Here is a 40,502-nt window from a genome sequence, read left to right as displayed (position 1 = left end):
GTCCCGCCCGTCCAAAAAGGACGGGCGGGACGCCCATCCCACAATAACAATTAAAGTTGTAAGTTATTTAATTCGCGATCCTTAGCGGTATTTATCACAAATGTAGCCATCTTATGGTATTTGCTCCACCATTTGCCGAAGCATGGTAAAGGAGCTTAAAGTTTTGATTATTCAGAGGAAACTCACTGGATTTTATAAATGTCAGCATTTTCCCTTTAAATTTCATAAAACGGCTGATCCGTCAAATAAAAACCTCAATCTTTACAATAATTTTGTGATTGTAAAGATTCGATAAAGCTACGAGGGGTTAGACCCCCTATGAGTTATACTGACATATATATAGATGCACCCTGATGGCTTTCCCGTTCCACAAGAGCGGGATTTTTATTGGAAAAATATTGTATTAAGTTTTAAGACATCTGGTAGAGATAGAATTGGTGGAACATTTCCATAAAACGATCGCCAGATGCAAAAATAGCACAGCTAAAGCAAAAACGAGGGTTCGGAGCGATCGAACATCCGCCCTAACTCTGCGAAATAACCCAAAGACGTTAGCATAGTGTGGGAAACGGCATCAATGGAAGCTCAACTTAGCGTTCGCAACAGCGCTGCAACAGGGCGAAAACACCATAATTAATAGTTGATTTTGCTATAATTTTTGAAGTCTTATGGATTAAGAAGATTTCACTCATGATGTTAGGTCAATTTTCTGGAATCCCCAACTGGATGATGCTTAGTTTCACAAAGTTTTAAGTTTTTTTACTGAATCTTGTCTCCGATAATCAACCCTCTTTGTCACTTATATCATGTCCGATCGAGCGATTAAAAGGGCGGGTTTTTGAGATTGTCAATTATTGGAAGATATTTTTCGTGAGGGGAACCCCTACGGTATTAGGGGTAATCGACCGGACATAATATTAAGCAGTGTATTTGCCAGTTGGGGGTAACGAATGTGAGTTATAAAACAATTAAAAACCCGGTTTCTTATTGAAGAAATCGGGTTGGTGAAATCGATGGTGAAGCGCGATTTGCTGTCTAAACTATTCGGAAAATAAAAGGGTAGCGGTAAGGTTGGTTAGGATTTTGCAAAACCTGGAGGATAGCCATTATTGTCAGTCCCCAGTGTAGCAGATAACCTAGGGGCACTAGGATAAAGCCAGCAAGACCAAAAGTGACGACAGTTAACACCACAATCACGGTGCTGTACACCCATACATTAAGGTGAAAATTGATGGCTTCTGTGGCGTTTTCTTTGACAACGGGGTCATCTGATACTAACAATACAGCGATCGGCGCTCCGATCGAGAACAGTAACGTGCTGAAAAAAATCGCCCCGTGGCACACCAGTGATAGCAGTTTCCGCTTGTCGGAGTCGTACATATTATTTTTGTTCCTTGACTTTATTGATAATTTTACCTTTAATAGCAACTGTAGCACAGGCTATAATGGCGATCGGGTGATGATTCCCCTACCTAATTGTGATGACAACAGAACTCGAAACTGAACTGCTAACTGCTGTTGAGCGCCGGCGCAACTTTGCTATTATCTCGCACCCTGACGCGGGTAAAACTACTTTGACAGAAAAGCTGCTGCTGTACGGAGGTGCAATTCACGAAGCAGGTTCTGTGAAAGCGCGGCGGGCTCAGCGACACGCTACCTCTGACTGGATGGCGATGGAACAGCAGCGGGGAATTTCTATTACTTCTACTGTTTTGCAGTTTGAGTATAAAAAATATCACATTAATCTGCTCGATACTCCGGGACACCAAGATTTTAGCGAAGATACTTATCGAACTCTGGCGGCGGCTGACAATGCAGTGATGCTTGAGGATGCTGCTAAGGGTTTGGAACCGCAAACTCGGAAGTTATTTGAAGTTTGTAAGCTGCGAAGTCTGCCTATTTTTACTTTCTTTAATAAGCTCGATCGCCCTAGCAGAGAACCTTTGGATTTGTTGGACGAAATTGAGAAGGAATTGGGGTTGCAGACTTATCCGGTAAATTGGCCGATAGGTACGGGCGATCGCTTTAAAGGTGTTTTCGATCGCAGGGCGCGCAAAATTCACTTATTCGAGCGGACTAAACACGGTTCTCGTGCTGCTGTTGATACCGTCATTGAATTGGGCGATCCGCGCATTGAAGATTTGTTGGAACAAGACCTTTACTATCAGCTCAAAGAAGAGTTAGAACTGCTGGATGAGTTGGGAACTGAACTCGATTTAGAGTCCGTTCGGGCTGGAAAAATGACGCCAGTTTTCTTTGGCAGCGCCATGAGCAATTTTGGGGTCGAACTGTTTTTAGATGCGTTTTTAGATTACGCTATGAAGCCGATCGCCCGCAAGAGCAGCGCCGGAGATTTGCCGCCAACTTATGAAGACTTTACCGGGTTTGTGTTTAAATTGCAAGCGAATATGGACCCAAGACACCGCGATCGGGTGGCGTTTATTCGGGTTTGTACGGGCAAGTTTGAAAAGGACATGAACGTGACTCACGCTCGCAGTGGTAAAACGGTGCGTTTGTCAAGACCTCAAAAGTTATTTGCTCAGGATCGCGAGTCGATCGAGGTTGCGTATCCGGGCGATGTGATCGGTTTGAACAATCCGGGAGTATTTGCGATCGGCGATACTATTTACACTGGCCAAAAACTGGAATATGAAGGGATTCCCTGTTTTTCTCCTGAACTTTTTGCTTTTTTGAGAAATCCTAATCCTTCTAAGTTTAAGCAGTTCCGCAAAGGCGTTTCTGAGTTGCAGGAAGAAGGCGCAGTGCAAATTATGTACTCGGTTGATGAGTCGAAACGCGAGCCAATTTTGGCGGCTGTCGGACAGTTGCAATTTGAAGTTGTGCAGTTCAGAATGCAGTCGGAATATAATGTGGAAACGACGATCGATATGTTGCCTTACAGTGTAGCTCGTTGGGTTGACGGCGGTTGGGAGGCGCTGGAAAAAGTTGGGCGGCTATTTAATACGGTGACGGTGAAAGATACTTGGGGAAGGCCGGTTTTGCTGTTTAGAAATGAGTGGAATTGCCGACAGGTGGAAGGGGAACACCCTGTTTTGAAGTTAAATGCGATCGCCCCTGTGGTTTCTGGTTTGGCTGTTAGCGAGGAGTAGGGCTTACGCATGGAACCCAGAAACCGGGTTTTTTTACGAGAAGACGCATTACACACCGTAAATTCGGTAAAAAACCCGGTTTCTTTGTCGGAGTGCGTAAGTTATGTGAATGATTAAAGAGATGAAGGAGGCGATCGAAATTATCTCGAAGAAAAGGAGGAAGAGTGATGCACAAGTACATTATTTTTCAGGCTGAGTCAGATGAGGATGAAGGCTGGAGACAGAGAAAACTCCAACACAGCCAAGCTCTAACTTTTATCATTGCAGAAAACTGGGACTCTTCTAACGAACCGATTCCTGAACCGGGATATCGCCCTGTAGAATTTGTGCGGGTGGAGTCAGAACACGATCCAAAGGAACACGCACACAATACTCACTATCGCGTCAGCAATTGGGAAGTTGTGCGGGTGCAAACATACACGCCTGACATTCCAACTCCGATGAGCGACTATGACGTAATTGTGATGTGTTACTGTCGGTACAACCCGATCGATACTCCTCTCAAACCGATGCCGAAACGACAGGTATCGATCGATTCTTTTGGGGGCGATGAAATAGCTTACCAGCAATACCTAGAATCGGAAGAGGGCAAGAAGTATGCACAGTCAATTTAAGCGTCAAGTCCTTTATAACGCTAAATCCTCAGCCTGACCCAAAACCTCCCAATCCCCCTCTTCAATCCAAAATCCAAAATCTAAAATCCAAAATCGGTTGACGGCGGCCCCCCTCTGCGGCTACGCTTTGAAGTGAGAGGTTGCTTGCTTGTAGAGGAGGCAGCCCGCGTCGCCCAAAAATCTAGTTGCACTGCCCAAAGCTGTTGGTAGCAGCAATGGACAGCATAACCGCCAAACTGGAATCAGCAGTCTGGAGGCTCCGAGAATCTTAACATTCTCTGTAGCCGCCCTGCTAAGTAGGTGTGCAGAATTAATTACACAATATTTCTACTGAAACCCTTGCCTAGCAAGGAGTCTTTATGTAATTAATTTTGTGTGGTTACTTATGTCTTAAAATGCGGGGCGGCTGGGTTTTTGGGTTTTTCTAGAAAACCCAAAACCAGGAGAACATATTATGTCACAGGAATTCGTGCCTGACGACAACAAATCCCAATGCCCAAATGACGACTCAGCAGCAGTATGCGAACAGGAAGTGGTGCTGTTAACGGTTGTCGGTTCGCCCAAGGGTGTCCGGGAAACCATACTCACTTTGTACCGGCTGGGATTTGCAGAAGTGGGCGATTGGAGTCCCGTACAGCGCGCGGCTAATCCGAAGCAGGTGATGAGCGTGCTGATCCGTCGGAAGCGGGCTGAGGGTACATCGCCGAGAAAATCTGGGCGGTAAGCTGCAAGGTTAAGTCCTTTTTAGGGCTTACGCATGGGGCCCAGAAACCGGGTTTTTACGAGAATACTTGGTTGTGACCCACACATTCGGTAAAAAACCCGGTTTCTTTGTCGGAGTGCGTAAGTCCTATTAATCTGATATCTTGCACCATTATCAACTACCTGTTTAGGAACGGGCAAGATGCCCGTTCCACAAAACTCAATTTTATTGTGGAACGGGCATCTTGCCCGTTCTTAACAATGGTGCAAGATGTGAGATTAATCTTATTCCAAACGTTTTAATAACTCTTTAGGTGATAGAATTGGTAAGGTGGCACCAGCGAAATCTCCTGCATCGCGGGTTACGATCGCCTCCAAGTTATCTGACAGCGCACAAGCTAACTGCACGGCATCTTCAAAATCGGTTAAATTAGATGCAAATGCTATTTCCAAAACGTGGCGATCGACGGCAGATACTTTCATTAATGCTAGTGTTTCAGCAATAGCTTGCCTAGCGCGATCGAGGCTGCGAGTTTGCCTTCTGACAATATAGAAGATATTTGTTAAGGTTGTTGCCGTTACATATCCCTCAATTTGCTCATTTTCGATCGCCTCAAATAAAGCATCAGCATCTTCTACAAACGGTTCTCGTTCTAGCAAACTATCAAGGATAATGTTGGTGTCTATTAATACCTTCATTCTAGGTATTTCTCCACCAAACGCTCTTCTAACATGAGTGCAACTTCGGCATCTGTTGGAGGTGGCATATCAGTTTTTGCTAGCCCTCTGAGTCGCTTTGCCGCACCTTTGCGATCGCGCCGCAATCTAATTTCAAATTCGTCATCTGTTGCGGGTGGCGTATCAGTTTTTGCTAGCCCAGTCACGGGTTCCACAAAATCATCCAGCAGAGGTTGGCGGGATCTGAGTTCTTGTCTGATGGACTCAACAATCGCGTTGACTAAAGCTAATCTGTCGGTAACTGATAGTTTGTGCGCTTCTCGGCTTAATGGCAGCCAAGGAATTTGGGGTATTTGGGATTCGTTCATATTTATATTTTGATATTTTCTGGGTCTATTTTAGCAAATTTAGGGCTGACGCGCGGGTGGCCAGAAACCGGGTTTTTTCGACAATTTTTGATTGTGATGCGTAGATTTGGTCAAAAACCCGGTTTCTTTAAACGTTTTTATTAAAACTGAGATGTTGCACCATTCTCAATTACTTGTTTAGGAACAGGCAAGATATGAGTTAAAACAAACTGATAATACCGCTATTAGGAGTGTCTCTTAAAACTGCGATCGCATCATAGTTATCTCTTAGTAGCCTCTCGATATCCCGCGTCGAGCAATTTCCGCGTCGTATCCAAATTACCTTGGGAGGAAACCCCAACAATAGACTCAATTCGCTAAAATCCGCATCCTTGGTAACGACAATATAGTCATGCTGACGAGCATACTCCCAAACTTCGCGATCGGGTGCGGTAGGTAATCCAATTGCATCAACATGAGCGGAATCTGGATAAATATCAGCAAGGAGATTGACAAGACGAGGAGAGAGATTTTGGTCAAATAACAGTTGTTTCATCACCCAACAACTAACATAAACTGCTCTCGTTTAGCAGCGAAACTCAAGCAAGCTAAAATATCCTGTTGCGTGAGATAGGGAAAATCCTCTAGGATTTCTTGATAAGTCATCCCAGAAGCGAGATATTCCAACACGTCATAAACCGTAATTCTCATACCTCGAATACAAGGTTTACCACCTCGCTTACCCGGTTCGATAGTAATTATCTTAGCGATGTCTTGGTCTGACATGGCATTTTTCCTTTAGCTACTGTTTTCAATTTTAGCATCAAAAAATAGAGATTAAAGCCTGGCGATTGAAATCGCTTCTTGTCAAACAAAGTCCGCGCAACGCGAGACTAAAAGAGCAAGGAAGTATTTAACCACAAATTGACATAATTCTTCAGTCCTCTTTTAGAGGACTTTAGCTTTGAGGCAGGGGTTTAAACCCCTGTCGGATCCTGGTGATCGTGCAATATCTCAGAAACAAATAATTTTAGTGAAATTATTTAAGTACCTGGCGGCAAAAGTTGCAACTAATGACAGCAAAATAGAGCTGTGTTAGAACAGTTATCGATCGACCAGCCAAGCTATCTTAGAAAGGACGCGATCGCCAGCACTGTAATGGTATCTCCACCTAATTCAAATCAATCGGGTTCATCTGCAAAACAGTCTCTAGAGGCTGGGTTAGCTGCTTTGAAAGCGCGGGATTACGATCGGGCGATCGCCCTTTTAGAATCCGTTACCCAAACCGCCGCCAATCAGTCGTCGGGAATCCGCGCGCAGATGGGGTTAGTGGCTGCGTACAAAGCAACCGGTAATGTGAAAGAGGCGATCGCCCTGTGCTCTTCCCTCGCCAAAAGTCCCAACCCTCAAGTCAAAACTTGGGCCGATCGCGCTTTAAAAGAATTAACCCCCCCTCGCCCCCCAAAACCACCGGAAAATAAACCAAAATCCGCAGAAACTCCCCCCCAAACAGGCTTTGTCGCCTTTGATGCTGCAACAAAATCGGCGAAAAAATCGATTGGGGGCGATAGACCGACCGCCGATAAAAAAACAGGATTTTTACCTTTAGAGCCGACTGCCGCGCCTGTAAACGCCAAATCGCAACCGATTTCCCCGCCACCTCCACCCCCCACACCGCCGATTCGCCCGACATCAGAGGGCGGGCACGGGGGCACCGCCCCTACAGAAACCGCACCCGATACCGCAGAAATTAGCGGCGAAAATAGTTCCGCTTCCCCAACAGATATCCCCGGAGTCGCCAGCCCAGATACTTACCAACTCACTTGGCGCGACACCGGGCGCGCGAAAAGCCCGCGCCCCCTCAAACCGCTGAAGTTGCTGGAGTTTCGGGTGCAAGCCGTTGCAAGTGCGATCGCCCTATTTTTCCTAGCCCGGTTTATCCTGCAATTCCTGCTGACAAACACTAATTCTCTGTTGGTTCAGCTTTACATATTCACTAGACTGCCTATTTTCGCGCCGATTCAGCTTTTTTACCGCGATCCAACTCCGTTTGTTCAGATGGTTTTTGGATTGCTTTTGGCCTCGTCTCCCTGGCTGATAGACGCGCTGCTGAAACTGTTTTGCGGCATCGAAACTCTGCGCGGGTCAGTTTTATCCAAGCACAGCAAGGAAGCTAGTCGGGTACTGCGAAGCTTTTGTACGAAGCAAAATATGCCGGTGCCGGTGCTGAAACTCTTGCCGCTGAATGTTCCTGTAGCTTTCAGTTACGGCGGTTTGCCCCGTTTTGCTCGGATTGCTGTGAGTCGCGGGCTGTTGGAACAATTGACGGATGATGAAATTGCTACTATTTTCGCGCGCGAGTTGGGCCATATCTCTCACTGGGATTTTGCGCCGATGTCCCTGGCGCTGCTGGTGATTCAGATTCCTTACTTGATTTATTGGCAGGTGGCGCACTGGCAAGAGCGGTTGTGTGATTTAATGACGATCGAGTTTTTGCGTTCTGCTGTTAAATTTGTGGCCGCTGCAATTTCTGCTATTAGTTACGGGATTTATAAGTTGTTGCGCTGGCCGATGTTGTGGCTGTCGCGCCGCAGAGTGTATTTTAGCGATCGCACTGCTGCGGAAATTACGGGTAATCCTAACGGTTTGACGCGGGCACTGGGTAAAATTGCGATCGGCATTGCTGCTAATATCGAGCAGCAAAAACAAACTAGCTTTTTCCTCGAAAGTTTCGATCTATTGTTACCCGTAGGTGTTGGACAAGCTGTAACCCTTGGTTCTGCTGCATTACACGCGCCGCTAGAACAGATTTTGCTGTGGGATGTCAGCAATCAGGAGCGCAATTGGTTGACGGTTAATCGCGCGCATCCTTTGCTGGGAGAGCGTTTGAAGCTGTTGGCTCTTTATGCTCAATTCTGGCAAGTGGAGACAGAGTTAGATTTGGCAAACGCGGGAGTGCAAGAACAACCCAGGAAAGGAAAATTGTCTCTGTTTAAGTCAATACTCGAATTTAAAGACTCAAAACTATTTTTACAGGGTGCGCCGTTTTTTGGGATTCCGATGAGTTTGGGGATAGTCGGCGTGCTGTGGCTGATTGGCTGGATTTTTTCGAGGACGAGTATCTGGCAGTTGGATTGGCTTTGGGGCGATCGATCGATTCTTTGGGGGTGTTTGCCGATCGGATTTAGCATCGGTACTTTGATGCGGATCAATTATTTCTTCCCGGATATTATACCGCGAGAAACCGCTTCCCCGAGTTTGCCGGAAATTTTGTCAAATCCCGAGAGTTTGCCGCTGGATGCTGAACCGGTGCGGCTGGAAGGGCAACTTTTGGGTAGGCCTGGTATGAATAATTGGCTGGGACAAGATTTGATTTTGCAAACGGCGACGGGTTTGGTGAGGTTGCACCATGTTTCGAGGTTTGGCTACATTGGCTCTTTGTGGCCATTTTTGTTCAAAGAGACTACTCGCCCCAGCGATTTGATCGGAACATCTGTTGTCGCGACTGGTTGGCTGCGCCGGGGTGCTACTGTGGCGATCGACCTTGAAAGTCTCCGCAGTCAAGGAGGGAGGGTTAGTGACAGCGGACATCCGATTTGGTCTGCGGTTTTGGCTTTTGCTGCTGCTTTTTGGGGCGCATACATCATTATCCAGGGGCCAAGGTGAGGAATAATTGTCGGATTGTGGGGTGAATCTCACATCTTGCACCATTCTCAGGAACAGGCAAGATGCCTGTTCCACAAGAAAATTCACTCTTTGTGGAACAGGCATCTTGCCTGTTCATAAAAAGCTTATTGAGAATGGTGCCACTTCTCAGGTGAATCGGTCTCAACGGGCAGCCTCGATCGGTTTTGAGTTAAACAGCGGATGGGCGATCGGATTCTGGAGTTGCTCCCTACGCACCCTACAGTCTATCCGTTACATCCGTTACATCCGTTACATCCGTTACAAAATCCGTTGCCGAACTTCCTTCGTAAAGAAAAGTTGCTTTTTTGCCCGCAGTCTGTTACATTAGTTTACAGGAATTGGATTGAACCAAATAGCGCGATAACTTCAGTTGGCTAAAATCCCTTAAGGCATTGCGTAAAAATTGTCAACATCCCAACACAGCAAGTACAGCCAGCCGCTTGTCGGCTGTTTTTTTTCGATCGCTATTTTTGCTGTGCCAGATGAATTCTCAAAAGTGATTCAGATGTGGTTTCCGTTAAATTCAGACTGAAATCTTCCTAAATAACTAGCTCTGTTACCAAGGCTGTGATACCTTTAAAGAATGCTCGGACTCTGCCGGGCCTGATTTAAGGGATAGCAGGTAAGTGAGTAGTTCTCAGCATTAGGAGCGAGATTAGGATCGAGGTAAGATTACTGGCTGAAAAAATGTTAGCCATTTTATCCATCACTGTATTAAACTGAATACTGGCATTCCGATCGCTTACAATTGACATCCTTGGACATAAATTTCTAGACGGCGCTGGCTATAAACATTCTGAATCAAAACCGGAAGCAAGTAATACAGAATAGCCAATAGCCTAAACATTTGAGTGATGACTAAAAGTTTACACAACAACCTGAGATTTAAAAGCTCTCTGCATCGGCGGTTAAGTTCCGGCCTTATCAGAGTAAATCATCTTTTTGTTCTAAAAGGTGGGGGGAGCTGTCAAGGTTGGTGGGAGGAATGCGCTAATTCTCGGGTTAGGTGGTGTTTGCCTGAAGTAAATATTCAGTTGACTTCAGGTAATTCTGTTCGAGCAAATTAATTAAAATCCAAGTCGGGAGGAATTTTTCATGTCTATTCGTCTTTATGTTGGCAATCTACCAAAGGAACTCGATCGCCAAGAATTGCAAGAAGTTTTTGCACCGGAGGGCGAATCTGTTACCACCAAGGTAATTACAGACCGCAAAACTGGAAAATGCCGAGGATTCGGTTTTGTGACGGTGCTAACCGACGAACAAGCCGACCAAGTTATTGAGAAATACAACGGCTTGATGTTCAAAGAAAACCCGCTGAAAATAGAGAAGGCATTACCCCGCTCTAAGGGTAAATCTGAGAAGGGCGAAGACGATCAGCAGCAGTCGCCGCAGTCACCGCAATTGGTGTCGGCATCGGCGTCTGTGCCTATGCCTGTGCCTGCGCCTCAGCAACAGCAGCGCTCGGCTCCTCCTACCCAAGGTGGAGGCGGTTCCAGCAAAAGCAATCGCCGTCGGGGTGACAACAACAAGTCTCGCCGCAATCAGTCAGCAGCAACGGTGTCGAGCGCTGATTCCGGCTCGGTGCAGCCAGATCCGCGCTGGGCGAGTGCTTTGGAAGAACTCAAGCAAAGATTGGTGGAAGCTCAGACTACTAATTAGTCGAAAATGGCGGCTAATTGCTGCTGCCTCTCGACTTTGGTTGACTGAATGTATCTGGAAGTGCGATCGAGAATCGGTCAAAAAAGCCTGTTGTCGATCGCACTCTTTATGGCAAAAAACCTCTAATATCTAGCAGTGCGGTAAAATAAGCGCGAGCCGGGAAGTAATGAAAACTCAAGTCTTCACTACCAACCAGTTTAATTTTGGTCGATCGATCGGACCCGATGTCATATCCTGAGAATGGTTGGCCAAAAACCCGGTTTCTCTGAAAATATAGGGTTAAGCAGCGAGACATTTAGAAAGAAACCCGGTTTTTAGCCCCCCTAAATAATTCCTGCTTATTCGATTGGCCCGAATTCGATTGTCTCAATAAACTCAAAAATCTTGTTCATAATTCCCTCAACTTCAGACTCCAGGGAACCCAATTCATCCCCCTCCTGATAAATGCGCTGACAGCTTACGGTGTAGCAAAAATCGTCAGCAATAAAAGCCATAAGTCCCCGGTAAGCATCCAACCGAGTCAAAGGGCCATCGTTTTCTTGCACGCTGATAGTTGCACCCGCAGGCAAATCTAAAACCACGAAATAAGCTTCTTCATCTTCTAAATATTCTGCGTGGAGTAACTTAGAATTGGGAACATTAGCAAGAATTGCCTGAGAAACAAAATTGTCGAGAAAAGACTTGAGATAACCTTCCTCACCAACCGACTCGATTGTTTCTTCCACTTCACCAGCAACAGGGAAATAATCAATTTTCAGCAAAACACCAAAGTCGTCTGAAAATGCGACACAGCCTTCTTGATCATCAATTTTACCGCCTCGTTCCTCGTCAACTGGAATGGGAACGCTAAAATTGCCTTCAGGAGATACGTACCATGCCCCATCGAAATCAGACTCTTCGCCCTCTACTTCCGAGTAAGCAGCAATTACATCCTCAATAATTTCTGCAGCTTCCTCGTCTTCCACACCTAATGCTTCCTGGAATTCTTGGAGAAAAGCCTGGTGCTTCTGGGATATTTCGCCATCTCCGACAAACATTGCTGCGGTAATTGCAAAAGTATCCAATACTAACTCATCTGGCATGGATTCCCAAGCAGTATTAAATAATGCTCCTAAACCGTCTTGGGCAACAATACCGGCGAGTCTTTGAAACATTGCTGACATATCATCTTCCGAGTATTCAGCAAAGATTTCTGATTCCCAAAGTATGCTTTCTAAGATATCAGCATCCGTATCAGGGGAATTTGCCTCTGCTGCAACAAATGCTACCGCTGCTACGGATTCTTCTAAAGTCAAGCTTGCTTCGGATTGGTCTTCTGAATTGAATATTTTATCAAACTTGCCCACAGGTTTTGCCCCGCTAGTGTTTAGTTTTGCTATTCATAGCAAATTTATGACATAAAAAGATAGTAGTCAGGGATACATTTACTTTTTGCAAAATGCCACCAGTCAATGTGGGGTGTGCACGAAGCGCATTGGTGTCAACAGAAGTCTGGGTAAATATCAAATCTCCGATTAACGGCGTTGCATAATGGCGGGATGATTTTGATTGTTTTGTGGGATGGGCGTCCCGCCCGTCCGCTTATTTTCAAAGCAGGCGGGACACGTACCCCACAAGCATCATCCTCAAATTGTGCAAGGCCCGATTAACACCACTAAAAAAAAAGAATCCAAGTGTAGGCCCGTGCTCCAAACCCATACATCATCAGTCATTCCCAATTCTAAAATCTAAAATCTAAAATGGTATAACCTACCAAGGACTGCCAATTATTGTGAATCCGGCCCAAAACTTGGGGTGTGAGAAATCTGCATTGGCTACTTGTGTGGCTTGATTAATGTCGATCGCGCCTTGAGTTCCCCGCAATTGACCGTCTTTTACTACAATTTGTTTGTGAATCATTGCCAGTTGAGCTTTTCTGAGCGCTTCAGCTTTAATTGGCGCCGATCGCAAATTGCCGTAAAACTCGGTCATCAACGCCAAAGTGCCGATATCATTAACTTTCCACAAACTCGCTAGCGCTGATTTTACACCACTGCGGACGGCCAGTCCAGCAAATCCCATTTCTGCTGTATTGTCCCCGATCGCAGTTTCGCACGCACTCAGCACTAATAATTCTACTTGTCGGCGATCGTACCACTTCGCCAACCTAAATTCATCTAGCGCCAAAGAGCTGTCCCACAAATCAATCTCAGCTTCTTTTTTTCCATTTTCGCCTTGAGGAAAACTGGCGTGAGTAGCTAAGTGAACGATTCCAAATTCCTGTTGTTCTCGCTGTTTTCTCAGGTTTTGCAGGGTAAATTCTTGATTGAGAAAAGAGCGACCTTGCCACAAGGGAAATCCTGCTGGATTTTGCGTTTCTGTTCTCCTCCCGGCGATCGCAGATAATTCGATCGGCACTGCTGGCAAACGCTCTTTCTTGGTGTGTGGAAACTCTGAAGCACCCATTGCTAAAACTTCGGCATTCAGCAAACTTTGATAATTGGTGTTAGTCAAGCTGATGCTGGGAATTGAACCTAGACTGTATTTTTCTATTAAAAATTGGTTGCCATCGTGTAAAGCTGCTATGGGCAATTGGCGCAAACCGGCATCAAATGCAAAAATGAGAGTGTCGATATTTAATGATTCTAAATTTTGAGAAATCGGTGCAACTAACCATTTGTAAAGTTCCTGGGCGCTTGGCAAATATCTTGTATCTTGCGAACCCCAAGGATTCCCTAAATATTCCTGCAAATATTTCACATTTTTCTTTAATTCTATTATTGTGGCAAGGGCGACTTTTTTGATAATTGGAGGGCCATCTGGAACTACTAAAATTAGCCACAAGTCTCGGATACCTGCCACAACGTAAACAATTACAGCTTGCTTCCCGGTTTCTTCCTTAATTGTTTTGAGAGTTTCTCTTAGATATTGAACGTTGATTTTTTTATCCGTGAAATTTTCCCCATAATAATTTTCGTAGTCTTGTTCAAAGAGTTGGTCAATTAAAGCAACAGCATCGTTAGCATTGCCTTGTTCTAAAGTTTGTTCTACGAGCAACCTGCTAATTGGTGAGGGAAAGAGATTTGGGATATCTGCGGGTGGGGGATTTTCTGCGATCGGAGTTGCTACGGGTGCTGGAGTTGGTTCGGGAGTTGGGGCGGGTGCTGGAATTGTTGCGGGAATTGGAGTTGGTGGCGGCGCTGGAGTTGGTGCGGGAATTGGTGCGGGCGCTGGAGTAATACTCGGTGAATCTTGAACTGGCGCTGTATTTATTGCAGCTATTCTCTCCCAAAGATCAGAAAGATTGACATCAAAGGGTTCAGAATTAGCAATCGGTAAACTAGGAGTTTGCACAATTATTTCCGGCGGAGTTTCTGCGACTGAAACAGTTAAATTGTCAGTAGATGTCTGTGTGGAAATTAGGTTATTTGCTTCGGCTCCCGCAATCGTGTTAACTGACGGGGAGTAAGGAAGTTCTAGGGAGATAATTGTTTCATTGTTACGCTTCCAATCTAATTCGGTATTTCCCGTTTCAGCATTTTGGTCGATCGAGGTTTGTGCTCCCAATAAATCGCCAATTAAAAAAGCTAACTCCTGTTGCGGAGTTTGGCTTGGGCTGACAGCGGGCGCGGGTACGATCGCACTTGTAGGTGCGGGTACGATCGCACTTGCAGGTGCTGGCTGAATCTGAGTTACAGGCTGGGTTAGAGAGGCAAGAGGGGCTGTGGGCGCGGGATTTGGCGCGTTTGAAGGTTGAGGGGCGATCGCAGGTTGAGCGCCGAGGGAGGAGTTGATTTGGGAAACAGAGGGAAGGGTAGGCCTCGAAGCTAGGCGGGCAGCAGCGTTTGGGGTTGTGGGTGTTGAGGGCTGGGTGGGGCGCGCGCGGGGTGGCAGTAGGAATAAACCGGGCAATTCAGGTAGTTGGAAGTTGAGGGGAAAACCAGTTATCGGATCGGGTGTTGCCGAAGGTGCGATCGAAGTTTCGGGTGTTGCCGAAGGTTCGATAAATATTTGGGGAATTGGGAAAGGTGCGATCGAGCTTTCGGGTGTTGGGGCAGGTGCGATCGAGTTTTCGGGTGTTGCCAAAGGTGCGAGGGGTAAACGCGGTGGGAGTTGCGGTGAGGGCGTGGCTGCGGGCGCTGGAGTCGGTGTTGGGGAAGGGGCTGGAGTAGCTGCGGCTGTGGGTGCGGGCGTGGGAGTAGCTGCGAGTGTCGGTGCGGGCGTGGGAGTAGCTGCGAGTGTCGGTGCGGGCGTGGGAGTAGCTGCGAGTGTCGGTGCGGGCGTGGGAGTAGCTGTGGCTGTGGGTGCGGGTGTTGGAGTAGCTGCGGGTGTCGGTGCAACTATTGGCGGCGGTACGGAAATAATTTGAATGCGATCACCATCCTGTCTGTGAGTATAAAGATAGGAATTATCCCGCAAAATTGTTTGAATAGGATTAGAATTTCCCCTAGTAATTGCACCCGCAGTTCCATTTGTGGCAGAATCACCGACAATAAACGGCGTTAATCCTGCGCCTCCGTGGCGGATAATTATAGTACCGCCGCTGCTATCTCCAGGACTTCCAGCCGTAGAAATGCTAGCATTGATGCCGTTGCTGTCTGTGAAGGAATTGAGCGATCGAAAAAACCTTCCCATCAGAATCTCGACATTGCCTCCCGTCCCCTTGCCGAGACTACTTTGAGCGTTAATTTGACTCACCGTAATATCGCCCGTAGCACTGCGGTTATAAGCCGTGACATTCCCTGCATTCCCCTGCGCCGAAGAGTCAATTTTACCAACAGTAATACTTCCGGTAGCGTCGAGCAATATACTGCCGCCATCACCAGCAGACGAGGTATTGATATCGCCCGCAGTAATATTAGTTCCAGCATTCAAAGCAATATTACCGCCATTGTTAGGGGAAGTCGCATCAAGATTTTTAGTTATGATTTCTCCGTTCTCACTAAACAAAGAAATTCCGGCGGGTGAGGTAATATTTTTGGCGGTAATATTATTCGTAGTAATAATGTTAATTGCAGCGGGACTTTCGGGGATATCATCTTGAATATTAACGCTGTTGAGGGGAGAGACACTGCCCACAGCATCGCCAAAATCAACACTTCCGGCATCGGGTTGAACAGTTAGACTGTAAGGGCCGTCAACAGTAGACTTAAAAGTAATATCGCCAGTCTCTAGAATCTTGACCGACAGGTTGTCACCTAATGTTACCGGAGCGTTAAAAGTAATGTTATTGCGGTTGGTTTCGATATTTCCCTTAGCAGTAATAGAGTCATTTGCCTTGACATCAATATTGCCACCAGTCACAGTAATACTGGGAGCGAAAGTGCGGGAATTAATATCAGATGTCGCAACAGTTCCGCCAGCATTTATGGTGATTCCTCCGCCCTTACCATTGGCCGCAGCGGTAATAATTGGGCCGGCAGTTGTGTCGATATTACCGCCGCTTTGAATGCGAAGATTACCGCTATTGGCGTTGAAGCCGCTTAATAAGAGAGCGCTACCAATTCCTGCTGTACTGATGTTGGTTCCAGCTTCGAGGGAAATATTGCCGCCGTTGTTGCCGCCGATCGCATTGATGATTCCGGCGGTAGTGTCGATCGCCCCGCCGCTTTTAAACGTGATTGAGCCGCCGTCTTGAGTACCACTGGCTTGAATACCACGAGTAGTAATGTTGCCAGTGCTGGCGGTAATATTAACACTTCCACCCTGCAATTTTCCGCCAGAATTGACATTACCTATTTGAATATTACCGTTAATCGTAGATAGAGTAATGTTGCCACCATTCCCATTAGGAGAACGAGTCGATAATAAATCTAAGCTATATCCTGGTATTTCACTTGGTGTTTCTATGCCATTCTTAGCTTGGAGGTTGATATTGCCAGCATTGCCACTAATATTAGCTTCGGTATTGAGAATGCCTGTGCTAATTTTACCATTCATGCTAGTGAGGCTAATATTACCGCCGCCAGTATCACCTGGTATGTACACGCCTGAAATGCTTAGAAGATTAATATCGCCATTAGCCAAAATGGTTACATTACCGCCAGTACCCTTGCTGTCAGATCGGGCATCTATGGAGCCAGCTACTGAGTTTGCCGATCCAATAGAGATCGCACCTCCACTTGAAAGAAAAATATTACCAGGAGTATTACCAATTGTATCGATCTGACCTGGAGAAATTATAATGTCACCATTGGTAGTCTTGAGGGTAACATTCCCACCCGTTGGGCATTGAGGGCCACCAGCGCTGATGCTATTCCCATTAAGATTAATTCCATTACCAGCCTCCATAGTTATATTACCACTAACACCATTACGAGAATCGGAATTAACACTCCCTTTTAAGCTAAGGCTCTTATCACCTATCAACGTTATTGCCCCACTATTTTGCAAGGCAGATGAACCAATGCTATTAGTAGTAATATTGCCGCCCGCACTGAGATTAATTGCGCCACCTCTGTTAGTTGAAGTGAACAAGGAACTTTGCAACTGACTTGTAATGATATCGCCCTTAGTGTTGGTAATATTAATATTTCCACCCTGCAATATACCAAAAGTATCTACGCTACCAATATTAATATTTCCATTAGTAGTAGATAAAGTAACGTTGCTGCCATTGCCGTTACTAGAAGTACCCGCGATAATTCCTGTTGTCGGTGTTGTGATGCCACTGTTAGCTTGAATTGTAATATTTCCAGCAGCGCTATCGCCCGTTGTATCGATCGTTCCGATATCAATTGAACCGCCGCTCGTAAGTGCTATCTGCCCGCCGTTTTGAATCGCCTTTACATTGAGATCGCCAGTCGTAATAGTGCCACCTGCATTCAAAGTAATATCGCCGCCATTCTTGAGACTGCCCAGACTAAGCCCAGTAGAAAGTGTACCTGTAAGGATGTTGCCTCCAGCAGTTAAAGATATTATACCACTACTATCATCCATTGTCTGACCTGTATTAATACTTCCTGTTTGAATGTTGCCTGTGGCTTGCATAATTATAGGGACTGTATTATTTAAAGTAGGACTATAAGCCCAAAAGTTTCCTGTTTGAATGTTGCCGCCAGATTGTAAAATTACCGCTCTAGAACCGCCCCAAATCAATTCATAACCCGTAGGAGGGCTACCATAAGCTGCAGCGGTACTGGTAATTCTTATATCTCCATTAACAATAATATTTCCCGTACCCGAAGTCGTATCTATTTTGATAGATGGACCTATATAAGTTCCCGAAATAATAATGTCATCTATAGCTTGCATAATTACAGGCCCTGCGTTCTTGGTTAGAGAGATATAAGTATCAATACCTCTTGTTTGAATCTTGCCGCCAGATCGCAAAATTACCGCTTGCGAAGTACGCAGAATAAATTCATCTGTGCCGGGATCACCGCTAGTAATATTTGTGTCTGGACTCGTAATACTTATATCTCCATTAAAAATAATATTTCCCGTACCCGAAGTCGTATCTACCTTGAGGGAAGCCCCCGTATATCCCCCAGAGATATAGTCATTGGGCTGCGTAAATATTGGATCGTACAAACTGGTAAAATTAGCAGGTTTGCCCGATCGATCGAGAATTGACATATTATTGCCACTGCGAAAGTGAGCATCTGTAGATATCATGCCATCACTCACTAAAGTCAAATTTCCACCGCTCACAAATGGCGTTTGCGAAAGATGATTCAGCGCCAAAATATCGATACTTTGATTTCCCTGAATGTAGAGATTTCCGCCAGCATTCGCCACAAACGGATTTGCCACACTATCGCGCACCCGCACTGTATTGTCAGCCAGCAAATTCAAATCGCCAGTTGTACGCAACAGACTTTCAACTAATGTCAAATTGCGATTAGCTGACAGCGTTGCATTCTCCGCAGTTACTTCTTTAGCAGTGACATCTCCATTCTCTACCTGCAAACCAGAACCAGTTAATTCTATTTGCCCTCCAGCGTTGACTGTCACCCCCGTTGCACTTCCCCCGCCACCCGCCAACAACTGCGGCAAAGATGCAACTGGCAACACCCAATTTTGAGGCAAACTGCCCGCTGCAGATTGCGGCTGAATCTCCAAACTCAACAGATTTCCCGGTTGACTAATTCTGACTAAACTCTCGCCGGGAACCGCCGCAACAATAATATTTCCTCCCGGTGCAGAAAGTTGTCCCGTACTCAAAACTGTACCACCCAATAAAGTTAAATTTTGCCCTTGTCCCACGGCCAAATTGCCTAAATTGACAATTCCTCCCGGTTGCGTATTTGTAAAAGCAAAACTATTAGGATTTCCGATTAATTGAGTATAATTATTAGTACCAGCCGCACTAAACCAGTTATTGCCAAAACCGATGCCCGTCGCAGTAGTCGCAGTGAAAGCAGCAGGCACATTCAAACTGGCATTTGCACCAAATACAATCCCCGCCGGATTCATTAAAAATAAATTGGAATTGCCGCCCGTTATTTGAATTAATCCGTTAATTAGCGAAGCATCGCCGCCGACAACTCGCCCTAAAATATTGCGGATATTGGGGTTTGATATAAAGTTAGCAGTTTGTCCTTGAGTTAAACCAAATTGCTGGAAACTGTGAAAGAGATTTGCACCGTCGCCGGATTGTTGGCCGCCGTTGATGTTGAATTGGTTGCCGCTGGGAGTAATTTGAGTATTAGTGCCGTCGGTTGCGGGGGTAATTTGGGCTGTGGCTGTTTGGGATGGGGCGAAAAGTCCTATTTCCCACATTGCTAATGCGGTAAATGAGAGGAAGGTGAGGAAAAAGCGGGTTTTTTTTTGTGTTGATTTCATGGTTTTGTTAGTAGATGTTATGATCGTACATTCATCAACAATAAATTATAATATCACAATCCTGTAGGGGCGGGTTCACCGAAATATATGACACCCAACGACGAATCGTAAAAACCCGCCCGCACCCCACCCAAATATTAATAATTCATTGAATTTCACGCGGTGGCGGGGATGTTGTTTGGGGTTATTGGTTGGGTGCGGGCGGGTTTATAAAGATTATTTGTGGGTGACAAAATCCCTCGCGAACCCGCCCCTACGAATTTTGGTTGTTTGGGGTTATTTGTTGGGTGGGTGCGGGTTTATAAAGATGATTTGTGGGTGACAAAATCCCTCGCGAACCCGCCCCTACGAATTTTGGTTATTGCGATCGTAGATTCATCAACAATAAATTATAATATCACCATCCTGTAGGGGCGGGTTCACCGAAATATCTGACACCCAACGACGAATCGTAAAAACCCGCCCCCACCCCACCCAAATATTAATAATTCATTGAATTTCACGCGGTGGCGGGGATGTTGTTTGGGGTTATTGGTTGGGTGGGGGCGGGTTTATAAAGATTATTTGTGGGTGACAAAATCCCTCGCGAACCCGCCCCTACGAATTTTGGTTATTGCGATCGTACATTCATCAACAATAAATTATAATATCACAATCCTGTAGGGGCGGGTTCACCGAAATATATGACACCCAACGACGAATCGTAAAAACCCGCCCCCACCCCACCCAAATATTAATAATTCATTGAATTTAACCAGATAAATTGATGTTGTTTGGGGTAATTGGTTGGGTGGGGGCGGGTTTATAAAGATTATTTGTGGGTGACAAAATCCCTCGCGAACCCGCCCCTACGAATTGATGTTGTTTGGGGTAATTGGTTGGGTGCGGGCGGGTTTATAAACATTATTTGTGGGTGACAAAATTAGTCGCGAACCCGCCCCTACGAATTTTGGTTATTGCGATCGTACATTCATCAAAAATTCACTATTTCCTGTCTTCCCTCCTTTGCAAATCCCGCAATTGTTTATCAATCTTTTCCACCATTGGCAAATCTCCCAAGGTTGTATATCCATCTTTTGCCATTCGCAAATATTTCATAGCTTCCAGATTATTTCTCATCGCTGAATGAACTTGCCCCAATCCGTATCTAGCGGCTGTCAACTCCTCAATATCGTCAGGTTTCGCGGTATTAATCACCTTGGAATAGTAGACTTTAGCCTGGGGAACCAGTTGTAGCTTTTCTAGATACAAATCGCCCAACGTGCGATAAATGGGCGGTGTTTCCACGCCTGTTTCTTGTAAATTTTCTAAAATTTCTCTTGCTTCGGCAATCAAGTTTGTGTTAAGATAAACGCTAGAAATTGCTAATTTTTTGGCGTTTTCGTTAGGTACTTGTTTGTCGATCGCCCCAACCGCATCCTTAACAGCCTCAACCTGCTTCTCATCCAGCAAGCTAAACTCTGTATCTCCTTCTCCCACGGCACTTTCAGAAGAAGCGCCCGTATTCGCCTCGACAATCAATCGGTACCTAACACCCGGTTTCAGCGCCGGTTCCCCCGGATAGACAGCCTCAGTACCGCTAACAGTCATTTCCCAGTTTAATTTCGCTCCATTTTCCCGGAGGCTCAACTTATAGCTAGTCGCACCAGCAACCGGATTCCACCGCAAAATTGGCTTGCTGTCGAGCAATTTCGTCCGCCGCGGACTGATTATATAAGGAATTGGCGCGCTATTCCAAGCAATTTTATCGTCGCCGCGATCGGGACATTTAACCAAGTCGGCGCTACAATCAGATTTAGACTCTTCTTTGGCTAACAAACAGCTATTCAATTGATTTTCACTCCCTGCGATCGACTTAATTCCCCAATCTGCACATTGGATCGTCAGTTGTGCGTTTTGTGCGGTTCGCAATTTGTCTCCCGGATAAATCGGCGTACCGCTGGTAGGGCGGACAATTAGCCCGTTTTGGCGCTCGATCGCAACTTCCCCGCTACTATGGATAATCAGTCCGTTGGATATTCTGTTACTCGCTGCTAGTACAGTAGTTGCGATCGAGCTTAAAGCTATAAAAACTGCAATCCTGATTTTCACTTGATATTTCCTTTTATTCGTAAATGTTGTTTAGCACTTTGGATACATTGCTCTTGTTCTGGTACGCTAGATTTAGAATATTTAATCGTTTTTTCCCAGTGTTCTAACGCTTCATGGGGCTTACCTTTAGTTTCCATAACCCGTGCTAAAAAACAGTGAGCTTCAGGGCTATTGTCTGTCAATCCAATTGCTGTTTTAAAATCTATCTCTGCATCGTCATATTGCTGTTCTTTGAACCGTATCCAGCCACGATTTTTGATACAAGCAGCTTTTACACCGTCGTATTTAGCGTGTTCTAAACAAAGGTTTATCGCCTTTAAAGCTGCTTGATGTTTATCCTTGCGAATGAATAATTTAGATATTTGAGCAGAAGCATCAGGAAGTCCTCGCAATACAGCATTTTGCATTGCTTCTAACGCACCGCGATCGTCATTCAATTCGTCGCATAACATAGCTAAATTATAGTAAGGCTGTGCATAATTAAGGTTAATTAAACTTGCTAATTTGTAGAATTTTTTCGCAATTAAAGGTTTATTTTGACGGTGGTTTTCCATGCCAATTTGATTAGCAACTGGGGCAAGTATCGGGCCCATTAACATATAACTGCTAGCGGTAGTAGCTAAACCGATTCCCAGGCGCTGCATCAAATTAGAAATAAAAATAGAGATCTCGTTGTTTGGGCGATCGCCCCCAGTATCACCCAAAACATCGGCCACAGACACAAGCAGGCGATTCCCTACGGGATAGCTGCGCCGCGCGTGCTTTAATTGCAGTAAAGTCAACCCCTCAAAAGTTGGCTGCTGACAGAGCACTGGTATCGCACTCGCACCGGGAAACTCAGATTCCCACTTCTGTAAATAATCCTTAGCTTTTCTTACTGCTAAAAACAAAGGATATTCTTTGCTTAAATATCCGAATAAAGACTTAACAAAATCGTGAGCAATTTTATCTGGTATCGGCGCACGCATCACAATCATTGACGGTAAAGGCAAGCCTCCCGCCACTAAATCTGCTGCCAATTGGAGGCTAGAACAAGAGTTTAAAATTAGCAACTCCAATCCTTGAAAAATTGATTTTTCCAACCCCTCTTTTAAATAGTCTATTGTGACAGTATTATCGCAATCTGCTTGATTGATCTGGAGCCATCCATTGGCAGAATTGCTATCGCTATGTCCGCCGTAATATAAAATTTGCCAGTTTTTTTCATCCTGTGAAAGATGATCGCGCAACTGTTGAGGGGTTGGTTGTTGAATAAATTCTAACTCGCAGCGATCGCCCAAAGACCTTTGAAGACTTTTCTCATCTTGTTTCAGATCTAGTCCGTCACTATTACCGGAGACACATAAAATTCTACCTCGCGAAGGCAGAGGCATTCCGCCTGTAGTTGCCTTTTTGAGAGCTTTTCTATACTGGGACGGACTTTTAATTATTTCACAGTTTTTGTAATCTTCGCGAAATTTCCACGCATCCCAAGGCAGATGCCAATTTTCCGAATCTTTGATTTCGAGAAATACTTCAAAGCACCGATCTCGACCACCAAACGCATCAACTACATTTCTAAAATTATGCTCAATTCCCGCATAAAACTCCTCACTACTCAGCCACAGCCTCATAGATTCATTCAAATATTGATAGATCAATTGAGGATTATCTTCACAAATATTGGTTGTCCCTGTAGCCTTAACTTTAATTCTAGAAAGGATGTTGCTAGATTTTCCCGCACGACAAATAAGTTGCCATCTTTTTTGCAGATCATCAACTTCCGGGGCTGGTGGCAAACTTCCTTTAAATTTATGAACTGTTGTTTGGTTTTCTTGAAACTCCCCTGTGATGTCGGGAAAACCCTTGTGTAAATCCCCAATCCCTAAACCCAAGATAAATCTTAAGCTCATAAATTAGACGCGAATAGAGTTAATCGAGATATCATACCACAAAATTTTCTGTGACGCTGAAATCATCTAAAGCTACTCGAATACTAAAACTCTCGTCTCGATCAACCTCAATATCCTTCAGCAAAATGTACCTCTCCTGAATCCTTGATTGTGACTCGGTTAGATTTTTACCGATGTCGGAGATTAAGGAAAGTTTAATATTCTGGGGCAGGTAACGTTCTCCGATCGCCGGATGCAGTTGAACGTGAACTCTGACAGTGCGATCGCTCTCTTCAGCAATCGCCACCAACAAAGCCACCGTTGTCCTTCCCAGCCGCATGCCCAAGTCAATCAACTTAGCCCGCGTGACATCGGCTTCGGGAAACCTATTGATGCTACTTTGACTGCCCTGTAACGCAGATTCTTCTCTCGGATTTCCACCTCCTCGTAATGCAAAACTGGGGGTTTCGTCAGGGGAAATCAAGTTTTTTAAATTTTGTTTACCTCGATCCAATTGCTGCAAACATATGTCTACAAAATTTTGCCACCAATTGCCTAACTTAGATTCAACCGGATTTTGAATCTCCACCTGAGAAGTTTGTGTCTGCTGGTTAAATACCGCTTCAAAAGGCAGCCAATCAGCCGTAAATACATTCATCAACCACTGACTGAGGTTAATTTTAGATTCCAACAAATGTTCTAGATGTCCTAAGAAATCATCCAGGGAATGCAATTCGCTCAATACTAATTCCCCCGCATCCGCAGTTGGAGAAAAACCAAGCAATCTCGCTTCCTTTTCCTCCTCATCAATTTCTACAGCAATATAGCCAAGGCGTTCTGTCCTTGCTTCCACCGGCACCGGGCAAATCTCAGGCGGATGGGCCGATGAATTCTGGTTGCCTTTTTCTGGATTTTGATGCCGATTGTTAATTGGACGGCATTCGATTTTTCCCAATCCTTTAACATACAAATCTCCCGCATCTGCAAACAGGCGAATTACGGGATTCCAGCTATCGCATTCAGTCAAGTCAGTCTCAATATCGATGATTTTTAGATAATCGCGAACTGCCAGCACTGCCAAAGTATTGAGATAAACTTGCTCGTGCCTTTGCGGGTGGCGCTGTTGGGTGGCAAACTGATGAGCAACTTGCAGTGCCTTCTGAGTAATTGGCATCGGCAAAGATTCGATTTCCCAAAGGTTGTTATGGTTCATTGTTCTGGTACACTCCTGGTATATTTAAAGTTTGATATCCTTGGTCTTCGCAAAATTTTTGCAGCAGATGACGACAGTCATTGTTGAACAATTGATATAAAGTAGAATGCGCGCAGTCAAACTCTTTGGCGAGTTCTTGAAAACTTTGACCGTACAAACATTGGCGCTGCAATAAAACTTGGCAATTTATCTGGGGTTTGCCTCTAACGTGTCTGCTTTTCAACTCGTTATTGGGATCGGTTTCTATCCATTCTATAACTTCTTCAACATAGAAAATTGAATCCGCTTCTGCTGGTAATTTTTCAATTGAATTGACATTTTCTTCGTCTTGTTCTCCTTCTAAGGAAACTATTTGACGGGGTTTTTGTTTTTGCTGTTCTTTTTGTTGGGCAAGGCGATAATCTAACAGCCGCTTTTTGAGATATGGATTTAACCAAGTCGTAATCAGGCTTTCTTCGGGATCGTAAGGTCGTTTTGCTGTGGTAGCTTCACATAAATTCCGAGACAGATAGATCCATGTCTTGTTCAGTGCCTCTTCATAGTAAGGTGTGTTTTCTTTCCAGAGTTTGCCCGATTTGAGAATCTCTAGAATCAGTCGATGCAAGAAACGACCTCGCTGGATACTGCCGGGGGGATGCTGGCAAGCTTTGGTGACGAGTTCGACGATTTGCTGGTGTGCGGGATCTCGATCGAACTTTTCCGATTTTACTGAGCACCCAACAGCATCGGATTCGTCGGATAAGTGGTCTTCCCCCTCGGAGGGGTTGGATTTATCAGTCATAGTTAAGTGCGGCCGCAACTTTATTCCTACATTTACTTATCAGGGTGAGTTGGAGGAATTTATGCGAAATTCTGAAAGTTTTTTGAGCCGATGGTTGAAAGTCTTGCTGTGCAGTGGATTGGGCCGTTCAATTAGATGTGAATTTTTGTTAAGACGCATCAAAACCTGCATAAACCGGGTTTTTGCGATTTATGCAGGTTTGTAACGAAGTCTTCTGCGAAAAACCCGGTTTCTGACCACCAGTGCGTAAAATCGCCCTTAAATCCCCAAAACACCCGTGGTTCCGTACTTCCACGCAGTCTTTGCCAAACTCGACCAAAAAAACTGGAGAGTTTTGCATAAAACTACCGAGCTCACCCCGATAAGTAAATAGAAGGGAAATGACGAAGTACGCGCGAGCGAAGCTATAAGGAGAGGATTGTCATTCCTAGCTCTGATTAATCCTAGATAAGTGGACATCTATCGAATACATAAAAACCAGGTTTATGGAATAAACCTGGTTTTTGTTTGTGGATATTTTTCTTTAAGTCAGTTCTGGAAGCATACCGAGTCAAAAACCAGGTTTATACGTCAATATATCTCGAATCAATCCACGATTTTTGGGATAAATCGGCTTTTTTGCGTCCATGACTGACTGAATTAATCACCAATGTAAAATCTTGTTACAAGTTACTTGACATCAGTCATTAAATCTATTTTGGAATGACTATAATTGGGAAAACGTAATGCTGTCATTCGCTCTGGGTTGCGAAGAAGCTCAAACCCTTGCCACACAGCCATTGAGTGCGTCAGTCCTGACTATTAACAAATCAGAAAATTTCATGCAGAAACTAACTCGAATTTTATTCACTACAGCTTTAACCCTAAGTATCTTATGTTCTCCCACAGCAGCTTTCGCCAAAGCAAAAATTCAGATAGCCATCCTTTTAGATTCTAGTAATAGCATGGATGGACTGATTGACCAGACGCGCACTCAAATTTGGCAAATTGTTAACTCTTTAACTAAAGTAACCAAAGATGGCGAAGTACCAGAGTTAGAAGTTGCTCTCTACCATTATGGTAACGACACTTTACCTTCATCCGAAGGTTTTGTCAGATTATTAACTGGATTTACTCCTGAATTAGATTTAGTTTCAGAAAAGTTATTTAGTATCAAAACCAACGGCGGTCAAGAATATGCTGGCTGGGTAATTCGTTCAGCAATGCAAGAATTAAACTGGAGTAAAAATCAGGAAGATTTTCGCGTGATTTTTATTGCGGGTAATGAACCATTCGATCAAGGCCCAATAGTTTGGAATCAATCGGTCAATCTCGCGGTTAAAGGAGATACTCTCGTTAATACAATCTACTGTGGTTCAGCCGAAAGTCAGGAGCGAAGACTTTGGGCATCAGGAGCAGAGTTAGCAAAAGGCAGTAGCTTCAACATTAATCAAAACCAACAAATTGTGGTAATTAAGTCTCCTTACGACGACGAAATTTCTACTTGGAATACTAAACTTAATCAAACCTACATTCCCTACGGTAGAGAAGGAAGAATCGGACAACAACGTCAGGCTGTTGAAGATAGTAATTCTGGCACAAGTTTTGCTTCGCGTAGTGCCTCCAAAGCTTCTGAATACTATGATAATGCTTCTTGGGACTTGCTGGATGCTCTCGAAAACGGCACAGTTAAACTAGAGGCAATATCAGATGATAGTTTACCAGAAATCATGCGAGGGATGACGCTAACAGAAAAGAGAGCATATGTTGCTGGAAAGAAAACCGAAAGAGAAGCGATTAAAAAGACCATCCGCGACTTATCTCAGAAGCGTACAGCATATATTGAACAACAGCGCCAATCTAGTACCAATAGTGGTGAAAATACTCTCGATCGCGTAATGATTCAAAGTCTCCGCCAGCAATTAGCCGCTAAAGGATTCAAGCTTAATTAAAAGAACGCAGACGACATTTCATCTGCGTTCATCTGTGTTTATCTGCTAATATCTGCGGTCAAAAAATCCCAATCTCCCAATTTAATATCATGGTCGATCGACCACGCTCAAAAGCCGGGGCGGGTTTACAGAATTTCTCGTTTCTATTGTAGATATTGGTGAACCCGCCCCTACAGGAATTATGGTCAATTCGCCTGACATGAGATAACTACTTCGCCGCAGGTAAAGACAACTGAGGCGAAGTTTTAGGATAGCTTCCATTCACGGGAATCGCATCCGGTTCCTGCGAAAGCAAAAACTCGCGAATAACCCTAGCAACTGCTCTTTGAGCTAAACCGCCGACTACTTTCTGCCCCATATTCTGCACTTCCGGTTTCACCAACAACTGCGGAAGTAGCTGCAATACTTTCATCGAGTCAAAACCGGGAGTTGATTGCAAAATATCCCAAATCCGCTTGATGTGTTCTAAGTTTTTTTGTTCAGTTGGTGAAACCACAGGTTGATTTGCCTTAACTCCAAACCATTCGCCGACGACTGCTTTGGCGTTAGCAAAGGCGTTGCTGGAAAGTGTGTCGAGACTCTTGACTAATTCGAGGACAATACGATCGCGAATGAAATCTCCTCTTTCGGAAAATAAATACTCTAATGCTTGGTTCAAGATTTTGCTGACATCGTAGTCGTCACTCTCGCGGGCATTGTTGAGCAAGTTTTCTAAGCGGTTCCAGCGGAATTCGCCTTGTTTGAACAGCAAATCTTGCAGGGATGCTCTCAATTCCGGTGCGGGGTCGCTCAACAGCCGTTTTGCAACGTAAGGATAAGCTTTGCTGAGCACTTTGAATTCTGGATCGACATTAATGGCAATCCCTTCTAAGGTGACGAGCGATCGAATAATCAAAGCGTAGTAAGCTGGAACCCGGAAAGGATATTCGTACATCACCGCCGAAAGCTCGTCAGTAATGCTTTTGAAATTGAGTTCGGCAACGCTAGCACCCAAAGCATTGTTAAATACGCCCGCCAAAGCCGGAATAATTGGCGTCAAATCGGTATCTGGCGTTAAAAATTCCAACTTGACATAATCTTTTGCTAAACCTTCAAAGTCGCGGTTCACCAAATGCACCACAGCTTCCAACAAGCCGTATCGCTGATAAGGTTTAACTTCGCTCATCATCCCGAAATCGAGATAAGCTAATTGACCGTCAGGAGTTGCCAAAAGATTGCCGGGATGCGGATCGGCGTGAAAGAAACCGTGTTCTAGAAGTTGTCTGAGAGAGCACTGCACCCCCACTTCAATTAAGTAAGGAGCGTCGATTCCTTGAGCTTTAACGGCCTCTAAATTCGTAAGTTTGATGCCGGTGATCCACTCCATTGTTAAGACGCGGCGGCGGGTATATTCCCAGTAGATGCTGGGAACATAAATGTCTTTGATGTGGCCGTATAGTTGGGCAAACCGTTCGGCATTTTGACCTTCGTGGGTGTAGTCCATTTCTTCGTAAATGCGCTCGCCCAACTCGTCCATAATTGCTGCGAGGTCACTGCGAATTATTTTGAAGGTGTTTTGCGCCCAAACTGCAACGCGCCGCAGGATGTAAATATCTAAGCCGATGTTTTCGGCTAAACCCGGTCGCTGGACTTTGATTGCGACTGTTTCTCCGGTTTTGAGTTTGCCTTTGTAGACTTGTCCGAGAGATGCTGCTGCGATCGGATCGGGGCTGATTTCTGCGTAGATGTCTTTGGGGTGGGCGCCCAATTCTTCTTGGATGAATTGATATGCTACTTCGTTGGGAAATGCTGGCAATTGGTCTTGCAGCGTTGTTAGTTCTTCTAAATATACTGGCGGTACTAAGTCGGGGCGTGTTGAGAGTGCTTGTCCGATTTTGATGAAAGCTGGGCCGAGTTGACCCAGAATTTCTCGCAGTCGGACGGCGCGGCGCTTTTCGTTGGTGGCGGTACGACCTGTTTTGCCGTCGAACCACACACTGAAGGCAAAGCTAAAAAATGTCCAAACAACGCTCGACAGCCTTCCCCAGACTTGTAGAGGTCGATTTCGGTACTGGGCTGCGATCGCCACTGGATCGTACCGAACAGCATCTCCGGCTAACTCGAAAGCTATGTCTCTGGCTGATTTGAGCCGATCGTCCGTTACGTGCTCCGTCTCTAGTGATACTGGTACTGCTTGCAGGGGAATTGTATTTGCATCTTGGAGATTGCTTAGTACAGCCTGAGTCCCTGAATTTACATAAGTTGGCGGGGAGGCTGGCGATACTGTCTTGACATTCATAAATCAGACCTAGTGTGAAGCATTGTAAATATATTGTAACAATTTAAGGAAGAAGACCCTTCTTCCTTCTTATATACTTACTCGCCGCTGGATCTTTGGAGTCGATCGCGAATGCCTGATAGTTGCGATTGGCTGCTGACGGGCGATCGAGGTTGGGGCATTTCGGTATCGGGCCAGTTCGGTAAGTCGTTACAGGGACAGAACTCCGGGGGCATTCCGGTTTGTTTGAACACTACGGGCATAGCGCAGCGCGCGCAGGGACTGATTTCCCAAGCTGGCGTCAGCAGTTGGGCAATTGTTTCGTTTGTGCCTTCGAGGTAACAGTCTCCGCTGTCGCGGGAGATGATTTTTTGCCAGCAGTCTTCAAATTCCTGGCTGTAGCGATCGCCCGCATTTACCGATTTGGGCTCCAGCGCTTCGGAACCGTTGCGAATTAATACTTTTTTGCCTAACTGAAACCAGTAAGCAATATATTTTCTTACTTCACTATCTGATGCCATAACTTTTAGTCAACCCTTCAACTAATTGATTATTTTAGACTTTGAATTTGAAATCACCACTCTTTCTTAAGAGACATTTTATCTTTTACATAATTTCAAAATTCGGCTATTCCTCATGTCTAATTGTTGGGCTTCCCCCCTAGGGATTAGGTTTTTTTACTAATTTATATGACTCTTGATTTTTCAATCTTAGTTAAAATCATAGCTGATTTTTAGTTAAAATTGTCGTTCGGGAAACCGATATTTTTTCTCTCTTGTCGATCGCGACTCTGGCTGTTAATTTTTCGCTACAGGCGGCAGTGGCGTACCCAAAGCGGTGAGATTCAAGGCGTAACCTCCGGTGGCGAGATAAACAGTATCGGCGATCGCCCCGATGTGGCGCACGAGAGTGCCGAGGCGATCGCGAAACAGCCGCCCCGCCGGATAAGCAGGCACAACGCCCCATCCGGTTTCTTCCCCTACCAAAATTACATCAGCCGCCGCCGACTTCAAACCGGCTAGCAAATCTTGCTGCGTAGTCGCCCAAACAGCAGCTTCTTCTTCCAAAAGATTTGCCGTCCAAGTTCCCAGGGAATCAATCAACAAGCAATCTGACGGCTTGCTTGCTCGCAAAACGGCCGATAATTCGATCGGCACTTCTAGAGTTGCCCAATCAACTGGACGGCGATTTCGGTGCCGATCGAGGCGACGAACCCACTCCAAATCCGTTTCATCAACCAGACCGGTAGCCACATAGATTACTTGTTTCCCAGAACCCGCCGCCAGAGTTTCGGCCCATTCACTTTTGCCGCTTCGGGCCGGCCCAGTTACTAAGATTAATTGTCTCGATGTGGTGGGTTCTGAGTTACTCATTAGTCAGTCGATTTTAGATTTTAGATTTTAGATTTTAGATTTACTCCACAACAAATGATTTTGGGAGATTGAAGTTTGGTTAAAATTTTTGGGCTGCTCGCGACTAATGTCGCGGGCTTGTCTCCCTTCTTTGGGCGGGGTCACATACAAAGGATTAAACATAATTCCCAATTGCCAATTCCCAATTAGCAATTACCAATTATGATTTAAACGGCCAACTACCAAATGCTTTTTAAGCGATAATAGCATTGATGAGACAATATCAGAGTAAGTCGATCGAGAACCCCCGTATTTCCCAAGCTGTTATTTATGCCAGATCGTCCTCAGATATCAGCGATTATTTGCACCCACAATCGCGCCGCCTATTTAGGTGGGGCGATCGACAGCTTGCTGGTACAGGATTTTCCCGACAACTTTGAAGTAGTAGTAGTGGATAACGCTTCTAGCGATTATGCAAGCCCCGAAAGTTCGACTTCGCGCACCCGCGAGGTGGTAGAAGCAAGACAGGGCGATCGGCGCCTCAAGTACGTCTGGGAACCCGAAATCGGTCTGTCAGTAGCCCGGAACACAGGCGCTAAGCAAGCTCGCAGTGAAATATTAGCTTATCTCGACGACGACGCTATTGCTGAGCCGAATTGGCTTAGGGTGCTGCACGCGGCTTATCAAAGCAATCAACAACTCGCCGTAGCTGGTGGCAAAGTAAATTTGCTCTGGCCTTCTGGAGTCAGCCCGCCCGAATGGCTGTCACCGGGATTAGCCCAGAACTTGGGATCATACGATTTAGGCGATACTTGCCTGTACGTGACTGCTGCCGGTTTGACTCCCAGGGGAGTAAACTACTCAATCCGGCGCGCTTTTCTCGAACAAATTGGCGGCTTCGATGTCAAACTCGGTAGAGTCGGCAAAAAGTTGCTGTCAAATGAAGAGTTGCGAGCCACAGAATTAGCTTTAGAGTTAGGCTGGCAAGTAGTTTATCTACCGGAGGCCCTGGTGCTTCACCATGTCGCGACAGAAAGGCTCAACAAAGCTTGGTTTCTAGAGCGCGGGTGGTGGCAAGGCATCAGCGAGTGTTATCGCGAACAATTGTCCGATCGAGCCGGTATTGCTCAGCTTGGGCGGGGGGGTGAAAGAATCTTGAGGGGTGTCTGGAAGTCTTTTAAATATATTAGAGATCCAGGGCTGCGCTTTGAAAATTTCGTTTTTGCCTGGGGTCAAATCGGTTATTTGAGCGCAGCCATCCGCGGCCTGATTTTTGCACCGAAATCGACCAGCAGGCATTAGGCTATAGGCAATATCCCTCGCTGCTCAAGTCGTCGGCCCTGCTGTGCCGATCGCATTTCATCCACCAAAACTCGACCGCATTTAGGTTCAAGCACTCGATTATGACATCTAGTTCATCCAAGATTCCGGTTTCAGTTCTCATTCCGGCAAAAGACGAAGAACTTAATCTACCTGCGTGTCTGGCCAGCATTGCCAGGGCGGATGAAGTTTTCATGGTTGATTCCCAAAGCAGCGATCGCACGGTAGAAATTGCCATCAGCACGGGCGCAAAAGTAGTGCAATTCTACTTCGACAACCGCTGGCCGAAAAAGAAAAATTGGTCATTGGACAATCTGCCCTTTCGCAACGAATGGGTATTAATTGTCGATTGCGACGAGCGCATTCCGCCGGAACTTTGGGACGAAATCGCGCAGGCGATCGAAGACCCCAATTTTGACGGCTACTACCTCAACCGCAAAGTCTTCTTTTTAGGCCAGTGGCTGCGTTACGGCGGCCGATATCCCGACTGGAATTTGCGTTTGTTCAAGCATCAAAAAGGACGTTACGAAAACCTCGGCACTGAATCCGTCCCCAATACTGGCGACAACGAAGTTCACGAACACGTAATTTTAGCCGGTCAAGTCGGCTACTTAAAAAATGACATGATCCACGAGGATTACCGCGATTTATTTCACTGGATAGAACGGCACAACCGCTATTCTAATTGGGAAGCTCGCGTTTATTACAATATTATTGAAGGGCGCGACGACAGCGGCACTATTGGTGCTCACTTATTTGGAGATGCAGTGCAGCGGAAACGCTTTCTCAAAAAAGTTTGGGTGTGGCTGCCTTTTAAACCAATGCTCAGATTTATTTTATTTTATTTTATTCAGCTCGGCTTTTTGGATGGAAAAGCTGGCTATATTTATGCAAGGCTATTGAGTCAATATGAGTATCAAATTAATGCAAAACTTTACGAGTTGCGTTGTTGTGGCGGTCAGTTAAATGTGGCAGAACCTGAGCCTACTCTGTCGCCGCCAGTAGTTATCAGTCAGGAGACTGAAGTGAAATTGCCGTAATAGTAGGTATGAAATTTTAACCGCAGATGGCGGCGGATTGACGCCGATGAACGCAGATAAATGTTGATTTGGGTTAAGTGCGATCGCCCTTATTTTACCGATCGCACTTTTCTTTCCTTTCCTAAACCAGCATGAAATTAGCAGAGGTAATCGCATTGGCACTCACTCCAACCATCACACCTAACTGCTCCCCTGTCAAGAGATTCTTAATAAGAGTTCCCTGAGTATTTTGAGTTATTTCTAACTGACCAAAACTCAAGCCACCGCTTAACCCAATCAAATCTTGACCAAGAGTAAAATCAGCGATAATATCAAATCCTTGACCTGCTTTTAAGGCAAAGATATCGTTGCCGCTACCGCCAATCAAACTATCATTCCCCATGCCTCCGTCAAGGAGATCGTTGCCTTTGCCACCTGTGAGAGTATCGTTGTCTGCGCCTCCGAAAAGAGTATCATTTCCGGCACACCCTCCCAGGATATCTGCTCCTTCATCACCGTTGATTAAGTCATTACCTTCACCGCCGCAGATGGTATCTGAACCTAACTGTCCAAACAGATTGTCATCACCTTGACTGCCAAGCAGGATGTCGTTACCTTTGCCTCCATATAAGGTGTCATTATCCTTACCACCATCGATGAAGTCATCATCTTTGTTCCCATAAATGATGTCAATACCTTCGCGGCCATGTAAGAAGTCATTGCCTTTGCCTCCGAAGATTAAATCGTTGCCCGACTCGCCAAGGATGATGTCGCTTCCTTCATCTCCGTAGAGAGTATCTTCATCTTTGCCTCCGGCGATGAAGTCATTGCCTTGGTTGCCATTAATAATGTCATTATCGGCACCACCGTATAGGTTGTCATCCCCGGATTTGCCCTCGAATATGTTGGCAGCATCGCTACCTAGTAATTCATCGTTTTGGGCAGTGCCTATCTGAAGGCCGGATGCGCCGAGTATGGTGTTTTCAACTGAGTTGGGTCGGTTTAAGTTGGGATAGGTAATTGTGTCGCAGATGCACTCATCGTCTGAGAGGTTATTAGTTGTTGGCGTGGGAGTTGCTGTTTCCGATGGTGTTGGTGTTTCTGAGGCTGTTTCCGATGTTGTCGGTGTTTCGGAGGCTGTTACTGATGGGGTCGGAGCGATCGGTGGGGTCGGAGCGATCGATGTTGGTGTGTCGGTGCCGGTTTCGGTGTCGGGGGCGCTGCCGGTGTCCTCAGATGTAGGTTCCTCTGGATCGATCGCCTCTGTGGCATCGATCGTCTCGACAACGGGGCGAACAGTAGGGTCATTTACCTTCACCTTCTCGATCCGAGCCAGAATCGCCTCTTTGGTGTTGTTAGCAAGGAACTCTTCAACCGTCACAGTTCCCGCAGCCAAATCGGATAAACCGACAGCAATTTGACCCACAGACACCGCCTGCAATTTCGTGATCTCAAGGGCAATATCTGTGATGGGGCGACCGCTAGCGACGAGATCCTTGACCATTTGATTGCCCAAAGCCATGATTTGAGCCGCAGCAGCCGCACTAGCAGCCAGTTGTGTCGGGTTGATTTTGGGGTCAGACTCTGCTGCTTTGGTAATGGCTGCTTGGAGAATACCCAATATTGTTTCTGTTTTACCCAAATCAACAGCAGCGCCACCCTTCAATTGATTTGCGATCGCCCCGATACCACTAAATGCCAATTGTGCAACTTCTTTTTCGGAAACCCCCTTGATGAATTTCGCCGTCTGGACGATCGTATTTTGCACCAGAATCATCGAGCCGAATACCGATACACCATTCGCATCGCCCTTGGCGATCGCCTCTAAGGGGTCATAGCTACCCAAGTCAACTCCTGCGGGCAATCCTAACGCTGATTTCACCTGAGTTTCCGCTGTTGCTGGGTCAGTGCCTTGCTGCACCATAGAGGCGATCGCCGTCGTTAAAGGTGTCACAACCGTTGAAGCCAGGGTAGAAGTGAGTGGCGTAGCCATCGGCAAACCAGTTGCAGCATCCACACCGCCGAGGATGTCCATACCGCCCATGAGAACAAACTGACCTTCGGTATAGTCGAGTTCACCATTTTGGTTGGTATCAAACTTTTCGGTATTCAGGGTCAGATCGAAGCCACCATCCGCCGTGGTAATCGTAAAGGGTTCACCCTCATCCAAAACCCCGTTTAAGTTGGCATCGAAGAACACCTTACCGCCAGAAATGTAACCGTCGATGATGCGAATCTTTTGGAAGAAGCTCCATGTTTTTTTGACTGCTGTCACTACATTTTCGACTACCTTTGGACTTAAAATCGTGGGTGTTTCTTTAGGTTGAGGAGCCTCGCGATTAAAACTCTCAACTCCGGTCACGATTTTCACATCGCCATTAGGAGCAACAATTTGCCATCCTGTAGCTGTCTGGGTAAACTTATAGTCCTCTTTTTTACCGGTCAAGAGCAAGATATCGTTGTTACCAGCCCCTCCGTCAATGGTATCGTTACCAGCCCCACCATCAATAATATCGTTACCAGCCCCACCATCAATAATATCGTTACCAGCCCCACCATCAATACTATCATTGCCATCTCCACCTTGGATAGAGTCATCGCCCTGCTGACCGTAGAGAGTATCGTTGCCAGTTCCGCCTTCCAGGGTGTCATTGCCCTCCCATCCGTGAAGTTCGTCATTACCTTCATCACCCCTGAGAAGATCGTTGCCAATCTCACCCCAGAGACTATCATTGCCAGCTTGACCAGAGAGGGTATTATTCTGACTGTCGCCATTGAATTGATCGTTATGAGCCGAACCAATAATATTCTCAATCGAACTTAACGTATCTTTGTTGCTAGAAAAATTGGCGTTGCCATCCGTTAAACTGCCTCGAACAGCACCAGTAGAAAATCTGTAGTCGGCAGTATCAGTTTTGTCACCTCCATCAAGGAAGTTACTGCCATTTCCACCAGAGAGAGTATCGTTATCTCCCTCACCGTAGAGGGAGTCGTTACCATCCCCACCATCGAGGAGATCGTTATTAGACCCACCCCCGATCGCGTCGTCTCCTGCTTCTCCTTTAAGGATGTCATCGCCGTTGTGACTGTAGATCTGATCGTTGCCATCACCCCCATAAAGGTAGTCATTGCCGTCAAAGCCCTCAAGGAAGTCATTGCCCCCTCGACCAAAGAGCGTATCATTATCCCTCCCGCCGTTTAGAGAGTCGTTGCCGTCACCACCGTCGAGGAAATCGTCATTCTCATCGCCATTGAGTTTGTCATTGCCGGCTTCACCGCTGAGAAGGTCATTGCCGGCTCCACCACGGAGCAAATCGTCACTCAAACCGCCGAAGAGACTATCCTTACCCCATGAACCTTCGAGTGTGTCTTTGTCGTTGCTACCGTCGTAGCTTCCTCCCGTTTTTCCGTTGTCTTCGCCATAGAGAGCATCATCCCCATCTCCACCTCGGAGGAAGTCGTTATCTCCCTGACCAAAGAGAACGTCGTTGCCATTTCCGCCATCAATGGTGTCATTACCCTGATAGCCGTGGATCTCGTCATTGCCGGCTTCACCGCTGAGAACGTCGTTGCCCGCATCACCATAGAGACGGTCATCACCCAAACCACCATCAAGGGTGTCATTGCCCGCATCACCATTAAGACGGTCGCTACCGTTATCACCCTGTATAAAATCATTACCATTGTCTCCAGAGAGAATGTCGTGGCCATCTCCTCCATAAATTAGGTCGTCTGCGTCACCACCGGAAATCTTGTCATTGCCCCCCTCACCGTAGAGCCAATCGTGGGCATCATTTTTACCATTGTCACCAAGGATGCCGCCACCATATATGAGATCGTTATCAGATCCACCATATATAAAATCACTATCCTTTCCACCCTCTAGCCAGTCATTTCCCTCGTTGCCATATAAAGTGTCGCTGCCCCCGTTGCCTTCTAATTGGTCATTGTCCTGTTGACCTTCGAGTTTGTCACGACCCCATCCACCTAGTAGACGGTCGTTTCCACGTCCACCTGCAACAGTATCATTCTCTCCTCTTGCGTCGTAAAAGTCGTTGCCGTTACCCAATGCTACGTTTTGGCTAGTTTTCTCCAGGTAATAATCCTCTACTGAACTATAAATAAATCCCCCTAAGTTTTCAAAAAATTTGCCAACATCCTTGAAGGTATCGAGTACACCTGATGTCACACTATTAAATCCATTAACGACACCATCAATGGCTTTATTTACAGCCTCAGTGACTGCACCGAGAGCACCGCCCGTAATCTGGTCAAACAAATCTTCCATATTTCTCAGCGGAGCTAGTGACATGGTATAGTCAAAGTTTTTCCCTAAAACTTCGGCACCTACCTGAATCTTGGAACCACTAGGTGTACCATCCGAGGTAATCGTAAGACTTGCACCAATATTGCCAATATTGAGGATATTGACGCCTATTTTACCTTTAACTTTTAGCTGGCCATTCTGTAGGCTGATGTCGGCACTGCCTAAATTTTGACCCAAGATTTTAGCTGTCCCTCCGATTTTGATATCGGTGGGACTTTTAATATCAATTATTGCGTTCTCGATTGAGAAGGCTCCGAATAAGTCAAGATTTCCTTGAACTTTCAGCCCATTACGATCAGCATTGATTTTGGCTCCGGCAATCTCTCGTCCCAGTAAGCTCACTGAACCAGAACCACTCGCAGTTTGGTTATTGATATCAACTGAAAAATCGTTAATGTCTAGTCCTAGTAGGGTTCCGAAATTCAACTTAAAATCTTTTACTTTGGCGCTAGTGGGGGTAAATTCAACGTTTGCTTTAGCAACTTCAGCCTTAAAAAGCACAAGCTTAGCGTCCCCTTTTAGATATTGCTCAGTGGGACTGACTTTGAGTGCTAAATCGACAGTCTTATCGTTGGGACCATCTGCTCCTGTGAGTTTCAAAAATATCAAGTCAATTTCAGGAATCTGTAAAACTCCTTCTAAACTTGGATTAGTGGTATCGTAGGGATTGGCGTTAAGACTGAGCTTGGCTTCTTTTCCCCAAGCCGTTACCTGGCCGTTGATACCAAGACCTTGTGTTAATTCCTTGCCAGCAATTGTTGTGGGGAAAGGTACCATCTTGACGAGTGGATCGATTTCTGTATCTGCATCAGGTCCATCGATAGATACAATCTTTACATTTAAAGTATCCTTCAAAAAAGTTTCGGCTTTTTGGAAAAACTCGCTTTTCTTACCCAATTGCTTAAGGGCATAAGAGCCAATTGGCCCACCAGCCCAAAGGGTAGCCAAGCTGACTGGTTGCTTAGCAGTTAATTCCAAAGCAAATTTATCAGGATTGGTGACATCTACTAAGAAAGCGGTATTCAGAGCTAAATCACCAAATTGTAGATCTCCCCGGAATGCAACATTATCAACCCAGGGTGTTACATAAGTCCCACCCAGTTGGAAACCTAGACTACTAATTTTTGCATCAGGTATGCCAAAGGGATTTTTCCAGCTATTGCTTGCATCGAGTGCAAACGATCCTGTGAGAGAGGTGGGATCTAGCTTAATGTTTCCCGAAAGTGTTAAGTCAGGTTCGTTATTTTGGAAAGGATCGTACCCTTTAAGAATTAGATTCCCTCCAATCCCAAAACTCGGTTGCCCCTTTTGTAGACTCCCGTTCAGGTTCAAGCCTTTAAGGATTCCACTGAAATCACCTTTCTCGAATAGTGTGATATCAGTCCCTAAACCTGCTTTGACACTCCCTCCAGATGAATTGAATTCAGCATCAAGGCTAACATCCTTAATGCCCAGTTTTTTGTTGATGAAATCAAAGAAATTATTTTGGCCATCATCAACTCCAAAGTCCAATTTCCCAGAAGCTATGTATTTAGTAGAACCACTAGACTTGTCAATAGTAAAACTGGGACTGCTCAGAGGTGGGGTGATTTTATCTGCAAAGGTTTTAATGCCATCAAAAGGAATTTTTTTGACGAGATCCGTTAAAGATGCCTCCTTGGGATACCCAATTTTAATAGTGTTTTTAGAGACACTAAAACTTAGGCTTTGTCCGTCAATCACTCCAGTGAGCTCATAAACAGCAGTGGGCTTGCTGGTATCAATTTTTATGCTGGGGTTCTTGACCGAGGTGTTTAATATATCGCTCGCTATACCAAGACTGTCAAACCCAACCTGCTTCAGCAGATCCGACAGAGAAACATCGCTCTGGTAACTGACTGTAACCCCTTGACCACTTTGATAACCAAAGGTTACGGTTTTTCCACTGATGTTACCCGATAAGGCATAAGCCAGAGGGGATTTGCTGGTATCAATTTTCAGGGTAGGATTGCCAATTGACCCCGTTAAGATGGAAGTTCCGGGAGTTCCACTCACTCCCATGCTGGTGAGCAAGTCCGCCAGAGAAAAATCTCCCTGATAGGTAGCAGTGACCGCTTGACCACTTTGATAACCAAAGGTTACAGCTTTATCCTTGATCTTTCCTGACAAATTATAAGTGGGAGAAGACTGCTTAGTATCAATTTTTAAGCTAGGATTTGTGATATCGCCACTTAATATTGCACTCCCGTTAGCGATAGGAATTCCCAGAGCTTTCAGTACGTCATTTAGAGACCCAGTAGCATTGTAAGTAGCTGTAATTTCACCATTCTGAATCCCAACTGTCAACGGCTTGATGGTATTTACCACACCTTCTAAGACTTGCTTTACTGGATCAGATACATTAATACCATTATTTTTTAGGTAAGTATCTATTTCGCTCCAAACAGAAAAGCTATTCTTGACGTTGTAGGTTAAAGGTGTAGCAGCAATATTGTTGTTACCGGCTGCATCAGTGGCGCTGCCAGCGGGAACGTTGACTGTTACTACCGTGCCGTTGGTTGGGGTGACAGTGAAATTGTAGTTGCTGCCAGTGCCGGTAAATCCACTAACTTTACCGTTGGTGACGCTGATATCGCTGTCAATAAACCCGGTGACACTTTCGTTGAAAGTAGCGCTGACATTGAAGGGTGCGTTTACGGGTGCCACAGCGGTTGAAGCTAGGGTGGCTGTCGGCGCTGTGGTGTCAGCAGTGTTGAATTTCCAAGTAGTTGCACCCGTAATCCCAGCATAATTGTTAC

The 40,502-nt window shown here is 45.6% G+C and carries 25 protein-coding genes; 8 read left to right on the top strand and 17 right to left on the bottom strand.

Annotated features, from left to right (window positions below; genetic code table 11):
- Positions 1-1,035 precede the first annotated feature (1,035 nt).
- Positions 1,036-1,380, bottom strand: coding sequence for a DUF4870 domain-containing protein (locus tag QUB10_RS25990; protein ID WP_333162138.1), 345 nt, complete (start codon positions 1,378-1,380; stop codon positions 1,036-1,038).
- A gap of 101 nt (positions 1,381-1,481) precedes the next feature.
- On the opposite strand from QUB10_RS25990, the gene prfC reads away from it, so the two are divergent.
- The 3 genes from prfC (at position 1,482) to QUB10_RS25975 (ending at position 4,448) form a co-directional block, all read left to right on the top strand.
- The gene (gene prfC, locus QUB10_RS25985; RefSeq protein ID WP_333206076.1) at positions 1,482-3,110 is read left to right on the top strand and encodes a peptide chain release factor 3; all 1,629 of its coding nucleotides are present in this window, start codon (positions 1,482-1,484) and stop codon (positions 3,108-3,110) included.
- A gap of 167 nt (positions 3,111-3,277) precedes the next feature.
- Positions 3,278-3,724 carry a hypothetical protein gene (locus QUB10_RS25980; protein WP_333206075.1) on the top strand — a complete coding sequence of 149 codons (447 nt, stop codon included), beginning with the start codon at positions 3,278-3,280 and terminating at the stop codon, positions 3,722-3,724.
- A 454-nt stretch (positions 3,725-4,178) separates the two neighbouring features.
- On the top strand, positions 4,179-4,448 hold the full coding sequence (locus QUB10_RS25975) for a hypothetical protein (RefSeq protein ID WP_333085680.1): 270 nt from the start codon (positions 4,179-4,181) through the stop codon (positions 4,446-4,448).
- A 263-nt stretch (positions 4,449-4,711) separates the two neighbouring features.
- Here the strand turns inward: QUB10_RS25975 and QUB10_RS25970 are convergent, their stop codons facing one another.
- The 4 genes from QUB10_RS25970 to QUB10_RS25955 all read right to left on the bottom strand — a co-directional run bounded on the left by QUB10_RS25970 (position 4,712) and on the right by QUB10_RS25955 (position 6,237).
- A complete protein-coding gene (locus QUB10_RS25970) occupies positions 4,712-5,125 on the bottom strand; it encodes a PIN domain-containing protein (protein ID WP_333050292.1) in 414 nt (137 codons plus the stop codon).
- Positions 5,122-5,472, bottom strand: a complete 351-nt coding sequence (locus QUB10_RS25965; RefSeq protein WP_333206074.1) for a hypothetical protein — start codon at positions 5,470-5,472, stop codon at positions 5,122-5,124. Before QUB10_RS25965 ends, QUB10_RS25970 begins: the two co-directional genes overlap by 4 nt.
- Positions 5,473-5,671: 199 nt before the next feature.
- Positions 5,672-6,007: a DUF5615 family PIN-like protein gene (locus QUB10_RS25960; RefSeq protein WP_333206073.1), complete on the bottom strand. Its 336-nt coding sequence runs from the start codon at positions 6,005-6,007 to the stop codon at positions 5,672-5,674.
- Positions 6,007-6,237: a DUF433 domain-containing protein gene (locus tag QUB10_RS25955; RefSeq protein WP_333206072.1), complete on the bottom strand. Its 231-nt coding sequence runs from the start codon at positions 6,235-6,237 to the stop codon at positions 6,007-6,009. Before QUB10_RS25955 ends, QUB10_RS25960 begins: the two co-directional genes overlap by 1 nt.
- A 306-nt stretch (positions 6,238-6,543) precedes the next feature.
- On the opposite strand from QUB10_RS25955, the gene QUB10_RS25950 reads away from it, so the two are divergent.
- Both QUB10_RS25950 and QUB10_RS25945 read left to right on the top strand, forming a co-directional pair.
- Complete coding sequence (locus tag QUB10_RS25950; RefSeq protein WP_333206071.1) at positions 6,544-9,117, top strand: zinc metalloprotease HtpX; 2,574 nt, start codon at positions 6,544-6,546, stop codon at positions 9,115-9,117.
- Positions 9,118-10,233: 1,116 nt separating this feature from the next.
- Positions 10,234-10,797 carry an RNA-binding protein gene (locus QUB10_RS25945; protein ID WP_333094544.1) on the top strand — a complete coding sequence of 188 codons (564 nt, stop codon included), beginning with the start codon at positions 10,234-10,236 and terminating at the stop codon, positions 10,795-10,797.
- A 338-nt stretch (positions 10,798-11,135) separates the two neighbouring features.
- Here QUB10_RS25945 and QUB10_RS25940 read toward each other — a convergent pair whose 3' ends face one another.
- The 7 genes from QUB10_RS25940 to QUB10_RS25910 all read right to left on the bottom strand — a co-directional run bounded on the left by QUB10_RS25940 (position 11,136) and on the right by QUB10_RS25910 (position 25,859).
- Positions 11,136-12,143 carry a tellurite resistance TerB family protein gene (locus QUB10_RS25940; protein ID WP_333206070.1) on the bottom strand — a complete coding sequence of 336 codons (1,008 nt, stop codon included), beginning with the start codon at positions 12,141-12,143 and terminating at the stop codon, positions 11,136-11,138.
- A 403-nt stretch (positions 12,144-12,546) separates the two neighbouring features.
- Positions 12,547-19,500, bottom strand: coding sequence for a CHAT domain-containing protein (locus tag QUB10_RS25935; RefSeq protein WP_445300831.1), 6,954 nt, complete (start codon positions 19,498-19,500; stop codon positions 12,547-12,549).
- A gap of 1,047 nt (positions 19,501-20,547) precedes the next feature.
- Positions 20,548-21,654, bottom strand: coding sequence for a hypothetical protein (locus QUB10_RS25930; protein ID WP_333206068.1), 1,107 nt, complete (start codon positions 21,652-21,654; stop codon positions 20,548-20,550).
- The gene (locus QUB10_RS25925; RefSeq protein ID WP_333206067.1) at positions 21,651-23,546 is read right to left on the bottom strand and encodes a CHAT domain-containing protein; all 1,896 of its coding nucleotides are present in this window, start codon (positions 23,544-23,546) and stop codon (positions 21,651-21,653) included. The genes QUB10_RS25930 and QUB10_RS25925 overlap by 4 nt, the downstream gene beginning before the upstream one ends.
- Before the next feature lie 31 nt (positions 23,547-23,577).
- Positions 23,578-24,738 (bottom strand): DUF1822 family protein, encoded by a 1,161-nt coding sequence (locus tag QUB10_RS25920; RefSeq protein ID WP_333206066.1) that lies wholly within the window; start codon positions 24,736-24,738, stop codon positions 23,578-23,580.
- Positions 24,728-25,519 (bottom strand): sigma-70 family RNA polymerase sigma factor, encoded by a 792-nt coding sequence (locus tag QUB10_RS25915; protein ID WP_333206065.1) that lies wholly within the window; start codon positions 25,517-25,519, stop codon positions 24,728-24,730. Before QUB10_RS25915 ends, QUB10_RS25920 begins: the two co-directional genes overlap by 11 nt.
- Before the next feature lie 148 nt (positions 25,520-25,667).
- The gene (locus tag QUB10_RS25910) at positions 25,668-25,859 is read right to left on the bottom strand and encodes a hypothetical protein (RefSeq protein WP_333206064.1); all 192 of its coding nucleotides are present in this window, start codon (positions 25,857-25,859) and stop codon (positions 25,668-25,670) included.
- Positions 25,860-26,244: 385 nt separating this feature from the next.
- On the opposite strand from QUB10_RS25910, the gene QUB10_RS25905 reads away from it, so the two are divergent.
- Positions 26,245-27,450, top strand: a complete 1,206-nt coding sequence (locus QUB10_RS25905) for a hypothetical protein (RefSeq protein WP_333206063.1) — start codon at positions 26,245-26,247, stop codon at positions 27,448-27,450.
- 208 nt (positions 27,451-27,658) lie between these two features.
- Here QUB10_RS25905 and QUB10_RS25900 read toward each other — a convergent pair whose 3' ends face one another.
- The 3 genes from QUB10_RS25900 to cobU form a co-directional block, all read right to left on the bottom strand.
- Complete coding sequence (locus QUB10_RS25900; RefSeq protein WP_333206062.1) at positions 27,659-29,728, bottom strand: AarF/ABC1/UbiB kinase family protein; 2,070 nt, start codon at positions 29,726-29,728, stop codon at positions 27,659-27,661.
- 77 nt (positions 29,729-29,805) lie between these two features.
- Positions 29,806-30,228 (bottom strand): hypothetical protein, encoded by a 423-nt coding sequence (locus tag QUB10_RS25895; protein ID WP_333055383.1) that lies wholly within the window; start codon positions 30,226-30,228, stop codon positions 29,806-29,808.
- Between the two features lie 276 nt (positions 30,229-30,504).
- Positions 30,505-31,080 carry a bifunctional adenosylcobinamide kinase/adenosylcobinamide-phosphate guanylyltransferase gene (gene cobU, locus QUB10_RS25890; RefSeq protein WP_333206061.1) on the bottom strand — a complete coding sequence of 192 codons (576 nt, stop codon included), beginning with the start codon at positions 31,078-31,080 and terminating at the stop codon, positions 30,505-30,507.
- Positions 31,081-31,389: 309 nt separating this feature from the next.
- On the opposite strand from cobU, the gene QUB10_RS25885 reads away from it, so the two are divergent.
- A complete protein-coding gene (locus QUB10_RS25885) occupies positions 31,390-32,361 on the top strand; it encodes a glycosyltransferase family 2 protein (RefSeq protein ID WP_333206060.1) in 972 nt (323 codons plus the stop codon).
- Between the two features lies 1 nt (position 32,362).
- On the opposite strand, the gene QUB10_RS25880 is transcribed toward QUB10_RS25885, so the two are convergent.
- Positions 32,363-32,575, bottom strand: coding sequence for a hypothetical protein (locus tag QUB10_RS25880; protein ID WP_223300923.1), 213 nt, complete (start codon positions 32,573-32,575; stop codon positions 32,363-32,365).
- On the opposite strand from QUB10_RS25880, the gene QUB10_RS25875 reads away from it, so the two are divergent.
- Positions 32,484-33,419, top strand: a complete 936-nt coding sequence (locus tag QUB10_RS25875) for a glycosyltransferase family 2 protein (protein ID WP_333148165.1) — start codon at positions 32,484-32,486, stop codon at positions 33,417-33,419. The two genes, QUB10_RS25880 and QUB10_RS25875, sit on opposite strands and share 92 nt — an antisense overlap.
- Positions 33,420-33,540: 121 nt before the next feature.
- On the opposite strand, the gene QUB10_RS25870 is transcribed toward QUB10_RS25875, so the two are convergent.
- Positions 33,541-40,485, bottom strand: a complete 6,945-nt coding sequence (locus QUB10_RS25870) for an Ig-like domain-containing protein (protein ID WP_333206077.1) — start codon at positions 40,483-40,485, stop codon at positions 33,541-33,543.
- Between the last annotated feature and the right edge of the window lie 17 nt (positions 40,486-40,502).

This window comes from Microcoleus sp. B5-D4 (genome assembly GCF_036705145.1).
GTDB lineage: Bacteria > Cyanobacteriota > Cyanobacteriia > Cyanobacteriales > Microcoleaceae > Microcoleus.
Note: the sequence above shows the minus strand (reverse complement) of the source record. Positions and strands in the feature narration are given on the sequence as shown.

What these genes read in the sequence shown, in the direction of transcription:
- QUB10_RS25990 (WP_333162138.1), bottom strand. Translation starts at nt 1,380, where the DNA reads ATGTACGACTCCGACAAGCGGAAACTGCTATCACTGGTGTGCCACGGG.
- prfC (WP_333206076.1), top strand. Translation starts at nt 1,482, where the DNA reads ATGACAACAGAACTCGAAACTGAACTGCTAACTGCTGTTGAGCGCCGG.
- QUB10_RS25980 (WP_333206075.1), top strand. Translation starts at nt 3,278, where the DNA reads ATGCACAAGTACATTATTTTTCAGGCTGAGTCAGATGAGGATGAAGGC.
- QUB10_RS25975 (WP_333085680.1), top strand. Translation starts at nt 4,179, where the DNA reads ATGTCACAGGAATTCGTGCCTGACGACAACAAATCCCAATGCCCAAAT.
- QUB10_RS25970 (WP_333050292.1), bottom strand. Translation starts at nt 5,125, where the DNA reads ATGAAGGTATTAATAGACACCAACATTATCCTTGATAGTTTGCTAGAA.
- QUB10_RS25965 (WP_333206074.1), bottom strand. Translation starts at nt 5,472, where the DNA reads ATGAACGAATCCCAAATACCCCAAATTCCTTGGCTGCCATTAAGCCGA.
- QUB10_RS25960 (WP_333206073.1), bottom strand. Translation starts at nt 6,007, where the DNA reads ATGAAACAACTGTTATTTGACCAAAATCTCTCTCCTCGTCTTGTCAAT.
- QUB10_RS25955 (WP_333206072.1), bottom strand. Translation starts at nt 6,237, where the DNA reads ATGTCAGACCAAGACATCGCTAAGATAATTACTATCGAACCGGGTAAG.
- QUB10_RS25945 (WP_333094544.1), top strand. Translation starts at nt 10,234, where the DNA reads ATGTCTATTCGTCTTTATGTTGGCAATCTACCAAAGGAACTCGATCGC.
- QUB10_RS25935 (WP_445300831.1), bottom strand. Translation starts at nt 19,500, where the DNA reads ATGTGGGAAATAGGACTTTTCGCCCCATCCCAAACAGCCACAGCCCAA.
- QUB10_RS25925 (WP_333206067.1), bottom strand. Translation starts at nt 23,546, where the DNA reads ATGAGCTTAAGATTTATCTTGGGTTTAGGGATTGGGGATTTACACAAG.
- QUB10_RS25920 (WP_333206066.1), bottom strand. Translation starts at nt 24,738, where the DNA reads ATGAACCATAACAACCTTTGGGAAATCGAATCTTTGCCGATGCCAATT.
- QUB10_RS25915 (WP_333206065.1), bottom strand. Translation starts at nt 25,519, where the DNA reads ATGACTGATAAATCCAACCCCTCCGAGGGGGAAGACCACTTATCCGAC.
- QUB10_RS25910 (WP_333206064.1), bottom strand. Translation starts at nt 25,859, where the DNA reads ATGCAAAACTCTCCAGTTTTTTTGGTCGAGTTTGGCAAAGACTGCGTG.
- QUB10_RS25905 (WP_333206063.1), top strand. Translation starts at nt 26,245, where the DNA reads ATGCTGTCATTCGCTCTGGGTTGCGAAGAAGCTCAAACCCTTGCCACA.
- QUB10_RS25900 (WP_333206062.1), bottom strand. Translation starts at nt 29,728, where the DNA reads ATGAATGTCAAGACAGTATCGCCAGCCTCCCCGCCAACTTATGTAAAT.
- QUB10_RS25895 (WP_333055383.1), bottom strand. Translation starts at nt 30,228, where the DNA reads ATGGCATCAGATAGTGAAGTAAGAAAATATATTGCTTACTGGTTTCAG.
- cobU (WP_333206061.1), bottom strand. Translation starts at nt 31,080, where the DNA reads ATGAGTAACTCAGAACCCACCACATCGAGACAATTAATCTTAGTAACT.
- QUB10_RS25885 (WP_333206060.1), top strand. Translation starts at nt 31,390, where the DNA reads ATGCCAGATCGTCCTCAGATATCAGCGATTATTTGCACCCACAATCGC.
- QUB10_RS25880 (WP_223300923.1), bottom strand. Translation starts at nt 32,575, where the DNA reads ATGAAAACTTCATCCGCCCTGGCAATGCTGGCCAGACACGCAGGTAGA.